54 protein-coding genes (1 of these 54 running past the window's edge) are annotated in these 56,507 nt (G+C 76.3%); 24 read left to right on the top strand and 30 right to left on the bottom strand.

Annotated features, from left to right (window positions below; all coding sequences use genetic code 11):
* Positions 1-325, bottom strand: partial view of a sensor histidine kinase gene (locus ACUN9U_RS02000; RefSeq protein WP_445483256.1) — the 5' portion only. Its footprint begins 851 nt before the window's first position; only the first 325 of its 1,176 coding nucleotides appear in the window; it begins with the start codon at positions 323-325; its stop codon lies beyond the left edge, outside the window.
* Positions 326-514: 189 nt separating this feature from the next.
* Here ACUN9U_RS02000 and phoU point away from each other — a divergent pair, with 189 nt between their 5' ends.
* Entirely contained in the window at positions 515-1,183 is a 669-nt protein-coding gene (gene phoU, locus ACUN9U_RS01995) for a phosphate signaling complex protein PhoU (RefSeq protein ID WP_445483255.1), read from the top strand.
* Positions 1,184-1,261: 78 nt separating this feature from the next.
* On the opposite strand, the gene ACUN9U_RS01990 is transcribed toward phoU, so the two are convergent.
* The gene (locus ACUN9U_RS01990) at positions 1,262-2,002 is read right to left on the bottom strand and encodes a phosphoglyceromutase (RefSeq protein WP_445483254.1); all 741 of its coding nucleotides are present in this window, start codon (positions 2,000-2,002) and stop codon (positions 1,262-1,264) included.
* A 68-nt stretch (positions 2,003-2,070) separates the two neighbouring features.
* Positions 2,071-3,339, bottom strand: coding sequence for a D-inositol-3-phosphate glycosyltransferase (gene mshA / locus ACUN9U_RS01985; RefSeq protein ID WP_445483491.1), 1,269 nt, complete (start codon positions 3,337-3,339; stop codon positions 2,071-2,073).
* A 315-nt stretch (positions 3,340-3,654) separates the two neighbouring features.
* Between mshA and ACUN9U_RS01980 the strand changes: the two genes are divergently transcribed.
* Positions 3,655-4,524, top strand: coding sequence for a class I SAM-dependent methyltransferase (locus ACUN9U_RS01980; RefSeq protein WP_445483253.1), 870 nt, complete (start codon positions 3,655-3,657; stop codon positions 4,522-4,524).
* Here the strand turns inward: ACUN9U_RS01980 and ACUN9U_RS01975 are convergent.
* The 3 genes from ACUN9U_RS01975 to ACUN9U_RS01965 are packed head-to-tail and all read right to left on the bottom strand — an operon-like array spanning position 4,509 to position 6,384.
* Entirely contained in the window at positions 4,509-4,835 is a 327-nt protein-coding gene (locus tag ACUN9U_RS01975; RefSeq protein ID WP_445483252.1) for a DUF2516 family protein, read from the bottom strand. The two genes, ACUN9U_RS01980 and ACUN9U_RS01975, sit on opposite strands and share 16 nt — an antisense overlap.
* Positions 4,836-4,865: 30 nt before the next feature.
* Positions 4,866-5,303: a D-aminoacyl-tRNA deacylase gene (gene dtd, locus ACUN9U_RS01970; protein ID WP_445483251.1), complete on the bottom strand. Its 438-nt coding sequence runs from the start codon at positions 5,301-5,303 to the stop codon at positions 4,866-4,868.
* Positions 5,304-5,322: 19 nt separating this feature from the next.
* Positions 5,323-6,384 carry an asparaginase gene (locus ACUN9U_RS01965; RefSeq protein WP_445483250.1) on the bottom strand — a complete coding sequence of 354 codons (1,062 nt, stop codon included), beginning with the start codon at positions 6,382-6,384 and terminating at the stop codon, positions 5,323-5,325.
* Positions 6,385-6,448: 64 nt separating this feature from the next.
* Between ACUN9U_RS01965 and ACUN9U_RS01960 the strand changes: the two genes are divergently transcribed.
* Entirely contained in the window at positions 6,449-8,770 is a 2,322-nt protein-coding gene (locus tag ACUN9U_RS01960; protein WP_445483249.1) for an EAL domain-containing protein, read from the top strand.
* Between the two features lie 43 nt (positions 8,771-8,813).
* On the opposite strand, the gene ACUN9U_RS01955 is transcribed toward ACUN9U_RS01960, so the two are convergent.
* Complete coding sequence (locus tag ACUN9U_RS01955; RefSeq protein WP_445483248.1) at positions 8,814-9,359, bottom strand: RsiG family protein; 546 nt, start codon at positions 9,357-9,359, stop codon at positions 8,814-8,816.
* 144 nt (positions 9,360-9,503) lie between these two features.
* Between ACUN9U_RS01955 and ACUN9U_RS01950 the strand changes: the two genes are divergently transcribed.
* Positions 9,504-9,761 carry a hypothetical protein gene (locus ACUN9U_RS01950; protein WP_445483247.1) on the top strand — a complete coding sequence of 86 codons (258 nt, stop codon included), beginning with the start codon at positions 9,504-9,506 and terminating at the stop codon, positions 9,759-9,761.
* A gap of 21 nt (positions 9,762-9,782) precedes the next feature.
* On the opposite strand, the gene ACUN9U_RS01945 is transcribed toward ACUN9U_RS01950, so the two are convergent.
* A complete protein-coding gene (locus ACUN9U_RS01945) occupies positions 9,783-10,304 on the bottom strand; it encodes an FABP family protein (protein WP_445483246.1) in 522 nt (173 codons plus the stop codon).
* Between the two features lie 275 nt (positions 10,305-10,579).
* Between ACUN9U_RS01945 and ACUN9U_RS01940 the strand changes: the two genes are divergently transcribed.
* The gene (locus ACUN9U_RS01940; protein ID WP_445483245.1) at positions 10,580-10,816 is read left to right on the top strand and encodes a hypothetical protein; all 237 of its coding nucleotides are present in this window, start codon (positions 10,580-10,582) and stop codon (positions 10,814-10,816) included.
* A gap of 86 nt (positions 10,817-10,902) precedes the next feature.
* On the opposite strand, the gene ygfZ is transcribed toward ACUN9U_RS01940, so the two are convergent.
* The 3 genes from ygfZ to ACUN9U_RS01925 all read right to left on the bottom strand — a co-directional run bounded on the left by ygfZ (position 10,903) and on the right by ACUN9U_RS01925 (position 13,077).
* The gene (gene ygfZ / locus ACUN9U_RS01935; RefSeq protein ID WP_445483244.1) at positions 10,903-11,991 is read right to left on the bottom strand and encodes a CAF17-like 4Fe-4S cluster assembly/insertion protein YgfZ; all 1,089 of its coding nucleotides are present in this window, start codon (positions 11,989-11,991) and stop codon (positions 10,903-10,905) included.
* A gap of 91 nt (positions 11,992-12,082) precedes the next feature.
* Complete coding sequence (locus tag ACUN9U_RS01930; protein WP_445483243.1) at positions 12,083-12,229, bottom strand: hypothetical protein; 147 nt, start codon at positions 12,227-12,229, stop codon at positions 12,083-12,085.
* A gap of 86 nt (positions 12,230-12,315) precedes the next feature.
* Positions 12,316-13,077, bottom strand: coding sequence for a hypothetical protein (locus tag ACUN9U_RS01925; protein WP_445483242.1), 762 nt, complete (start codon positions 13,075-13,077; stop codon positions 12,316-12,318).
* Between the two features lie 183 nt (positions 13,078-13,260).
* On the opposite strand from ACUN9U_RS01925, the gene ACUN9U_RS01920 reads away from it, so the two are divergent.
* From ACUN9U_RS01920 to ACUN9U_RS01875, 10 genes are all read left to right on the top strand, one after another.
* Positions 13,261-14,010, top strand: a complete 750-nt coding sequence (locus tag ACUN9U_RS01920) for a winged helix-turn-helix transcriptional regulator (protein WP_445483241.1) — start codon at positions 13,261-13,263, stop codon at positions 14,008-14,010.
* Between the two features lie 79 nt (positions 14,011-14,089).
* Positions 14,090-15,019 carry a mycothiol synthase gene (gene mshD / locus ACUN9U_RS01915; RefSeq protein WP_445483240.1) on the top strand — a complete coding sequence of 310 codons (930 nt, stop codon included), beginning with the start codon at positions 14,090-14,092 and terminating at the stop codon, positions 15,017-15,019.
* Between the two features lie 12 nt (positions 15,020-15,031).
* Entirely contained in the window at positions 15,032-17,377 is a 2,346-nt protein-coding gene (locus tag ACUN9U_RS01910; protein ID WP_445483239.1) for an RNA degradosome polyphosphate kinase, read from the top strand.
* A gap of 10 nt (positions 17,378-17,387) precedes the next feature.
* Positions 17,388-18,503, top strand: a complete 1,116-nt coding sequence (locus ACUN9U_RS01905) for an NUDIX hydrolase (RefSeq protein ID WP_445483238.1) — start codon at positions 17,388-17,390, stop codon at positions 18,501-18,503.
* Between the two features lie 224 nt (positions 18,504-18,727).
* Entirely contained in the window at positions 18,728-18,817 is a 90-nt protein-coding gene (gene kdpF / locus ACUN9U_RS01900; RefSeq protein ID WP_445483237.1) for a K(+)-transporting ATPase subunit F, read from the top strand.
* On the top strand, positions 18,817-20,490 hold the full coding sequence (kdpA, locus tag ACUN9U_RS01895) for a potassium-transporting ATPase subunit KdpA (RefSeq protein WP_445483236.1): 1,674 nt from the start codon (positions 18,817-18,819) through the stop codon (positions 20,488-20,490). The genes kdpF and kdpA overlap by 1 nt, the downstream gene beginning before the upstream one ends.
* The gene (gene kdpB / locus ACUN9U_RS01890) at positions 20,487-22,604 is read left to right on the top strand and encodes a potassium-transporting ATPase subunit KdpB (RefSeq protein ID WP_445483235.1); all 2,118 of its coding nucleotides are present in this window, start codon (positions 20,487-20,489) and stop codon (positions 22,602-22,604) included. The genes kdpA and kdpB overlap by 4 nt, the downstream gene beginning before the upstream one ends.
* An 11-nt stretch (positions 22,605-22,615) precedes the next feature.
* On the top strand, positions 22,616-23,206 hold the full coding sequence (gene kdpC / locus ACUN9U_RS01885; protein WP_445483234.1) for a potassium-transporting ATPase subunit KdpC: 591 nt from the start codon (positions 22,616-22,618) through the stop codon (positions 23,204-23,206).
* A 54-nt stretch (positions 23,207-23,260) separates the two neighbouring features.
* Positions 23,261-25,855 carry a DUF4118 domain-containing protein gene (locus tag ACUN9U_RS01880; protein ID WP_445483490.1) on the top strand — a complete coding sequence of 865 codons (2,595 nt, stop codon included), beginning with the start codon at positions 23,261-23,263 and terminating at the stop codon, positions 25,853-25,855.
* Complete coding sequence (locus tag ACUN9U_RS01875; protein WP_445483233.1) at positions 25,852-26,559, top strand: response regulator; 708 nt, start codon at positions 25,852-25,854, stop codon at positions 26,557-26,559. The genes ACUN9U_RS01880 and ACUN9U_RS01875 overlap by 4 nt, the downstream gene beginning before the upstream one ends.
* A gap of 15 nt (positions 26,560-26,574) precedes the next feature.
* On the opposite strand, the gene ACUN9U_RS01870 is transcribed toward ACUN9U_RS01875, so the two are convergent.
* From ACUN9U_RS01870 to ACUN9U_RS01840, 7 genes are all read right to left on the bottom strand, one after another.
* The gene (locus ACUN9U_RS01870; RefSeq protein ID WP_445483232.1) at positions 26,575-26,889 is read right to left on the bottom strand and encodes a DUF3349 domain-containing protein; all 315 of its coding nucleotides are present in this window, start codon (positions 26,887-26,889) and stop codon (positions 26,575-26,577) included.
* 13 nt (positions 26,890-26,902) lie between these two features.
* Positions 26,903-27,202: a hypothetical protein gene (locus ACUN9U_RS01865; RefSeq protein ID WP_445483231.1), complete on the bottom strand. Its 300-nt coding sequence runs from the start codon at positions 27,200-27,202 to the stop codon at positions 26,903-26,905.
* A 24-nt stretch (positions 27,203-27,226) separates the two neighbouring features.
* Complete coding sequence (locus ACUN9U_RS01860) at positions 27,227-28,459, bottom strand: anion permease (protein ID WP_445483230.1); 1,233 nt, start codon at positions 28,457-28,459, stop codon at positions 27,227-27,229.
* Positions 28,460-28,608: 149 nt separating this feature from the next.
* Complete coding sequence (locus ACUN9U_RS01855; RefSeq protein ID WP_445483229.1) at positions 28,609-29,766, bottom strand: ABC transporter ATP-binding protein; 1,158 nt, start codon at positions 29,764-29,766, stop codon at positions 28,609-28,611.
* Positions 29,763-30,617, bottom strand: a complete 855-nt coding sequence (locus ACUN9U_RS01850) for an ABC transporter permease subunit (RefSeq protein ID WP_445483228.1) — start codon at positions 30,615-30,617, stop codon at positions 29,763-29,765. The genes ACUN9U_RS01855 and ACUN9U_RS01850 overlap by 4 nt, the downstream gene beginning before the upstream one ends.
* Complete coding sequence (locus tag ACUN9U_RS01845; RefSeq protein ID WP_445483227.1) at positions 30,614-31,507, bottom strand: ABC transporter permease; 894 nt, start codon at positions 31,505-31,507, stop codon at positions 30,614-30,616. The genes ACUN9U_RS01850 and ACUN9U_RS01845 overlap by 4 nt, the downstream gene beginning before the upstream one ends.
* Positions 31,508-31,514: 7 nt before the next feature.
* On the bottom strand, positions 31,515-32,648 hold the full coding sequence (locus ACUN9U_RS01840; RefSeq protein ID WP_445483226.1) for an ABC transporter substrate-binding protein: 1,134 nt from the start codon (positions 32,646-32,648) through the stop codon (positions 31,515-31,517).
* A gap of 397 nt (positions 32,649-33,045) precedes the next feature.
* Between ACUN9U_RS01840 and ppk2 the strand changes: the two genes are divergently transcribed.
* The 5 genes from ppk2 to pstB all read left to right on the top strand — a co-directional run bounded on the left by ppk2 (position 33,046) and on the right by pstB (position 38,309).
* Entirely contained in the window at positions 33,046-34,026 is a 981-nt protein-coding gene (gene ppk2, locus ACUN9U_RS01835) for a polyphosphate kinase 2 (RefSeq protein ID WP_445483225.1), read from the top strand.
* 219 nt (positions 34,027-34,245) lie between these two features.
* Entirely contained in the window at positions 34,246-35,361 is a 1,116-nt protein-coding gene (pstS, locus tag ACUN9U_RS01830) for a phosphate ABC transporter substrate-binding protein PstS (protein WP_445483224.1), read from the top strand.
* A gap of 129 nt (positions 35,362-35,490) precedes the next feature.
* Positions 35,491-36,432, top strand: coding sequence for a phosphate ABC transporter permease subunit PstC (gene pstC, locus ACUN9U_RS01825; RefSeq protein ID WP_445483223.1), 942 nt, complete (start codon positions 35,491-35,493; stop codon positions 36,430-36,432).
* 5 nt (positions 36,433-36,437) lie between these two features.
* Entirely contained in the window at positions 36,438-37,496 is a 1,059-nt protein-coding gene (pstA, locus tag ACUN9U_RS01820) for a phosphate ABC transporter permease PstA (RefSeq protein ID WP_445483222.1), read from the top strand.
* A 33-nt stretch (positions 37,497-37,529) separates the two neighbouring features.
* The gene (gene pstB / locus ACUN9U_RS01815) at positions 37,530-38,309 is read left to right on the top strand and encodes a phosphate ABC transporter ATP-binding protein PstB (RefSeq protein WP_445483221.1); all 780 of its coding nucleotides are present in this window, start codon (positions 37,530-37,532) and stop codon (positions 38,307-38,309) included.
* A 272-nt stretch (positions 38,310-38,581) separates the two neighbouring features.
* Here pstB and ACUN9U_RS01810 read toward each other — a convergent pair whose 3' ends face one another.
* The 3 genes from ACUN9U_RS01810 to ACUN9U_RS01800 all read right to left on the bottom strand — a co-directional run bounded on the left by ACUN9U_RS01810 (position 38,582) and on the right by ACUN9U_RS01800 (position 40,544).
* Positions 38,582-39,589, bottom strand: coding sequence for an anion permease (locus tag ACUN9U_RS01810; RefSeq protein ID WP_445483220.1), 1,008 nt, complete (start codon positions 39,587-39,589; stop codon positions 38,582-38,584).
* Positions 39,590-39,592: 3 nt separating this feature from the next.
* Entirely contained in the window at positions 39,593-40,219 is a 627-nt protein-coding gene (locus ACUN9U_RS01805) for a DUF47 domain-containing protein (protein ID WP_445483219.1), read from the bottom strand.
* A 64-nt stretch (positions 40,220-40,283) separates the two neighbouring features.
* Entirely contained in the window at positions 40,284-40,544 is a 261-nt protein-coding gene (locus ACUN9U_RS01800) for a hypothetical protein (protein WP_445483218.1), read from the bottom strand.
* Positions 40,545-40,851: 307 nt separating this feature from the next.
* On the opposite strand from ACUN9U_RS01800, the gene ACUN9U_RS01795 reads away from it, so the two are divergent.
* A complete protein-coding gene (locus ACUN9U_RS01795; RefSeq protein ID WP_445483217.1) occupies positions 40,852-41,907 on the top strand; it encodes a PHP domain-containing protein in 1,056 nt (351 codons plus the stop codon).
* Here ACUN9U_RS01795 and ACUN9U_RS01790 read toward each other — a convergent pair.
* Entirely contained in the window at positions 41,891-43,909 is a 2,019-nt protein-coding gene (locus tag ACUN9U_RS01790; protein ID WP_445483216.1) for a putative bifunctional diguanylate cyclase/phosphodiesterase, read from the bottom strand. The genes ACUN9U_RS01795 and ACUN9U_RS01790 overlap by 17 nt on opposite strands.
* A gap of 116 nt (positions 43,910-44,025) precedes the next feature.
* On the bottom strand, positions 44,026-45,060 hold the full coding sequence (gene galE, locus ACUN9U_RS01785) for a UDP-glucose 4-epimerase GalE (RefSeq protein ID WP_445483215.1): 1,035 nt from the start codon (positions 45,058-45,060) through the stop codon (positions 44,026-44,028).
* 154 nt (positions 45,061-45,214) lie between these two features.
* Between galE and ACUN9U_RS01780 the strand changes: the two genes are divergently transcribed.
* The gene (locus ACUN9U_RS01780; protein WP_445483489.1) at positions 45,215-45,595 is read left to right on the top strand and encodes an HAD family hydrolase; all 381 of its coding nucleotides are present in this window, start codon (positions 45,215-45,217) and stop codon (positions 45,593-45,595) included.
* 29 nt (positions 45,596-45,624) lie between these two features.
* Here ACUN9U_RS01780 and ACUN9U_RS01775 read toward each other — a convergent pair whose 3' ends face one another.
* The 6 genes from ACUN9U_RS01775 to ACUN9U_RS01750 all read right to left on the bottom strand — a co-directional run bounded on the left by ACUN9U_RS01775 (position 45,625) and on the right by ACUN9U_RS01750 (position 52,344).
* Positions 45,625-46,098 (bottom strand): ATP-binding protein, encoded by a 474-nt coding sequence (locus ACUN9U_RS01775; protein ID WP_445483214.1) that lies wholly within the window; start codon positions 46,096-46,098, stop codon positions 45,625-45,627.
* Entirely contained in the window at positions 46,089-47,090 is a 1,002-nt protein-coding gene (locus ACUN9U_RS01770; RefSeq protein ID WP_445483213.1) for an NAD-dependent epimerase/dehydratase family protein, read from the bottom strand. The genes ACUN9U_RS01775 and ACUN9U_RS01770 overlap by 10 nt, the downstream gene beginning before the upstream one ends.
* 24 nt (positions 47,091-47,114) lie before the next feature.
* Positions 47,115-47,891 carry an SDR family NAD(P)-dependent oxidoreductase gene (locus ACUN9U_RS01765; protein WP_445483488.1) on the bottom strand — a complete coding sequence of 259 codons (777 nt, stop codon included), beginning with the start codon at positions 47,889-47,891 and terminating at the stop codon, positions 47,115-47,117.
* A gap of 41 nt (positions 47,892-47,932) precedes the next feature.
* Entirely contained in the window at positions 47,933-48,937 is a 1,005-nt protein-coding gene (locus tag ACUN9U_RS01760; RefSeq protein ID WP_445483487.1) for an NAD(P)-dependent alcohol dehydrogenase, read from the bottom strand.
* Between the two features lie 134 nt (positions 48,938-49,071).
* Complete coding sequence (locus tag ACUN9U_RS01755) at positions 49,072-49,620, bottom strand: flavodoxin family protein (protein ID WP_445483486.1); 549 nt, start codon at positions 49,618-49,620, stop codon at positions 49,072-49,074.
* Positions 49,621-49,845: 225 nt separating this feature from the next.
* Entirely contained in the window at positions 49,846-52,344 is a 2,499-nt protein-coding gene (locus ACUN9U_RS01750; RefSeq protein ID WP_445483485.1) for a DEAD/DEAH box helicase, read from the bottom strand.
* 272 nt (positions 52,345-52,616) lie between these two features.
* Here ACUN9U_RS01750 and ACUN9U_RS01745 point away from each other — a divergent pair, with 272 nt between their 5' ends.
* A complete protein-coding gene (locus tag ACUN9U_RS01745) occupies positions 52,617-53,519 on the top strand; it encodes an ATP-binding protein (protein ID WP_445483212.1) in 903 nt (300 codons plus the stop codon).
* Between the two features lie 42 nt (positions 53,520-53,561).
* Here ACUN9U_RS01745 and ACUN9U_RS01740 read toward each other — a convergent pair whose 3' ends face one another.
* Positions 53,562-54,929, bottom strand: coding sequence for a TrpB-like pyridoxal phosphate-dependent enzyme (locus ACUN9U_RS01740; protein ID WP_445483211.1), 1,368 nt, complete (start codon positions 54,927-54,929; stop codon positions 53,562-53,564).
* Between the two features lie 79 nt (positions 54,930-55,008).
* Here ACUN9U_RS01740 and argG point away from each other — a divergent pair, with 79 nt between their 5' ends.
* Complete coding sequence (gene argG, locus ACUN9U_RS01735) at positions 55,009-56,445, top strand: argininosuccinate synthase (protein ID WP_445483210.1); 1,437 nt, start codon at positions 55,009-55,011, stop codon at positions 56,443-56,445.
* The last annotated feature ends 62 nt before the right edge of the window (positions 56,446-56,507 follow it).

Raw genomic sequence — 56,507 nt, 5'->3', positions numbered from 1 at the left:
GCAGGTCGACGTCGACCTCGCGGACCTCCCCGTCGGCGCGCACCGCCCGCACCGCGGCGAGCACGTCGGGGTCCGTGACGGCCCCCCGTCGCACCAGGCCCACGGCGTGCGCCGCGGGCGAGGCGCGCACGACGGCGTCGGAGACGTCCAGGACGACGGCGGGCCCCCCGAGCACGGCCAGCAGCTCGGGGACGCCGGCGGGGAGGTCGCCGGGGACCGGCTGCGGCGCCTGGGCGGCCCCGACGTCGTCGCGTCGGACGGCGAGGGCGACCAGGCAGCCCACGACCAGCCCCAGCAGGGCGGCCGCCACGACGGAGGCCTGCACGCCCGCCAGCGTAGGGCCGCCCCGGCGGCGGCCTGAGCGGTGCGGGGCCCCGCAGGGCCGTGCGGGTGCCTGGTTGGCCCCCTGTTCACCGGACCACCTGGCGCCGTTCACCGAGCCGGGCCAGTCTCAGCGGGTCACACCCCCGCGCGCCCGCGGCGGGGGCGTCCCCAGCGTCAGGAGAGCACCCCCGTGCGCGACCTCTTCCACTCCGAGCTCGACCAGCTCGCTGAGCGCCTGCAGGAGATGTGCGGCCTCGTCGGCTCGGCCATGGGCAGCGCCACCCGCGCCCTGCTCGCCGCAGACCTCCGCCTGGCCGAGAGCGTCATCGCCGCCGACGTCCAGATCGACGAGGCCCAGCGCGAGCTCGACGAGCGCGCCGTCGCCATCCTGGCCCGCCAGGCGCCGGTGGCCACCGACCTGCGCGTGGTGGTCGCCTCCCTGCGCATGAGCTCCTCCCTGGAGCGCATGGGCGACCTGGCCCGCCACGTGGCGCTGCTGGCCCGGCTGCGCTACCCGCACACCGCCATCCCCGGCGACCTCGAGCTGGTCTTCGCCGAGATGGGCGCCACGGCCCAGCGCATCGCCTCCAAGGCCGGCCGCGTCATCGCCACGCGCGACCTGGCGCTGGCCGCGGAGCTGGCCAAGGACGACGACGCCCTGGACGACCTGCACCGGCAGGTGTTCGCCGCGGTCTCCAGCGACGGGTGGAGCGCCTCGCCCGAGACCACCGCGGACGTCACCCTCGCCAGCCGCTTCTACGAGCGCTACGGCGACCACGCCGTCTCCCTGGCCAAGCGCACCAGCTACCTGGTCACCGGCGACGTCGACGGCATCGGCGAGCCCGCGCCCACCGTCTGAGGCGCACGGCCTCACGACGACCGGACCCCCGGCCGCTGCGGCGGCCGGGGGTCCGGTGCGTGCGGGGTCGCGCGGGGGTCAGCGGCCCTGGTTGGCGACGGCGGCTGCGGCCGTGGCCGCGGCCTCCGGGTCGAGGTAGCGCCCGCCCGGGGTGGTCGGGCGCAGCTGGTCGTCGAGGTCGTACAGCAGCGGGATGCCGGTGGGGATGTTCAGCCCGGCGATGTCGGTGTCGGAGATGCCGTCGAGGTGCTTGACCAGGGCGCGCAGGGAGTTGCCGTGCGCGGCCAGCAGCACCGTCCGTCCGGCCTGCAGGTCGGGCACCACGGACTCGTGCCAGTACGGCAGCATCCGCGCCACCACGTCGGCCAGGCACTCGGTCAGCGGGGCGTCGTCGCCGAGGTCGGCGTACCGCGGGTCGGTGTCCTGGCTGAACTCGCTGCCGCGCTCGATCGGCGGCGGCGGCACGTCGTAGGAGCGGCGCCAGGTCATGAACTGCTCCTCGCCGAACTCGGCGAGGGTCTGCTTCTTGTCCTTGCCCTGCAGCGCCCCGTAGTGGCGCTCGTTGAGGCGCCAGCTGCGCCGCACCGGGATCCAGTGCCGGTCGCAGGCGTCCAGCGCCAGGTGGGCCGTCGTGATGGCCCGGCGCAGCAGGGAGGTGTGGACGACGTCGGGCAGCAGCCCGGCCTCGGCCAGCAGCTCACCGCCGCGCGCGGCCTCCGCGCGTCCCTTCTCCGAGAGCGGCACGTCCACCCACCCGGTGAAGAGGTTCAGGGCGTTCCACTCGCTCTCGCCGTGGCGCAGCAGCAGCAGGGTGCTCATGGGCGCGACCCTAGCCGGGGCGCCGGAACCCCGGGTCGGGCGCGGGTCGGGTGCGGGTCGGGTGCGGGTCAGGCGCTCGCGCGGCGCCGGCGGTCCAGGGCCGCCGCGTAGGTGCGCAGCACGCCCTCGGCGCTGGCGCCCCACCCGAACCGCTCGGCGTGCGCGCGGGCGCCGGCCGCCAGCCGCTCCCGCTCGGCTGGGTCGGCGGCGAGGCGCTGCAGGACGGCGGCCCACGCCCGGGGGTCGTGCCCGTCCACGAGGGCGCCGGAGGAGCCGTCGGCGACGGCGGTGACCAGGCCGCCCACGCGCGCCGCCACCACGGGCGTGCCGCAGGCCTGGGCCTCCAGGGCCACCAGCCCGAAGGACTCGTTGTGGCTGGGCACCGCCACGAGGTCCGCGGCGCGGAACCACTGGGGCAGCAGCTCGCGCGAGGCGGGCGGCTCGAACCTGACGACGTCGGGCACCCCGGGCACGCCGGCCAGCCCCAGGTGGCGCGCGAGGCCCTCGAGGTCCTGGGCGTGGCCGCCGACCCCGGAGCGCCCGCCCACCACCGCCACCACCAGCCGCTGGCGCAGCGCGGCGCCCTCGCGCCGCAGCAGCTCGGCGGCGGCCCGCAGCAGCACGTCGGGGGCCTTCAGCGGCTGGACCCGCCCGGCGAAGACCAGCACCAGCGCGTCCGCCGGCAGGCCCAGGCGGGCCCGCGCCGCCTCCCGGCCGCGGTCGGGGCCCTCGCCCGGGCGGAAGCGCTGCAGGTCCACACCGGGCGGCACCACGTCCACCCGCTCCGGTGCTGCGCCGTAGCGCCCGACCAGGTCCGCCGCCTCGTCGTCGGTGTTGGCCAGCAGCCGGTCCGCGGCCGCCACCACCTGCTCCTCGCCGATCACGCGCGCGGCGGGCTCGGGCGCGTCACCGGCCGCGAGATGGGCGTTCTTGACCTTGGCCAGGGTGTGGGAGGAGTGCACCAGAGGCACGCCCCAGCGGTCGGCGGCGAGGTCGGCCACCTGCCCGGACAGCCAGTAGTGGGAGTGCACGAGGTCGTACCAGCCGGCCTCGTGCCGGGCCTCCGTGCGCAGGACCCCGGCCGCGAAGGTGCACATCTGCGCCGGCAGGTCCTCCTTGGCCAGGCCCTCGAACGGCCCGGCCGCCACGTGGCGCACCAGCACGCCGGGTGCCATCTCGACCTGCGGCGGGGCCGCCGAGGAGCGGGCGCGGGTGAAGACCTCCACCTCGGTGCCGCGGCGGGCCAGCTCGGTGGCCAGCTCGACCACGTAGACGTTGAGGCCGCCGGCGTCACCGGTGCCGGGCTGGTCGAGGGGGGAGGTGTGCATGCTCACCATCGCCACCCGGCGGGGGGCGAGGCCGGTGGTGCGGCGCTGGCGGGCGCGGCGGGAGGGCACGCCGCGACGGTACCCACGCCCGGCGCCGCCGCCCAACCGGTCGTGCACGCCCGGACCACCGGTGCTCCCGCCCCTCCCTCCGCCTCCCCCCCCCCCTCCGCGACGATCAAGGGAGTTCGCGCACCCACCCGGCGTGCGCAACGTCCTTGATCGACGCCGGGAGGCGGGAGGGGGCGGGGCGGGGGGGCGGGGGCGGGTCCGCGTGGACCCGTCCGCGGGACGGGCCGGCGCAGCGGCCTGGCAGCATGCGGCCGCGTGCCCCCGCCCCCGTCCGCCCGGCGACCGGTGGGCCGGCCGACGCGCGGGACGACCGGCACCAACCGCCTGCGGCGCCTGGACCGGTGGGTGGCCGGCCCGGCGGCGCCGCTGCTGCGCGCCGCCGAGGACCCCCTAGTCGTCGACCTGGGGTACGGCGCCTCGCACACCACCACCGCCGAGCTCGCCGCCCGGCTGCGCGCGGTGCGGCCCGACGTGGAGGTGGTGGGCCTGGAGATCGACCCCGAGCGGGTGCGCGCCGCCGCGCAGGGCCTGGCCCGCGCCGGGCTGGGCGGCACGGGGGTGCGCTTCGCCCTGGGCGGCTTCGAGCTCGGCGGCCCCGGGGTGCTGGGCGAGCGGCGTCCGGTGGTGGTGCGCGCGGCCAACGTGCTGCGCCAGTACCCCGTCGAGGAGGTCGCGCCGGCCTGGCGGCTCGTGGCGCGGCGGCTGGCCCCGGGCGGGGTGCTGCTCGACGCGACCTGCGACGAGGTGGGGCGCCGGGCCGCCTGGCTCGTCGTCGGCGACGACGGCGAGCCGCGCTCGCTGGTGCTCTCGCTGCGCCTGGCGGGCCTGGAGCGCCCCGGCGCGGTGGCCGAGCGGCTGCCCAAGGCGCTCATCGAGCGCAACGTCCCCGGAGAGCCGGTGCACGCCTGGCTGGCCGCCCTGGACGAGGCGTGGGCGCGGGAGGCGCCGCTGGCGGTCTTCGGGGCCCGGCAGCGGTTCGCGGCGGCCTGCGCCCGCGTGCGGGCGCAGGGCTGGCCCGTGCAGGGACCGCCGGGGCGCTGGCGCCTGGGCGAGGTGGCGGTGGAGGCCTCAGCGGTGGGGCTGGGCGGGAGCGCGCCGCGCGGGACCGGTCACCAGCCGCCGTAGGGGCCGTTCGAGGTGCGGCCCCCGGGGCCCTGCACCGAGCGCAGCGCCGGGCGGACGTTGGTGAGGAACACCGCGGCGGCCGCGACAGCGATGATGGAGAGGAAGTTCAGGGGGCTCTGCAGCGAGACGAAGCCGACCGCCGCGGCCACCGCGGTGAGGGTCACCCACAGGCCCTTGGACCGCTTGCCCGCCGCCGGGTAGGCCTCCTTGCGGGCGCGGGCCGCCTCCACCAGCGCCCACACCTCCAGGCCGAGCGCCCCCACGCCCAGCAGGAGCATGACGAATCCCTGGCCGGCGCTGATGAGGTCCACCCCTGGATCGTAGGCGGCGCGCGCGGCTGCCTACCCCTGCGCGCGCGTGTCGAGCAGGATCGTGACGGGACCGTCGTTGACGAGCTCCACGGCCATGTCGGCCCCGAAGACGCCGGTGCCCACGCGCAGGCCCCGCGCGCGCAGGGCGCTGACCACGGCGGCGACCAGCGGCTCGGCCACGTCCCCGCGGGCGGCGCCGGCCCACGTGGGGCGCCGGCCCCTGCGGGTGTCGGCGAGCAGCGTGAACTGGCTCACCACGAGCACCGGTGCCCCCGCCTCGGCGGCGGAGCGCTCCCCGCGCAGCACCCGCAGCTCGGCCACCTTCCTGGCCACCTGCTCGGCGTCCTGGGGTCCGTCCTCGACGCCGACGCCCACCAGGACCACCAGCCCGGGCCCGTCCAGCGCGGCGACCTCCTCACCCCCCACCAGCACCCGACCCGAGGCGGCGCGCTGCACCACGGCCCTCACGCCAGCACCCCGCCGTGCGTCACAGCAGGCCCTCGGGCAGGGCCCGCGCCGGCGGCGGAGGAGCCTGCGGCAGCGGGTCGGGCAGCACGGCGCGCACCGCGCCGACGGGGCGCCCGTGCCCCAGCACGGCCACCCGCCCGACCTCCTCCAGCACCGGCGCGTCCACGCCGAGGGCGCGCAGCAGCGCGGCGAGGACCACAGGCCGGGGCCGGTCACCGCCGTCGAGCACCTTCAGCGCCACCCCGCGCCCGTCGGGCAGCCCCGCCGCGTAGACGCCCTCGGCGCCGTCCTTGGCCACCAGGCCGGGCAGGCCGGCCATCAGCGCGGTGACGTCGCGGCCGTCGCCGCCGACCATCTCGGGGTGGGCGCTCATGGCCCGGGCGACGGCGGCCTCGGGGCTGCCGGGCGCGCGCTGCGGCGCCGCGGCGATCCGCCCGAAGGCCCGCGCCAGGCCCGACAGGGGCAGGGAGTGCAGCGGCGCGCCGCACCCGTCGACGGTCGTCAGGTTGTGGGCGCTGGAGCCCAGGTCCGCGACGGTCGCCCGCACCTGCCGCTGCAGCGGGTGGCCCGCGTCGAGGTAGGTGCCGGTGTCCCAGCCCGCCGCGACGCAGGCCGCGAGCATCAGCGCGTGCTTGCCCGAGCAGTTCTGCGCCAGCGGCTGCGGGCCGTTGCCGGCCGCGCGCCAGGCCGCGGCCGCCTGCGCTCCGAAGGGCGCGTCGGGGGTGTTCCGCAGCGCCGACGGCGCCAGGCCCGCCCGGGCGAGCAGCTCCAGGACGCCGTCGAGGTGGCGCTGCTCCCCGCTGTGGCTGGCGCAGCCCAGCGCCAGCAGGCGGCGGGAGGCGTCGTCGTCCCCGGCGAGGTCCGCACCCGCCTGCAGGCAGGCCACGGCCTGCAGCGGCTTGAGGGAGGAGCGCGGCCACACCCGGGCGTGGGGGTCGCCCACCCCCGCGACGGCCTCGCCGTCGGGCGCGGTCACCACCGCGTGGCCCAGGTGCACCGACTCCACGAGCGGGCCGCGCACGACGGCGGCCAGCGGCGCCGCGCGCCCGGCCAGGGACAGGTCCAGCGGCTGGGGCACCACGGCAGCATCCCGGATCGCGCCCGCGGCGGTGACGGCGGGCCGTGCGGTGGTGGAGAGTGCGGGGGTGGCGCGCGCGCGGGGACGGCTGGCGGTGGCCGGCGCCGTCGCCGCGGTGCTGGCGGTGGCCCTGGAGACCACCGCCGTGGCGGTGCTGCCGCCCGGCCTCGCGGTGGACGTGCTCACGGCGGTCCAGCTGGCGGGCGTGGTCGGGGTGCTCGCCGGGCTGGTGCGCCGCCGGCCCGCGCGCCCGCTGGTGTGGGTCGCGCTGCTGGCCGCCGCGGCCTTCTACGGCGCGGCCTGGTGGGCGGTCGTGCTCGACGCGGGCGGTCTGGTAGTGGCGCTGGCCTGCACCGGCGCCTTCCTCGCCCTGGGGCGCGTGGTGGTGCTCGTGGGCCTGCAGAGCGAGCAGGACGCCGCCGTCGACGCGGTGGACGTGGCGCTGCTGGCCACCGCCGCGGCGTCCTCCTCGCTGACGCTGGTGGCGGTGCTCCACACCGGCGCGCGCGGTGCCGGCGCCACCGCGGAGGCCTGGCTGGCGGCGCAGGCGGCAGGGGTGGTGGTGGTCGCGGCGGCCGCGGCGTGGGCGGTGGTCACCGGCCGCCTGCGCTCCCCGGCGGTGCGCCTGCTCCTGGTCACCGCGGGCGCCGTGCTCGTGTGGCACCTCGCCGCCATCGTCGCCGCCCTCGGTCCGGGCTACGCGCCCGGGTCGGCCGCGGACGCCGCGCTGGTCCCCGCCTGGTCGGCCTTCGCCGCGGCGGCCTGGCACCCCTCGATGCGGGCGCTGGGACGACCCGTGGCGCCCTCGGGACGGCGCTTCCCGGCCACCCTGGCCGTCCTGGGCGCCGGGGTCACGCTGGTGGTGCTGCCGGGGCTGTCCCGCTGGACGGACGCCGCCGAGCCGACGCCGGTGCTCCTGGCCGCCTCCGCGGCCACCGTGGCCCTGCTCGTGCTGCGCCAGTGGCTGGCCACCCGCAGCGCCCGCCGCGGTGCCGGCGTCGACCCCCTGACCGGTCTGGGGACCCGCCGCAGCCTCCTGCAGGCCCTCGCCGGCAGGCTCGCCGACCCCGGCAGCCCCCCGGCGCTGCTGTGCGTGGTGGACCTGGAGTCCTTCGCCGACGTCAACGCCACCCGCGGGCACGCCGCCGGGGACCAGGCGCTGGCCGTGGTGGCCGAGCGCCTCGAGCGCGCCGCCCCGCCCGGCGCGCGCACCTACCGCACCAGCGGGGACGGCTTCGCGGTGCTCGCACCCGCGGACCCGTCCGCCGGCGGGCGGGCCGGGCGGCGGCCGGGCGGTCGCGCTCGCGGGCGGGACGGTCAGGCGGACGCCGCGCCCGGCGAGGAGACCCCGTCGGCGACGGCGCGGCACCTGCTGGAGGCGCTCGCGGCGCCGGTCGACGTGGCGGGCGGGCAGGTCCGGCTGCGCGGCCGGGTCGGGGAGGTGCTGCTGCCCGGCAGCCCCGCCGACGACCCCGACGACAGCGCCGCGGTGGCCATGACCGCCACCGCCCAGCTCGGCGACGCGGAGCTGGCGCTGGTGGAGGCGCGGCGGCGGCGGGAGCCGGCGCTGCGCGCCACGCCCGGCCTGCTGGCCGAGCGGCACGACGAGCGGGTCCTGGCGGCGCGCCTGCCGGCGGCGCTCGCGGGGGGCGAGGTGGTGCCCCACTACCAGCCGATCGTCAGGCTCGGGCCGTGTGCCGGCGCAGACCGCGTCTCCGGCCACGAGGCGCTGGCGCGCTGGGAGCACCCGGGGCGCGGCACGCTCGGAGCCGACCGGCTGGTGCCGCTCGCCGAGCGCCTGGGCGTGGTCCGCGACGTCGACGAGGCCGTGCTGAGGACCGCGCTGCGCGAGTGCGCCCGCTGGCGCGCCGGGGGGTCGGGGGACCTCACCGTCTCGGTGAACGCCTCGGCCAGCACGCTGCTGCGCCCGGACCTGCCCGCCGTCGTCCTCGACGCGCTGGTGCGGGCCCAGCTGCCGGGCACGGCCCTCGTCCTGGAGATCACCGAGGGGTCGTGGCTGTCGGACCGCGAGCGCATCGCGGAGCGGCTGCTGGTCCTGCGCGAGCACGGCGTGCGGGTGGCCGTGGACGACTTCGGCACCGGGTACGCCTCGCTGGACTACCTCGTGAGCTTCCCGGTGGACTCCCTGAAGGTCGACAGGTCGCTGGTGAGCCGCCTGGAGGAGCCGGCGTGCGCCCGGCTGCTGGCGGGGGTGGTGCACATCGCCCGCGACCTGGGCGTGCTGGCGCTGGCCGAGGGAGTGGACACCGCGGCGCAGGTGGAGGTGGCCCGGGAGCTGGGCTTCGGAGCCGTCCAGGGCCACGCGGTGGGCGCCGCGGCCCCCCGCGCGCGGACCTCCGACCCGCCGTTGGCCGAGTCGGCGCCGTGAGCCGCCGTGAGCCGCCCTCAGCCGCCGGACGCGGCGCGGCGGCTCAGCCGAGGCGGAGGCGGCGGCCCAGCTCCTCGGTGAGGCGGCTCTCCACCTGCTGCACCCGGCGGCGCGTGGTCGACAGGCGCTGCTCGATGCCCCGCAGGTGCTCGATGGCGTCGGCCAGCCCGGCCTCCGACAGCTCGGAGGGGGCGCTGGTGCGCACGTCGGCGACGGCCAGCTCGGCCTCCCGGCGGTGCTCGCCGATGCGGCTCGGCTCCACGGAGAGGAACCTGCCGATGCCCCGGGTGCTGCGCGTGTCGTCGGCCAGGACCCGTGACAGCGCCTCGGCCAGCTCGGCGTCGCTGCGTGCCGAGCCCCGGCCGGGCGAGGGGCGCTCGCCGGTGCGGTGGGCCCGCTCGGCCTCCAGGAGGTCGAGCCGGCCCTGCAGCAGGCGCCTCACGTAGGAGAGGTCGGCCTCCTCCTGCTGGGCGTCGTCGCGGCGCGCGCGCAGGGCGGGCTCGTCGAGGGAGGCCAGGTCGTCGCAGAACGCGGGGTCGAGCACGTGGTCGAGACGTCGGCGTCCGCCCGGCCGGTAGTCCAGCGTCATGCACCGAGGGTAGCCGCGCGAGGCCCTCGGTGAGCGGCCCTCGGCCCGGCGCGCCCCCTGCGACGCGCCGCGGCGCGCGCCGCGGGGGTGCGGCGCGCCGCGTGGCACCGCCGTCGCGGGCCCGCGGGGCCCCACCATGCGGGGATGACACCGTGGCAGCGTGGCCCCGGAGCTGAACCGGGTGACCTCTTCCTCGACCCCGCCCTGCCCGACCTCGAGCGGGTGGTCGTCTCCTGCGGCGCCTGGACCGCCGAGGCGACCCACGTCTGGACCGGCAGCGGCTGGTCCAGGCTCCTCACCAGCCCCGTGCGGCTGGTGCCGGGCGCGCCGCCCCCCGGGCGCGCCGAGGCTCCCGGCCAGGAGCCGGGCGTCGTCGTGGAGCTGCCGCGGCTGGCCTCCTGAGCCGCGCGCGGCTGCGGGACGTCAGGCGACGCGCCGCAGCCGCGCGGACAGGCGCGGGTGGAGCGGCTCGGTGGAGCCGGCCACGTCGAGCACCCACAGCAGGTCTCCCTCGACCTGCCCGAAGGTGCGCTTGGCGGCGGTGTAGTCGCTGGCGCCAGCGGTGCGCACCACGGCGTCCGTGACCATCTCCACGCGCGTGCCGAGGACCCTGCCGACGAGCACCTCGACCACGCCCGTGGGGTGGGCGAGCAGCAGCTCGACGTCGACCCCCGGCGTGCCCGGGGAGGACTGCTCCGCGGAGGTGCGCCAGTACCCGGTCTCGGTGTCGAGGGGGTCGGTGCGCCGGCCCTCCTCGTCGAGGCGCCACACCCGGGAGGTCCACGAGAGGAACCCGCGCTCGTCGGCCACGACGTCGACCTCCTGGCCGACCTGGGCCTCCCCGGTCTCGGGGGAGGCCATCACCCCGGCACCCGCCCAGCGGCCCACGAGCCACTGCAGCGGGACGAGGGAGGCGGGCAGGGTGCCGTCGATCTCGAGGGGCATCCGGGCGGCTCCCCTCAGCGCTGGCCCTTGAAGAGGCGGAAGACGACGTAGAAGGAGAACCAGATGATCACGACGCTGCTCAGGACGAGCAGGCTCAGGTAGAAGATCTCCAGCGCCTCGATGCTCACAGGGCGAGCCTACCGGGGAGCGGCGGTCCCCCTCGGGCGTGACGCGGCCGGGGTGCCGGCCCGGCGCGGCGCGCGACACGCCGACGGCCCGTCGAGGAGTTCCCGTGCGCAGCGTCACCAGGCGCCTACTCTCAGCAGGAGATCACGGTGGCCGGCGAAGACGGGGTGGCGGACGTGGAGCTCCTGCTGGTGAGCGGCGCCTGGGCGCTGGGGTCGGTCGTCGTGGCGCTGGGCGTGGGCGCGGTGGTCGCGCGGGCGGAGCGCCCCGCGGAGCCGGTGCTCGCAGCGGCGGCGATGGAGTGCGCCGGCGGGGCCCGCGCGGTCCCCGCCGCGGCGGCGAGCGCCGCGGTGCCCGCCGGGCCGGTGGCCGCGACGGCCTCCTGAGCCGGGCGCTCCCGGACCGGGGTCGGCTCCGGACGGCCTCCCGCGGCCGGGGGCTCAGGCCGTCGGGGGCTCAGGCCGTCGGGGGCTCAGGCCGTCGGCCGCCGCGGAGGCGCCAGCTGCGGGCGCGCGTGCGCCGGGGCGGTGTCGGGGTCGACGACCACCTCCTGCGCGGCCGCCACGCCGTCCACCGACAGCCGCGCGCCCACGGGCGTGCTCCGCTTGACCAGCGCCAGGGCGACGGGCCCCAGCTCGTGGTGGCGCACCGAGCTGGTGAGGTGGCCGACCGCGCGGCCGCGGTCGACGTCGAGGACCTCCGCGCCGGGGGCCGGCAGCGCGGCGCCCGAGCCGTCCAGGTGCAGCACCACGAGGCGGCGCGGCGGGCGCCCCAGGTTGTGCACCTTCGCGACCGTCTCCTGCCCGCGGTAGCAGCCCTTGGACAGGTGCACCCCGGTGCGCAGCCAGTCGACCTCGTGCGGGATGGTCCGCTCGTCTGTCTCGGCGCCCAGCCGCGGCCGCCACGCGGCCACGCGCAGCGCCTCGGAGGCCCACGTCCCGGCCAGCGGCCGGTCACCGACCGCGGCCACCAGCTCCGCGCGGGGCACGAGCACCTCCCGCCAGGGCCGCTCGGCGCCCGGGTGCTCCTCGTCGGCCGGTCCGTAGCGGGCCGACGCCGGTGCGGTGCGCGGCCACGGGTCCACCCAGGCCAGCGGCTCGCCGGGCAGCGACTCGCGGCCCACCGGCTCGCCCAGCACCGCCCAGACGTCCGTGACGTCGGCGACCTCCACGCGCAGCATGAAGCGCATCGAGTCGAGCCAGGCGGCGGCCGGGGCGCCCTCGCCCGGCTCGAGGACCAGCCAGGTGGCCTCGCCGTCGTCGACGACGTGCAGCGCGTGCTCCACACGGCCCTCGGGGCTGAGCAGCAGCGACTCCACCGACGTCCGCGGCGGCAGGTCGAGCAGGCGCTGGGAGGTGAGGGAGTCGAGCCAGCGCAGCCGGTCCGGGCCCGAGACCCGCACCACGCTGCGGTGGGACAGGTCGACGACGGCGAGGCCCTGCTCGAGCAGGCGCTGCTCGCGCACCGGGTCCCCGTAGTGCCAGGCGACCCCGGCGTCGGCGCCCTCCGCCTCGACGGCTCCGGGGCGGTCCAGCAGGGGGCTGCGTCGGGTGCTGCTCACGCCGTGTGCAGCGCTGCGCGCGCGCCGCTGCTTCCCGGCGCCGTCGTCCTGCCCGGCTCCCCGGGCCGGCGACCTCGGCGGTGGCGCGGCGTCAGCGCGCGTCGGCGGGGCGGCGGCGGGGGACCTCGCGCGCCGCGGGGGCGGCGTTCTGGCGCGCCGAGGGGTCGAGCGCCATCTGCACGAGCCTCACCACGACGAAGGCCGCCAGCACCAGCAGCAGGAGGGGCAGGAGGTCCACCCCTCGACAGTCGCAGACCGGGGCCCGCCGGGCCCGGCGACACGCCGTGGGCGCGCCCGCCGCCGCGGCGCGCCGCGCCCGCCGGCTCAGCCCACGAGGACCGGGCCGAGCAGCCCGGCCACGGCCCCGGCGGCGGCCACCGGCGCCGCCGCCCGTCCCAGCGAGGGCAGCGCCCGCGAGGCGGGCGCCAGCGGCGCCAGCACGAGGGCCACCAGGACGACGACGGCGGCGAGCGCGAGGCCCAGCACCGCTCCGCGGCCGGCGGGCGCGGCCGCGAGCAGCGCCCCCACCGCCCCGGCGCCCGCCCCGGCGGCCAGGGCGGCCAGCGCCACCAGCGGGCGGCGCACCGGCAGGGCGCTGGCCAGGGCCGCGGCGGCCGCGGCGGCCGCGGCGGTGCTCACGGCGGCGGCCCCGGGGCTGGCGGCTGCCGCCACCCAGCCGCTGGTCAGCCCCGCCAGCAGCAGCCCCGTGACGGCGCCGCCGAGGCCGTCGACGACGCGCGGCCGCAGGTCGCGCCGCAGCATCTGGTGGGCGAAGGCGCCCAGGACGGCGACGGCGAGCACGACGGGCAGGGAGCGCAGCGGGGCCCGCCCCTCGTCCAGCAGCGCGGTGATGGCGGTGGCCAGCGCCGCGAGCACGCCGGTGGCGCCGACCACCGCGGCGCTGCCGCGGGGGCTGGGCAGCAGGAGCAGGCCGGGCCAGCCCAGGGCCAGCGAGAGCGACACCAGCACCGCCGCCGCCGCCGCGGGCGCGGTGCCGGCGAGCCCGGCGAGGGCCAGCAACCCGGCCAGCCCGGCCGCGACGAGCGCCGAGCGGGCGGACGGGGTGGCTCGGCGCGCGGGTGTCACCCCGGGATCGTCCCACCGGGCGGTGGGCGCCCGGGACGCCGCGGGGTGGTGGCGCCGGGCCGGCCGGATGTCGCAGACCGTGGCGGCGGGGCGTCCAGGTCACCTATCGTTCACCTCGTCGTAGCGACGTCGCACCGGCGCGGTGCACTGCCGCGGTGGTGCGACCCGTCCCCGGAGGACGCCGTGGCCCAGCTCCTGCTGCTGACGAACGCGCTCGCCCCCTCGGCCGAGGTGCTGCCCGCGCTGGGGCTCCTGGCCCACTCCGTGCGCGTGCTCCCGGCGGAGCCCGCCGCGCTGGTCGACGCGCCCCCGGCGGACGCGGTGCTGGTCGACGCCCGCCGGGAGCTGGCGGCCGCCCGCTCCCTGTCGCGGCTGCTGCGCACCACGGGGGTCAGCTGCCCGCTGTTCGTCGTGCTGACCGAGGGCGGGCTGGCCGCGGTGGCCGCCGACTGGGGCGCCGACGACGTGCTGCTGGACACCGCGGGCCCGGCCGAGGTCGAGGCCCGCCTGCGCCTGGCCGCCGGGCGTGCCGCCCTGGCCGACTCCGGCGACGACGCCCCCGAGGAGATCCGCGCCGGCGACGTCGTCATCGACGAGTCGACCTACACCGCCAAGGTCCGCGGGCGCGTCCTGGACCTGACGTACAAGGAGTTCGAGCTGCTCAAGCACCTCGCGCAGCACCCGGGGCGGGTCTTCAGCCGCGCCCAGCTGCTGCAGGAGGTGTGGGGCTACGACTACTTCGGGGGCACCCGCACCGTCGACGTCCACGTCCGGCGCCTGCGGGCCAAGCTGGGCCCGGAGCACGAGCAGCTGATCGGCACCGTGCGCAACGTCGGGTACCGCTTCGTGCCCGCCACCCGGGAGCGGCGCGAGCTCGACCTGCGCGCGGACGACGCGGTGCCGGACGGTGACGGCGCCGTCGCCGACCGCTGAGGGCCGGCGCGGCCGGCGCCCGGGCCCCGCGCCGGCGGGCTGGCTGCCGGGCGCGCCGGCGGCCCCCTAGCCTGCGGGGGTGCCCGACACCGCCCGCGCTCCGGGGGAGGGGCCCCCGAGCTCCCTGCCCGACCTCACCGACGAGCAGGCCGGCGCGGTGGAGGCCCTGGTCTCGCGCGCCGCTGCCGCTGACGGGGGGCACCCGCTGTCGGAGGCCTCGCTCCTGGCGCTGCGCGCGCCCGCCGGGTCCGCCCGCCACCTGCTGCTGGCCGGGTCCGGCGGCGCGGTCGTCGGCTACGCCCAGTTCCCCCGCGAGGGCGGGGCCGAGCTGCTGGTGGACCCGGCCGAGCGCGGCCGTGGGCTCGGGTCCCTGCTGGCGGAGCACCTGGAGCGGCTCGCCGGGACGGAGCCGCTGGCCGTGTGGGCGCACGGGGGCGCGCCGGCGGCCGCAGCCCTGGCGCGCCGCCGCGGCTACCGCGCCGTGCGCGAGCTGCAGCACCGGCGCCGCCCGCTGGGGACCGCGGCACCGCTGCCGCCGCTGGAGCTCCCCGACGACGTCGCCGTGCGCGCCTTCGAGGTGGGGCGCGACGAGGCCGCGTGGCTGGAGCTGAACGCCCGAGCCTTCGCCGACCACCCCGAGCAGGGCCGCTGGACCGCCGCCGACCTCGCCGCGCGCCAGGCGGAGCCGTGGTTCGACCCGGCGGGGCTGCTGCTGGCCCTGGACGCCCAGCACGGGCGGCTGCTCGCCTCCCACTGGACCAAGGTCGAGGGCGGGGCCGGCGAGGTGTACGTCGTGGCCGTGGACCCCGCCGCGCAGGGCCGGGGGCTGGGCCGCGCCGTCGTGCTGGCCGGGTTGCACCACCTCGACGCCGCCGGGTGCTCCTCGGCCGAGCTGTACGTCGAGGCCGACAACGCCGCGGCGCTGCGGCTGTACGAGCGGCTGGGCTTCGAGCTCGACACGGCCGACGTGCTCTACCAGCGCGGCACCGCAGGCCCGGGGGCGGGCTGAGAGGATGGGCCCATGGCGAGCACGACGAGCGAGCAGCCCGCGCCCGGGCTCGCGCCCTCACCCGGAGCAGCGGCGGTGAGCGACGGCGAGCAGCCCGCAGCGGTGGCCGGCGCGGCCCCGCAGGGCGGCGCCGGCTCCGGCCCCGCGGACGCGGCCAGCGACCTCGAGGCGGTGCTCTCCGAGCACCTCGCGGCCGAGGACGACGTCGAGGAGCGCACCGGGGCCGTCGAGGAGGTCGTCGAGTCCGAGGAGCCCGAGCCGCTGCCGCAGGACCGCTTCCTCGACCGCGAGCTCAGCTGGCTGGCCTTCAACGAGCGCGTGCTGGAGCTCGCCGAGGACCCCGCCGTCCCCCTGCTCGAGCGGACCAGGTTCCTGGCGATCTTCGCCAGCAACCTGGACGAGTTCTTCATGGTGCGCGTGGCGGGCCTCAAGCGGCGCATCGCCGCCGGCCTGGCGGTGACCGCCGCCAGCGGGCTCGAGCCGCGCGAGGTGCTCGCGGCCATCAGCGAGCGCGCGCACGAGCTGGTCGAGCGGCACGCGCGCGCCTTCACCGAGCAGGTGCGCCCGTCGCTGGCCGAGGAGGGCATCAGGATCGTCGCCTGGGAGGAGCTGGAGGGCTCCGAGCAGGACCGCCTGCACGAGTTCTTCCGCGACTCGGTCTTCCCGGTGCTCACGCCGCTCGCGGTGGACCCGGCGCACCCGTTCCCCTACATCTCCGGGCTGTCGCTGAACCTGGCTGTGGTGGTGCGCAACCCGACCACGGAGAAGGAGCACTTCGCCCGCGTCAAGGTGCCGCCGCTGCTGCCCCGCCTGGTGCGCGTGGAGCAGCAGGGCAAGGGGGGCTCCCCCTCGCGCGCGGCGCGCTTCGTGCCGCTGGAGGTGGTCATCGCCGAGCACCTGGACCAGCTGTTCCCCGGCATGGACGTGGTGGCCCACCACACCTTCCGGGTCACCCGCAACGAGGACCTGGAGGTGGAGGAGGACGACGCTGAGAACCTCCTGCAGGCCCTGGAGAAGGAGCTGCTGCGCCGCCGCTTCGGCCCCCCGGTCCGCCTGGAGATCACCGAGGAGGCCGACGACCACGTCCGCGAGCTGCTCGTGCGCGAGCTCGGCGTGGACGACGCCGAGACCTACGTGCTGCCCGGTCCGCTCGACCTGCGCGGGCTGAACGCCGTCGCCGACCTGGAGCGGCACGAGCTGAGCTACCCCACCTTCGTGCCCAAGACCCACCGCCACCTCACGGACGGGCGCGAGTCGAGCCAGCCGCGCAGCATCTTCACCGCGGTCCGCTCGCGCGACGTCCTGCTGCACCACCCCTACGACTCGTTCTCCACGTCGGTGCAGGCCTTCCTGGAGCAGGCCGCGGCCGACCCCAAGGTGCTGGCCATCAAGCAGACGCTGTACCGCACCTCGGGTGACTCACCCATCGTCGACGCGCTCATCGACGCCGCCGACGCGGGCAAGCAGGTGCTGGCCCTGGTGGAGATCAAGGCGCGCTTCGACGAGCAGAACAACATCACGTGGGCCCGCAAGCTCGAGCAGGCCGGCGTGCACGTCGTCTACGGCATCGTCGGCCTCAAGACCCACTCCAAGCTCTGCCTCGTCGTGCGGCAGGAGGGTGACCGGCTGCGGCGCTACTGCCACGTCGGCACCGGCAACTACAACCCCAAGACGGCGCGCCTCTACGAGGACCTGGGGCTCCTGACCTGCGACGACGAGGTGGGCGAGGACCTCACCAAGCTGTTCAACCAGCTGTCGGGCTTCGCCCCGCGCACGCGCTACTCGCGGCTGCTCGTCGCGCCGCGGTCGCTGCGGCGCGGGCTGGTCCAGCGCATCGAGCGCGAGGCCGAGCACCACCGCGCCGGCCGTCCGGCCCACATCCGCATCAAGGTCAACTCGATGGTCGACGAGGCCGTCATCGACGCCCTCTACCGCGCTTCGCAGGCGGGGGTGCCCGTCGACGTCGTCGTCCGCGGGATCTGCGCGCTGCGCCCCGGCGTGCCGGGGCTGTCGGAGACCATCCGGGTGCGGTCGGTGCTCGGGCGCTTCCTCGAGCACAGCCGCATCTTCGCCTTCGAGGCCGGCGGTGAGGCCGAGGTGTACATCGGCAGCGCCGACATGATGCACCGCAACCTCGACCGCCGCGTCGAGGCGCTGGTGCGCATCCGCGACGTCGAGCACCAGCGCGCCCTGGTCGACCTGGTCGACCTCGCCTCCGACGCCGGGACGGCCAGCTGGCACCTCGGCCCGGACGGCCACTGGCAGCGCGCGGCGGTCGACGCCGACGGCGAGCCCCTGCTCGACCTGCAGGAGTTCCTCATCGCCGCGCGCACCAGCCGCCGCACCCGCCGGCGTTGAGGGGGCCGCGATGGCTCCCCACGGCGCTGCGGCCGGCCAGCCGGAGCAGCCCGACCGGCTCGACGCGCTGCCCTCGGCGGTGCCCGCCGCCGTGCAGCACGCGCGCTCAGCGGCGCGCGTCGCGCACGGCGGCGCCGAGCACCAGCACGTCCGCGAGCCGCGTGACGGCTCCGAGCCGACCGGGCACCAGCCGCCCCTGCCCCTGGTCCGCGCGGCCGGCGCCCTGTGCTGGCACCGCGCCCCGGACGGCGGCCTGAGGCTGCTGCTGGTGCACCGCCCGCGCTACCGGGACTGGTCCTGGCCCAAGGGCAAGCTCGAGGGCGCCGAGCCGCCGCCCGCGGCGGCGGTCCGCGAGGTGGCCGAGGAGACGGGTCTGAACATCCGCCTCGGGCGCGCCCTGCCCAGCGCCCGCTACGCGCTGGGCGCTGACGCGACCAAGGAGGTGTCGTACTGGGCCGCCCACGTGCCCGGCGACCACCACCCGCTCCCCCCGCGCCCGGCGGAGGTCGACCGCACCGAGTGGGTGACGCCCGACGAGGCCGACGCCCGCCTCACCCGTCGCGGTGACAGGGTCCAGCTGCGCGCGCTGCTCGGCGCCGACCGCGCCGGTGCGCTGGACACCTGGCCGCTGGTGGTGGTGCGCCACGGCCACGCCCACCCGAAGACGGCGTGGGGCCGCAGCGACGACGAGCGGCCGCTCGCGGCCCCCGGCCGGCGGCAGGCGCAGAGGCTGCCCGAGCTGCTCACCGCCTGGCAGCCCCACCGGGTCGTCAGCAGCCCCTGGCGGCGCTGCGCCGACACGGTGGCGCCCTACCTCGAGGCCACCGGCGCCAGGCTGAAGACGCGGGGCCGGCTCACCGAGGACGGCCACCGCCGGGACCCCGACAAGACGGCCAAGCTCGTGCGCAAGCTGCTCGGCAAGCAGCGCCCCGTGCTGCTGTGCACCCACCGCCCGGTGCTCTCGACGGTGTTCGGCGAGCTCGCCGAGCACGCCGCCGACGACGTGGCCGGCACGGTCCCGCAGCACGACCCCTACCTCAGCCCCGGCGAGGTGCTCGTCGCGCACGTCGCGCGCAGCACCGGGCTCGTGGTGGCGGTGGAGCGGCACCCCGTCCCCGCCGGCTGACCGGGCCGACGGGGGCAGTCCGCCGGTCGGCGCACAGGGCCCGTCCGGAAGCCGTCAGGGACGCTCGGAAGCCCGTCAGGAGACCGTCAGGACCCGCGTGCCTCCCACGCCGGCGGTGGGTGGATGGCTCCCGTGCCTGATCTCGCCTTCGTCGCGCTGACCGTCGTGGTCTTCGCCGTCCTGGCCCTGCTCGTCAGCGGCCTCGAGCGCCTGGGGCGGCAGCGGTGAGCGCCGCCAGCGTGTGGCTGCTGCTCCTCGTGCTCGCCCTGGCCGGCTACCTGCTGACCGCGCTGCTCGACCCGGAGCGCTTCTGATGGGCGGCCTGTCCGACTCCGCAGCCGGGTTCCTGACCATCGCGGTCCTCGTCGCCGCCCTCGCGGTGGTGCACGCCCCCCTGGGCGACCACATGGCCCGCGTCTACACCTCCGCGCGCCACCTGCGCGTCGAGCGCCTGCTGTACCGCGCGGCCGGCGTCGACCCCGACGCCGAGCAGCGGTGGCCGGTCTACGCCCGCGCCGTGCTCGGCTTCTCCGTCGTCTCCGTGCTCTTCCTGTACGCCTTCCAGCGGCTGCAGGCCTGGCTGCCGCTGTCGCTGGGCTTCCCGGGCGTGGCCCCCGCCACCGCCTGGAACACGGCCGTCAGCTTCGTCACCAACACGAACTGGCAGTCGTACTCGGGCGAGCAGACCATGGGCCACCTCGTGCAGGCCGCGGGCCTGGCGGTGCAGAACTTCACCTCCGCCGCCGTGGGCATGGCGGTGGCGGTGGCCCTGGTGCGCGGGTTCACCCGCAACCGCAGCGACCGCATCGGCAGCTTCTGGGTCGACCTGGTCCGGACCTGCGTGAGGATCCTGCTGCCCCTGGCGCTCGTGGCCGCCGTCGTGATGCTCCTCGGCGGCGTCGTGCAGGACCTGTCCGGTCCCACCGCCGTCACGACGGTCGCCGGAGGCACCCAGACCATCACCGGCGGTCCGATCGCCTCCCAGGAGGCCATCAAGGAGCTCGGCACCAACGGCGGCGGCTTCTTCAACGCCAACTCCGCCCACCCCTTCGAGGGGCCGACGGCGTGGGTGAGCCTCTTCCAGGTCTTCCTCCTGCTCGCCATCCCCTTCTCCCTGCCGCGCACCTTCGGGCGCCTCGTCGGTGACCGGCGCCACGGCCTGGCCGTCCTCGGCGTCATGGGTGCGCTGTGGCTGGCCTCGGTGACCCTCACCGTGTGGGCCGAGGTCGCCGGCTCCGGCGCCGCGCCGCAGGCTGCCGGGGCTGCGATGGAAGGCAAGGAGGTCCGCTTCGGGGAGGTGCTGTCCGGCCTCTTCGCCGCCTCGACCACGGCCACCTCGACGGGCGCGGTGAACAGCTTCCACGACTCCTACACCGCCGCCGGCGGCGGCGTGGTGCTCCTGACCATGATGCTCGGCGAGGTCTCGCCCGGAGGCGTCGGCTCAGGTCTGTACGGCCTGCTCGTGCTCGCGGTCATCGCCGTCTTCCTCGCAGGCCTCATGGTGGGCCGCACTCCCGAGCTGCTCGGCAAGAAGGTCGGGCGCGGCGAGGTGACGCTCGTGGCCCTGTACGTGCTCGCCACGCCGACCCTGCTGCTCGTGGGCGCCGCGCTCACCGCCGGGATCCCCTCGCTGCGCGAGGCCTCCCTGCAGGACTCCGGCGCCCACGGCCTGTCCGAGGTGCTGTACGCCTACGCCTCGGCGTCCAACAACAACGGGTCGGCCTTCGCCGGCTTCGGCGCCGGCACCGACTACCAGAACACCGCCCTGGGCCTGTGCATGGCGTTCGGCAGGTTCGTCCCGATGCTCCTCGTCCTCGCCCTGGCGGGCCGCCTCGCCGCGCAGGCGCCGGTCCCGGTCACCGCGGGCACGCTGCCCACCCACACCCCCCTGTTCGCGAGCCTGGTCACCGTCGTCGTCCTCGTGGTCGCCGGTCTGACGTACTTCCCCGCGCTCGCCCTCGCACCGATCGCTGAGGCCCTCTCATGAGCACCCCGTCCTCCGACAGCGCCGTCCTCGACCGCACCTCCCCCGCGCCCCACGACCGCCAGCGGGACGGCCACGGGGGCGCCCGCCCCGCCGCCGGCGCCTTCGACGCCCGCTCGCTGGTCTCCTCCCTGCCCGCGGCGCTGCGCAAGCTCGACCCGCGCCACCAGGTCAAGAGCCCGGTGGTGTTCGTCGTGTGGATCGGCTCGGCGCTGACCACGGTGTACGCCGTCGTCGACCCGAGCCTGTTCACGTGGCTGGTCACGCTGTGGCTGTGGGCCACGGTCGTCTTCGCCGGCCTGGCGGAGGCGGTCGCCGAGGGGCGCGGCAAGGCCCAGGCCGAGACGCTGCGCCGCACCCGCAGCGAGACCACCGCGCGCAAGCTCCTCGACCGGGCCACCGGTGCCGAGGAGGCCGTGGCGGCGACCGCCCTGCGCCGGGGCGACCTCGTCGTCGTCGGGGCCGGCGAGGTCATCCCCGGTGACGGCGACGTCGTCGAGGGCGTCGCGAGCGTCGACGAGTCGGCCATCACCGGCGAGTCCGCCCCCGTCATCCGCGAGGCGGGCGGCGACAGGTCGGCCGTCACCGGCGGCACGCGCGTGCTGTCCGACCGGATCGTCGTGGAGATCACCGCCGAGCCCGGCAGCACCTTCATCGACAGGATGATCGCCCTGGTCGAGGGCTCGGCCCGCCAGAAGACCCCCAACGAGATCGCCCTCGACCTGCTGCTCAGCTCGCTGACGCTGGTCTTCCTGCTGGCCGTGGTCACGCTCCAGCCGCTGGCGGCCTACTCGGGCCAGGCGCAGAGCATCCCCGTCCTCGTGGCCCTGCTGGTCTGCCTCGTCCCGACCACCATCGGCGCGCTGCTGTCCGCCATCGGCATCGCCGGCATGGACCGCCTCGTCCAGCGCAACGTGCTCGCCATGTCCGGCCGCGCCGTCGAGGCCGCCGGTGACGTGGGCGTGCTGCTGCTCGACAAGACCGGCACCATCACCCTCGGCAACCGGCGGGCCACCGCGCTGGTCCACCTGGACGGCGTGGAGCCCGGTGCCCTCGCCGACGCCGCCCGCCTGTCGAGCCTGGCCGACGAGACGCCCGAGGGGCGCTCCGTGGTCGAGCTGGTCGACGCCTCCCGGGACGGCTCCGAGGAGGAGCCTGCGGGCGCGGAGTTCGTGGAGTTCACCGCCCAGACCCGCATGAGCGGTGTCGACCTGCCCGGGGGCCGGGTGCTGCGCAAGGGCGCCGCGAGCGCCGTGACGGCCTGGGTCCGTGACCAGGGCGGGCAGGTTCCAGATGCCCTGGCCGACCTGGTCGACGGCATCTCGCAGTCGGGCGGCACCCCCCTCGTCGTCGCCGAGCGCGTCGGAGAGGCCCCGGCCCGGGTGCTCGGCGTCATCCACCTCAAGGACGTCGTCAAGCCCGGCATGGCCGCGCGCTTCGCGCAGCTGCGCGAGATGGGCATCCGCACGGTGATGGTCACCGGAGACAACCGGCTCACCGCGCAGGCCATCGCCGCGGAGGCGGGCGTCGACGACGTGCTCGCCGAGGCGACCCCCGAGGACAAGCTCGCGCTCATCCAGCGCGAGCAGGCAGGCGGCCGGCTCGTGGCGATGACCGGCGACGGCACCAACGACGCCCCGGCGCTGGCGCAGGCGGACGTCGGCGTGGCCATGAACAGCGGCACGTCGGCGGCCAAGGAGGCCGGCAACATGGTCGACCTCGACTCCGACCCCACCAAGCTCATCGAGGTGGTGGCGATCGGCAAGCAGCTGCTCATCACCCGCGGCGCGCTGACCACGTTCTCCATCGCCAACGACGTCGCGAAGTACTTCGCCATCGTCCCGGCGATGTTCGCGGGCATCTACCCCGCCCTGGGCCGCCTCGACGTCATGGGGCTGTCGAGCCCGCAGTCCGCGATCCTCTCGGCGGTCGTCTTCAACGCCCTCGTCATCGTGGCGCTCATCCCGCTGGCCCTGCGCGGCGTGCGCTACCGGCCCTCCAGCGCCAGCGCCCTGCTGCGGCGCAACGTCCTGCTCTACGGGCTGGGTGGGGTGGTGGTGCCCTTCCTCGGCATCAAGGCCATCGACCTGCTCGTCTCGCTCATCCCCGGTTTCTGAGGAGCACCGCCGTGTCCCGCGTGATCGACCTGTCCCGCCAGTCCGTCGCCGGCCTGCGCCTGCTGCTGGCCCTCACCCTGGTGGTGGGGGTGGTCTACCCCGCCGTCCTGCTGGGTGTCGGACGCCTGGTGCCCGGGCGGGCCGACGGATCGATGATCGAGGTGGACGGTCGCCCGGCTGGATCCGCGCTCATCGGCCAGGCCTTCGACGGCCCGGGCTGGTTCCAGCCGCGGCCGTCCGCCGCCGGTGACGGCTACGACCCGCAGTCCTCCGGCGCCTCCAACCTCGGGCCGAACAGCCCCGAGCTGGTCGCCAGCACCGAGCAGCGCCGCGCCGCGATCGCCGCCCGCGAGGGCGTGGCCCCGGCAGCCGTGCCCGCTGACGCGGTCACCGCCTCCGGCTCCGGCCTGGACCCCGACATCTCGCCCGCCTACGCCCAGCTGCAGGTGGCCCGCGTCGCCCGCGAGCGCGGCCTGCCGGTGGCGCAGGTGGAGCAGCTGGTCGCCGAGAGCACCGGTGGTCGCGACCTCGGCGTCATCGGGGAGCCCACCGTGGACGTCGTCACCCTCAACGCCGCCCTGGCCCGCCTGGGCGACGCCTGAGGCCGCGCGCGCGGTGGCGGTCGGCGCAGGGGAGAGGATCAGCGGGTGGAGGGCGTGAGGCGCGGCAGGCTGAGGGTCTACCTCGGCGCCGCCCCGGGCGTCGGCAAGACCGTCGCGATGCTCGGGGAGGGCCGCCGGCGCGCCGAGCGCGGGCAGGACGTGGTCGTCGCCGTCGTCGAGACCCACGGGCGCGCCCACACCGCCGCGGCCGCCGAGGGCCTGGAGCATGTCCCGCGCCGCAGGCTCGCGCACCCGGCCTCCCCCGGCACGGTGCTGGAGGAGATGGACGTCGACGCCGTGCTGGCCCGGACCCCGCGGCACGCCCTGGTCGACGAGCTGGCCCACACCAACGCGCCGGGGTCGCGCCACGCCAAGCGGTGGCAGGACGTCGAGGAGCTGCTGGCCGCCGGCATCGACGTGACGACCACGGTGAACGTGCAGCACCTGGAGTCCCTCAACGACGTCGTCGCGCAGATCACCGGGGTCCGCCAGCGCGAGACGGTGCCTGACGACGTGGTGCGCTCCGCGGACGCCGTCGAGCTGGTGGACATGAGCCCGCAGGCGCTGCGCCGCCGGCTCGCGCACGGCAACGTCTACGCCGCCGAGCGCGTCGACGCCGCGCTGTCGAACTACTTCCGGGTGGGCAACCTCACCGCGCTGCGCGAGCTGGCGCTGCTGTGGACGGCCGACCGCGTGGACGCCGCGCTGGCGCTGTACCGCGCCGAGCAGGGCATCGACGCGCCGTGGGGCGCCCGCGAGCGGGTGGTGGTGGCCCTGACCGGTGGCCCCGAGGGGGATGCCCTCGTGCGCCGCGCGGCGCGGGTCACCCAGCGCGCCGCGGGCGGGGAGCTGCTGGCGCTGCACGTCTCGCGCTCGGACGGCCTGACCGGCGCCGCGCCCGACGCCCTGGCCCGCCAGCGGCTGCTGGCGGAGAGCCTGGGCGGCAGCTGGCACTCGGTGGTGGGCGAGGACGTCGCCACCGCCATCCTCGACTTCGCCCGCGGCGTCAACGCCACGCACGTGGTGGTCGGGACCAGCCGGCGCGGTCGCCTGGCCGCGGCGCTGTCCCCGGGGGTGGGCCAGCGCGTCATCGACGGCTCGGGCGACATCGACGTGCACGTCGTCACCCACGAGGCCGCCGCGGGGCGGCGCGGACGCGCGGGGGCGCGGTCAGCGGTCCCCGCGCTGCCGGCCCGGCGCCGCGCCGCGGGCTGGGCGCTGTCGGTGGCCGGGCCCGCCGCCCTGACCTGGCTGCTGCACCTGACCCGCGTCAACCACGAGCTGCCCAGCGAGCTGCTGCTCTTCCTGGCCCTCGTGGTGGGCGTGGCGCTGGTGGGCGGCATGTGGCCCGCCCTGCTCGCCGCCCTGCTGTCGGGACTGCTGGCCAACTGGTTCTTCACCCCGCCGTACCGGACGCTCACCATCGCCGAGCCGGCCAACGCCGTCGCGCTGCTCGTGCTGGTCAGCGTGGGAGCGGCCGTGGCGGCGGTGGTCGACACCGCGGCCCGGCGCGCCCGGGAGGCCGCCCGCGCCCGCGCCGAGGCCGACGTCCTGGCCACCCTGGCCGGCAGCGTGCTGCGCGGCGCGCAGGCCGTCCCGGCGCTGCTGGACCGGCTGGTCGAGACGTTCGGGCTGCGGGGCGCCGCGCTGCTGGAGCGCACCCGGGACGCCCCGGGCGCCGCCGACGACGGGTGGCGCGTGCTCGCGTCCACGGGCTGCCCCCCGCCGGTCTCCCCCGAGGCCGCCGACGCGTCGCTGCCGGTCGACGAGCACCTGAGCATCGCGCTGTGCGGCGCGCCGCTGTCGGCCTCGGACCTGCGGGTGCTGACGGCGGTCGCCGCCCAGGCGGGCTCGCTGCTCGAGCGGGACCGGCTCCGCGAGGCCGCCCGCACCGCCCGCCGGGAGGAGGAGCGCACCGCCACCCGCACCGCGCTGCTGGCCGCCGTCTCCCACGACCTGCGGACCCCGCTGGCCAGCGTCAAGGCGTCGGCCTCCACGCTGCGCGCCTTCGGGGCGGAGCTGGACCCCGCCGACCGGGAGGTGCTGCTGGCCGACGTGGAGACCTCCGCCGACAGGCTGCAGGCGCTGGTCGACAACCTGCTGGACATGAGCCGCCTGGACGCCGGCGCGGTGCGGGCGCGCCGGGAGGCGGTGGCCCTGGACGAGGTGGTGCCGCGGGCGCTGGCGGGGCTGGCCCCCGAGCAGGCCGCCGGGGTGGTCCTCGACGTCCCGGAGGACCTGCCGCTGGTCGACGCCGACGCCGGCCTCCTGGAGCGGGCGCTGGGCAACGTCGTGGAGAACGCCCTGCGGCACGCCGTCCCGCACGCTCCCGGGCGGCCGGTGGAGGTGACCGCCGGGGTGGTGGACGACGGCGGGCGGCGCGTCGTGGTGCGCGTCGTGGACCGCGGCCCGGGCATCCCCGACGACCGCAAGGCCGCGGCCTTCTCGGCCTTCCAGCGCCTGGGGGACGCCCCCGGGACGCTCGGGGTGGGCCTGGGACTCGCGGTGGCGCGGGGGCTGGTGGAGGCCAGCGGCGGCACCGTGGAGGCCGACGACACCCCCGGCGGGGGGCTGACGGTGGTCTTCTCCCTGCCGGTGGCCGCCCGGGTGCCCGCCGGCCCTCCGAGCACGCGGGAGGTGCCCGCGTGACGCGCGTGCTGGTGGTCGAGGACGAGCCGGCCCTCGCACGGGCCCTCGCGATCACCCTGCGCGCCAAGCGCTACGACGTCGACGTCGCCCGCACCGGTGCTGCGGCGCTGGACGCCGCCGCCACGCGGCGGCCCGACGTCGTCGTCCTGGACCTGGGCCTGCCCGACCTGGACGGTCTGGACGTGCTGCGCGCCCTGCGCGGCTGGAGCGCGGTGCCCGTCGTCGTGCTGTCGGCGCGGCACGACAGCTCCGAGAAGGTCGAGGCCCTCGACGCCGGCGCCGACGACTACGTGACCAAGCCCTTCGCCGTGGATGAGCTGCTCGCGCGGCTGCGGGCCGCGGTGCGGCGCGGTGAGGCGGCCGGGCCGGTGCCCGACCCAGTGGTCGAGACGGCGCGCTTCACCGTGGACCTGCCGCGCCGCCGGGTGCTGCTGAGGGACGCGGACGCCGGGGACGGCGAGCCGGTGCGGCTGACGCCGACGGAGTGGCAGCTGCTGGCCGAGCTGGCCCGTTCCGCGGGCCGGGTGGTGGGGCGCCGGGAGCTGCTCGTGGCCCTGCGCGGACCCCACCTGGGCTCCGAGGCCGCGGAGGCGCACTACCTGCGGGTGTACGTGGCGCAGCTGCGCCGCAAGCTCGAGGCCGACCCCTCGGCCCCGCGGCACCTGCTCACCGAGCCGGGGGTCGGCTACCGCCTGGTGCCCTGACCCGGCATCGCGAGATCAGGGGGCGTCGGCCAGCGGCCAGCCGCCCGCGGCGAGGTGCGCGGAGACGCGCGCCACGTCGGAGGGGGCGGCCTCGTCGAGGGTGGCGCTGCCGATGAGGCGCTCCACGTCGGCGGTGGTGATGACCTCGCCCTGGCGCGCGAGCCCCGCCAGCTCCGCCGCGATGGCGCGCACCTCGGTGTCGGTGAGCGTGCGGCGCAGCAGCCCGAGCAGGGCCACGTAGTCGCCGTGCGGGACGCCCGCGGGGTAGCCGGCGCGCAGCCAGCCCACCACCTTGGCGATGGCGCCGCCCTGCGGGGCCTCGGTGCTCACGGCCTGCTCCGCCTCACTTCTCGACGATCGTGGGGTAGACGTGCTCGAAGCTGAGGGCGTAGCCGGAGCCCGAGGCGACGATGAAGGCCAGGCCCAGCAGCGCCACGAGGACGACGACGGCGAAGACCACCGCGCTCAGCGCGCGGCCGCCGGGGTGCGCGGGGGCGCCGCTCGCCTCGGCGGCGCCGCCCCGGCCCCACGCGGAGGCGCGGATCCCGAGGGCGAACAGCGCCGGCAGGCCCGCGCCCAGCACGACGGCGGCGAGGGCGATCTGGCCCAGGGCGGTGGCCTCGAGCTCCCAGACGTGCGACACGGGTGTGCTCCTCCGCTGCGCGGTTCAGGCGGACACGGCGGCGCTGCGGGCGGACGAGCCCGCCCGCGGACCGCCGTCGTGCCAGTCGTCGTTGACGTTGTCGGCGTGCACCGGCGCCTGGCGCGACCGGTGGTACATGGCGCCCGCCGCGGCCGCGAGCACCACGACGACGGCGACGGCCCCGAGGAGCGCGCCCCCCAGGAGGTCGGCGAGGAACCACAGGGTCGCCCCGACGACGGCGGCGGCCGGGATGGTGATCACCCAGGCGATGACCATGCGGCCCGCGACCCGCCAGCGGACCGTGGCCCCGGGCCGGCCCAGGCCGGTGCCCAGCACGGAGCCGGTGGTGACGTGGGTGGTCGACAGCGGCAGGCCCAGGTGGCTGGAGACGAGGATGACCGCGGCCGAGGAGCTCTCAGCCGACAGCCCCTGCGGCGGGGCGATCTCGACCAGCCCCTTGCCGAGGGTGCGGATGATGCGCCAGCCGCCCAGGTAGGTGCCCAGCGCGATGGCGAGGGCGCAGGCCGCCTTGACCCAGAACGGGATGTTCTCGGTGTCGGTCCAGTGGCCGGTCGCGATGAGGCCCAGCGTGATCACGCCCATGGTCTTCTGGGCGTCGTTCGTCCCGTGCGCCAGGGAGACCAGCGAGGCGGAGCCGATCTGGCCCCAGCGGAAGCCGCTCTCGGTGTACCGCGCCGCGACGCCCGCGGTGATCCGGTAGACCAGCCAGGTGGCCAGGCCCGCGACGAGGACCGCGATGACCGGCGAGGCCAGCGCCGGCACGACGACCTTGGGGACGAGCCCGTCGATCTCCTCCCCGTCCCCGGCCCAGTTGACCCCGCCCCAGCCCAGGCCGGCGACTGTCGCGCCGAGCAGGCCGCCGAAGAGGGCGTGGGTGGAGCTGGACGGCAGGCTGAGCAGCCACGTCAGGAGGTTCCAGACGATGGCGCCGGCCAGGCCCGCCAGCACGATGACGAGCAGGGCGGTGCCGCCGTCACCGGTCAGCCCGGCCGCTGGCGTGCCGTCACCGTTCTGGATCCTGACCACGGCGTTGGTCACGGTGAGCGCCACCTCCACCGAGAGGAAAGCGCCGACGAGGTTGAGGACGCCGGACAGCAGCACGGCCGTCTTCGGCTTCAGCGCGCCGGTGGCGATGGAGGTCGCCATGGCGTTGGCGGTGTCGTGGAAGCCGTTGGTGAAGTCGAACGAGAGGGCTACCACGACCAGCAGCACCAGGATGACGGTGGCGGTGGTCACGGGCAACCAATCTCCTGCCCGCTCCCCGGCAGCGCCAGCCCCGTTCGCCGAGGGCGTGGAGGGTTCTCCCAGGGTTCACCGGCGCGTCGGCGCGCCGTGACGGTGTTCGACCCGCCCTTGACCCGCCGTGGAGCCGTGCACTGCTCGGCTCAGCGCACGAGGACGGGCACCTCCGCCGTCCTGACGAGCACCCGGGCGCCGACGTCGGCGGCCGCCGAGCGGCCGGTGAGGTGGACGAGCACGGGGTCGCCGCCCCCGTCCAGGCGCACCGCGGCGCGGCTGGCGGCGCCGAGGAAGACCACCTCGACCACCGTCCCCGGCAGCCCGGCCGGCAGGCCGGGCGCGGGCGCGGCGCCGGCGAGCTCCAGGCTGACGTCCTCGGGGCGCAGCAGGGCGGTGGTGCCGTCGGAGGCGGAGCCGGGCAGCAGCGGCAGGAGCGCGCCGAGGACCTGCGCGCGGGCGTCCTGCCCGCTCCCGACCACCCGGCAGGGCACGCGGTTGACCTGGCCGACGAACTCCGCGACGAAGGCGGTGGCCGGTCGGCGGTAGAGCTCCTGGGGGCTGGCCAGCTGCTCCAGGCGGCCGGCGCGGACCACGCCGACCCGGTCGGCGACCGACAGCGCCTCCTCCTGGTCGTGGGTGACCAGCAGGGTGGTGGTGCCGACCTGGGTCTGGATGCGGCGCACCTCCTCGCGCAGCTGCTCGCGGACCTTGGCGTCGAGCGCGGAGAACGGCTCGTCGAGCAGCAGCACCTGCGGCTCGACGGCCAGGGCCCGGGCCAGGGCCACGCGCTGCTGCTGGCCGCCGGACATCTGCGGGGCGAAGCGGTGGGCCTGCGCGCTCAGCCCCACCAGCTCGAGGGCCTCCATCGCGCGGCGGCGCCGCTCGGCGGTGCCCACGCCGCGCAGGCGCAGGCCGAACGCCACGTTGTCGAGGGCGTCCAGGTGCGGCAGCAGGCTGTAGGCCTGGAAGACCACGCCCATGTCGCGCCGGTGGGCGGGCACCCGCGCGAGGTCGCGACCCCCCACGAGCACCCGCCCGGCGTCGGCCCGCTCCAGGCCGGCCAGCACGCGCAGGGCGGTGGTCTTGCCGCAGCCCGAGGGGCCCAGCAGCGCCACCAGCTCACCGGGCTCGAGCTCAAGGTCGAGGCCGTCGAGGGCGGCGACGTCGCCGAAGCGGCGCTGCAGCCCCTCCAGCCTCACCCCGACGGCGCGGTCGGTGCGGTCGCCGCGGTCGGTCGGCCCACCGCCCGGGGTGCCCGAGGAGGCACCGGTGCTGCTGGGAGGGCGGGGCGAGGTGGTGGTCACGGGCGGGCTCCGGGGACGGGGGCGACGACGGTGGCGGCCTGCGCGGCTCCGTCCCGGCGCCGGCGGCGCAGGGAGGGCAGCAGCGACAGGGCGAGCAGCAGGACGAAGGCGAGCAGCAGGGAGGCCAGCGACGCCGCCACGGACAGGCCGGCGTCGCGCTTGCCGACGAGGTTGATGACCACGGGCAGGGTGTCGTACCCGAGCAGCGAGGCGACGGTGAACTCCCCGAGCACGACGGCGACGACGAGCACCACCGTGCTCGCGACGGCTCCGCCGAGGTTGGGCAGCACGACCTTGAGGACGACGTCGGTCCAGCGCGCGCCGAGGCTGCGGGAGGCCTCGACGAGCGTGCGCAGGTCGATGCCCCCCAGGCCCGCGTCCAGCGCCCGGTGGGCGTACGGCAGCGCCAGGACGGCGTAGGCGAAGGCGAGCGTCAGCGGGGAGCTGCCGAGCAGGTAGACCACCCACGCGTAGACCGGGGCCACCCCGACGACGATGACGACGGCGGGCACGGCCAGCGGGAGCAGGCAGACCAGCTCCAGCGGGCGGCGGGCCCAGGGCAGGCGCAGCGCGACGAGCAGCATGGTCGGCAGCAGCAGGACGAGCACCAGCGCGGCCGTGAGCACGGCCAGCTCCAGCGACACCAGGATCGACGCCGACAGGTCGGGGTCGGTGACCAGGGAGGCCCACGCCTGCCCGGTGCGGCCCGCGGTGGGCGTCCGGGTGCTGAAGTCGGCCATGGCCAGCAGCGGCACGACCGCCACCACCGCCGCGACGCCGAGCACCGCCCAGCGCACCAGCCGCGCGGGCCAGCCGCGCGCTCCGGCGCCGGCCGGGGTCGCGGCGCTCACCGGGTCCACCGCGCGGTGCGGCGCTGCACGGCCGCCTGGGCGCCCATGACCAGGGCGACCACCACCACCATGCCGAGCGCCAGGGTGCTGGCGAGGTCCTGCTGGCCGATGAGCACGTCGCTGGACAGGGCGCGGCGGATCTGCAGCGGCACGATCGAGGAGCCCTGGCTCACCAGCGCGGCCGCGGTGGCGTAGGCGGACATGGCGTTGGCGAACAGCAGCAGCAGCGACCCGGTGAAGGCCGGTGCCAGGACGGGCACCGAGACGAGCCGCCAGTGCTGCCAGGCGGTGCCGCCCAGGGTGAGGCTGGCCTCGCGCCAGGTGGAGCGCACGCCGTCGAGGGCGGGCAGGAAGACGATGACCATGAGCGGGACCTGGAAGAAGGTGTAGGCCAGCACCAGCCCGGGCATCTCGAAGAGCCACACGCCGCCGGCGTAGATGTCCACGCCCGCGTCGCGCAGCAGCCCGGTGAGGACCCCGGACAGCCCGATCGTGGCGATGAGGGCGAAGGCCAGCGGCACCCCGGCGAACTGCGAGAGCACCCCGCACGCGGCGACCACCACGCGGCGCAGCACCGAGGTGGCCGGGGAGGCCGCCACGACGGCGGCCACGGCCGCGCCCAGGACGGCGCCCAGGACCGCGGTGAGCGCCGAGAGCTGGAAGCTGCGGGCGAAGGCCGAGACCACCACCGGGTCGCCGAAGGCGGCGAGCCCTCCGAGGCTCGGGCGGCCCTGGGCGTCGGTCAGCGCCCCGACGGCCACCACGGCGAGCGGGACGACGAGGAAGAGCACGACGAGGGCGGCGAAGGGCAGGAGACCGGCGGAGGCGGTCAGCTCGCTGCCGAGCCGCCGCCCCCGCCGCCCGGGCGCACCTGCGGGGGGCGTGGTCACTGGTCGGTCACGAGACCGCGGCGGCCCACGTGCTGGCCAGCTGCTGGGCGCCGGCGTCGGTCTGCTCCTGGGTCAGCTGGACCGGCTCGCCGGAGACGGGCGGGAGCTTGGCGTACTCGGCCTGGTCGATGGTCCCGGCCTCGACCATGGCCTGCTCGCGCACCGGACGGGCGCCACCGGCCAGCCAGAGGTTCTGCCCGGTGTCGGAGTAGAGGAACTCCTGCCACAGGCGCGCGGCCGCCGGGTGCGGGGCGTCCTTGTTGATGGCCTGGTTGTAGTACTGCGAGGTGACGGCGCCCTCCGGCACCACGACCTCCCAGGTGGGCAGCTGCGAGGTGACGGCCGCGTTGAGGTAGTCCCAGTCGATGACGACGGGGGTCTGGCCGGAGGTGATGGTCGCGGCGGTCGGGTCGACGGGCAGGAAGTTGCCGGCGGCCTTGAGCTCCTTGAAGAACTCCACGCCGGGGGCGAGGTCGTCGGCGCTGCCGCCGTTGCCGAGGGAGGCCATCACCACGCCGCTGAAGGCCGCGCCCGCCGAGGTCGGGTCGCCGTTGAGCGCGACCGCGCCCCGGTACTCGGGCTTGAGCAGGTCCTGCACGGTGGTCGGCGCGGGCACCTTCGAGGAGTCGTAGCCGATGGACATGTAGCCGCCGTAGTCGTTGACCCACAGGCCCGTGGCCTCCTTGTTGGCCTCCGGGATGTCGTCCCAGGTGGACACCTGGTACGGGGCGTACATGTCGGTGTTGGCCAGGGCCACGGACTGGCCGAGGTCGAAGACGTCAGGAGCGCGGTCCTGCCCGGCCAGCCGCTTGGCGGTGTCGATCTCGTCCTGGCTGGCGGCGTCGGGCTGGTCGGAGTTGACCGTGATGCCGTACTCCTGCTCGAACGCGTCGATGATCGCGCCGTAGTTGGCCCAGTCCGGGGGCAGGGCGATGACGTTGAGCTCGCCCTCGGCCTTGGCGGCCTCGACCAGGGCGTCCATGCCGCCGCCCTCCTCGGCGGAGGTGACCGTGGACCAGTCGGTGCCGCCGGAGGCGGCGGCGGAGGCGCCGGCGTCGGAGGTGGGCGGGGCGCAGGCGGCCAGCGGGATCATCAGGGCGCCGGCGGCGATCAGGGCTGCCAGGCGGGCGGACGGGCGCATGGGACCTCTTCCGAGCGGTTCGTGGTGGCGACCCGTGCGGGTCGCCCGGCGAAAGGTGGAGCGCGCGGGTGGCCCGGCAGGCGGACGGCGGGCGACCGCGCGGCGGCCGTCCGGTGAACTCCTGGAGCGCACCGGGATGTCGACCGGCGACCCGCCGCCCAGGTCACGCCCGGGTCACGACGGCAGCACGGCGGGTCACGCCGCCACCCGGTCGCCGCCCGCCCGCGGGACCCGCAGCCAGCCGGAGCGCTCCGCCCCGCGCTGTTCACCCGCCGTTCGCCGCCCGGGAGGCGGCTCGCGGTACGACCCCTGCATGACGCCGACGAGCCCCCGCACCCCCGCGTCCCGGGACGCCCCGGGGAGCGCCGACCCCCGCGGCGGTGGCACCGTCGGTCGGGTGGACGACCCAGGCGCCGTGGACCGGCTGGACGTGGACGACGCCGACCTCGAGGAGGGACCCCCCGGACCGCTGGGCGAGCACCTCGACGGCCTGCGGGTGGAGGTCGACCCGGAGGGCGAGCCGGTGCTGCTGCGCCCCGACGGGACCGAGGTCGACACCTGGCGCGAGGGCTACCCGTACCCGACCCGGATGACGCGCCGGGAGTACGAGGCGACCAAGCGGGCGCTGCAGATCGAGCTGCTGAAGATGCAGCGCTGGCTGGTCGAGCGCGGCGAGAAGCTCGTGGTGCTCTTCGAGGGCCGCGACGCGGCCGGCAAGGGAGGCACCATCAAGCGCTTCACCGAGCACCTCAACCCGCGCGGCACGCACGTGGTGGCCCTGGAGAAGCCCACCGAGCGCGAGCAGACCCAGTGGTACTTCCAGCGGTACGTGCAGCAGCTGCCCGCCGCCGGGGAGATCGCCCTGTTCGACAGGTCCTGGTACAACCGCGCCGGCGTGGAGCGCGTCATGGGCTTCTGCACGCGCGAGGAGTACGAGGAGTTCTACCTGCAGGCGCCCGCGCTGGAGCGCATGCTCGTCCGCTCGGGCATCACCCTGGTCAAGTTCTGGTTCTCCGTCTCCCAGGCCGAGCAGCGCACCCGCTTCGCCATCCGCCAGATCGACCCCGTGAGGCAGTGGAAGCTCTCGCCCATGGACCTGGCCTCCCTGGAGCGCTGGGACGACTACACCCGCGCGAAGGAGGCGATGTTCCTGGCCACCGACACCGACGACGCGCCGTGGACCGTGGTCAAGAGCAACGACAAGAAGCGCGCCCGCCTGGAGGCGATGCGCCACGTGCTGCGCCGGCTGGACTACGACGGCAAGGACGCCGCGCTGGTCGGGGAGGGCGACCCGCTGGTGCTCGGCCCCGCGCGGGACCTGTTCGAGACCGGGGAGGACGGGCCCGCAGGAGGACCAGGCCCGGTCACGCTGCGCTGACGGGTGGTGACCGGTGCGCGGCCTCGGGTGCTCCTCCCGGGGCGGCGCGCCCGCGTGACCAGATCGTGATGTGCCGCGCGACCTGCGTGTTGGCCCGCTGTTCACCTGGGTCGGGCCACCGCTTCACCTGCCGCCCGTAGGTTCCGAGCCGCCCGATCGCGCCAGCGCGCAGCCACGAGCCAGCCGCGGCGCATCCCCCGCCTTCGAGAGGTACCTCACGTGAAGCGCAGCACCCTCGGTCGCGCCGCCATCCCCGCGGCCATCGTGCTCTCCCTCGGCCTGTCGTCGTGCGCGGCGAACGAGCCCAGCGGCGAGACCTCCGCCGCCCCCGGCTCGTCGGAGGGCTCCTCCGAGGCCGCGGCCCTGTCGGGCACCCTGAACGGCGCGGGCTCCTCCGCCCAGCAGGCCGCCCAGCAGGCGTGGATCGCCGGCATCACGGAGTCCAGCCCGGACCTCCAGGTCAACTACGACCCCCAGGGCTCCGGCGCCGGCCGCACCCAGTTCCTCTCCGGCGCGGTGCAGTTCGCCGGCTCCGACGCCTACCTCAAGGACGACGAGCTCACGCAGGCGCAGGAGCGCTGCAACGGCGGCACCGCGATCGACATCCCCAACTACGTCTCCCCGATCGCCATCGCCTACAACCTCGAGGGCGTCGACGACCTGCAGCTCAGCCCCGACGTGATCGCCCGCATCTTCGCCGGCGAGATCACCACCTGGAACGACCCGGCCATCGCCGCCACCAACGAGGGCGTGACCCTGCCCGCGACGGCGATCAACCCGGTCCACCGCGCCGACGAGTCGGGCACCACGGCCAACTTCACCGACTACCTGTCCAAGGCCTCGAACGGCGCCTGGACCGCGGAGCCGGGCCAGGAGTGGCCGATCCAGGGCGGGGAGGCCGCGCAGGGCACCTCCGGCGTCGTCGCGGCGATCAGCGCGACCCCGGGCTCCATCGGCTACGCCGACGAGAGCCAGGCCGGCGACCTCAGCCACGTGCTCGTCCAGGTCGGCGACGCCTTCGTCGGCCCCACCGCGGAGGCCGCCGCCGCCGCCCTCGACGAGGCGACCCCGGTCTCCGGCCGCCCCGAGGGCGACATCGCCCTCGACGTGAACCGCACGCCGACCAACAGCGAGGCCTACCCGGTCATCCTGGTCAGCTACCTCATCGGGTGCACCAGCTACGAGGACCCGGCCGAGGCCGCCAACGTCAAGGGCTACTTCACCTACATCACCAGCGAGGAGGGCCAGCAGGCCGCCGCGGAGACCGCGGGCTCCGCCCCCATCTCCGACACGCTGCGCCAGCAGATCACGACCTCGCTCGAGCTCATCCAGTAGCAGCCCGCGCTCCCGGCGCCGGCGCCGGACCCCCGCGGACCCGCGGGGGTCTGGTGCCGGCGCCGGACGTGCGTCAGGCTCACCCCAGCCTCCCCCACCCCGCGCCGTCGTCGCCCAGGAAGGCACCTCGTGACCGCCACCACCACACCCCCTCGCGAAGCGGCACCCGAGCAGGCACGGGTCAAGCAGCGCCCGGGTGACCGGGTCTTCCGGGGGCTCGCCACCGGCGCGGGACTGGCCATCCTGGTCATCCTCGCCGGGGTCGCCGCCTTCCTCCTCTACCAGGCGGCGCCCGCGCTGACCGCCTCCGCCGAGGAGGTCGGGGGCGGCGGCTTCTGGCCGCTGGCGGGGCGGCTGGTCTTCGGCACCCTGCTGTCGGCGGCCATCGCCCTGGTGATCGGCGGCCCGCTGGGGGTGGGCATCGCCCTGTTCATCACCCACTACGCCCCCCGGCGGTTGGCCTCGCCCCTGGGCTACGTCATCGACCTGCTCGCCGCCATCCCGAGCATCGTCTACGGCCTGTGGGGCGTCTTCGTCTTCGCCCCCGCCCTGGTGCCCGTCTACACCTGGCTGGGCACCAACCTCTCGTGGGTCCCGCTGTTCGCCGGCCCGGTCTCCTCGGGCCGCACGATGTTCACGGCGGGGCTCGTCCTGGCCGTGATGATCCTGCCCGTCATCACAGCGATCTCGCGCGAGGTCTTCCGCCAGACCCCCACGCTGCAGCAGGAGGCCGCGCTCGCCCTCGGGGCCACGCGCTGGGAGATGATCAAGTACGCGGTCATCCCCTACGGGCGCTCCGGCGTCGTCGCGGCCTCGATGCTCGGGCTCGGCCGCGCGCTCGGCGAGACCATGGCCGTGGCCGCCGTGCTGTCCGTGTCCGGGGGCATCACGTTCAACCTCATCAGCACCCAGAACCCGGGCACCATCGCCGCGAACATCGCGCTGCAGTTCCCCGAGTCCAGCGGCCTGGCCGTGAACGTGCTCGTGGCGACCGGCCTGGTGCTGTTCGTCATCACCTTCCTCGTCAACTTCGCGGCACGGGCCGTCGTCGCGCGCTCCACGAAGGGCTGAGACCGATGTCGCACGCGACCGCTCCCTCCACCGGCGTCGGCCTCGGCCACAGCCGCCACCTGCCGAGCTGGGCCCCCTGGGGCGCCCTGGCCCTGGCCGCCGCCTTCTCCGGCGCCGTCCTGGCGCTGGCCGGCTTCAGCCTGGCGGGCTTCCTGGTCCTCACCGCGATCACCTTCATGATCGTCCTCGTGGTGGCCTCCCGGGCCGTCGAGGGCGGGCGCAAGGCGACGGACAGGTTCGTCACCAGCCTCGTCGTCGGCGCGTTCCTGCTGGCGCTCATCCCGCTGATCTCGGTCACCTGGACCGTCGTCTCGCGCGGCGCCGCCCGCTTCGACCTGGAGTTCTTCACCTACTCGATGCGCGGGATCCTCGGCGAGGGCGGCGGCGCCGTCCACGCCATCTACGGGACGGTCATCATCACCGCGATCACCACGCTGATCTCGGTGCCGATCGGCATCCTCACCGCCGTCTACCTGGTCGAGTACGGGCGCGGCAGCGTGGCGCGGGCCATCACCTTCCTGGTCGACGTCATGACCGGCATCCCCTCGATCGTGGCCGGCCTGTTCGCCTTCGCGCTCTTCGTCCTCGTCCTCGGGCCGCAGGCCCGACTGGGGATCATGGGCTCCGTCGCCCTGTGCGTGCTGATGATCCCGGTGGTGGTGCGCTCCACCGAGGAGATCCTGCGCCTGGTCCCGCACGAGCTGCGGGAGGCCTCCTACGCCCTGGGCGTCCCCAAGTGGCGCACGATCGTCAAGGTGGTGCTGCGCACCTCCGTGGGCGGCATCGCCACCGGCGTGACGCTGGCCATCGCCCGCGTCATCGGCGAGACGGCCCCGCTCCTCGTCACCGTGGGCGTCACCACCGCCATCAACACCAACCCCTTCGAGGGGCGCATGTCCACGCTGCCCACGTTCTCGTGGTTCTCCTACGCCACGCCCACCATCCCGCCGGGCCCGTCCATCGACAGGGCCTGGACGGCGGCGCTGGTCCTGGTCATCCTGGTGATGGCCTTCAACCTCATCGCACGGGTCGTCTCGCGGGCCTTCTCGCCCAAGACCCGCTGACCTGACGCACACCGACCGCACCGGAAGGCGGCCATGAGCAAGCGCATCGACGTCTCAGACCTGAACATCTACTACGGCGACTTCCTGGCCGTCGAGGGCGTCTCGATGGCGATCGAGCCCCGGTCGGTGACGGCCTTCATCGGCCCCTCCGGCTGCGGCAAGTCGACCTTCCTGCGGTCGCTGAACCGCATGCACGAGGTCATCCCCGGCGCCCGCGTCGAGGGCAAGGTCGTCATGGACGGGCAGGACCTGTACGGCACCGAGGTCGACCCGGTGGACGTGCGCCGCACCGTCGGCATGGTCTTCCAGCGCCCCAACCCCTTCCCCACGATGTCCATCGCGGAGAACGTCCTGGCCGGCGCCCGCCTCAACAGCAAGCGCATGCGCAAGTCCGAGGCCGACGACCTGGTGGAGTCCTCGCTGCAGGGCGCCAACCTGTGGAACGAGGTCAAGGACCGCCTCGACAGGCCCGGGGCAGGCCTGTCCGGCGGCCAGCAGCAGCGCCTGTGCATCGCCCGCGCCATCGCCGTGAAGCCCGACGTGCTGCTCATGGACGAGCCGTGCTCCGCCCTGGACCCGATCTCCACCCTCGCGATCGAGGACCTCATACAGGAGCTCAAGACCACCTACACGATCGTCATCGTGACCCACAACATGCAGCAGGCCTCGCGCGTCTCGGACGCCACCGCCTTCTTCAACATCGCGGGCACGGGCAAGCCGGGCAAGCTCATCGAGATGGCCGACACCGCCACGATGTTCTCCAACCCGAGCCAGAAGGCCACCGAGGACTACGTCTCCGGCCGCTTCGGGTGACCTGCGCGGGCCCCGCACCGCGGAGCCCGCAGCAGCCCACCGGGAGGGGGCGCCGGCCCAGGAGGCCGGCGCCCCCTCCTCGCGTCTGGCCCTGCTCGCCCCCGTCTCGCAACCGGGCGCCTGGTTGCGCTTCCCGGGGAGCCTCAGACCGCAACCGGGCGCCTGGTTGCGCTTCCCGGAGAGCCCCAGACCGCAACCGGGCGCCTGGTTGCGCTTCCCGGCGAGCCCCGGACCGCAGCCGGGCGCCTGGTTGCGCTTCCGGGGGCGAGGGCTCAGGCGAGCAGCGGCAGCAGCACCGCTGCCAGCACCGCGGCCGCCAGCGCCGCGGCGGGGGCGGTGAGCACCCACGACCAGGCGATGCGACGCAGCACCCGCCACCGCACCGCGGAGGGCCGCCGGACGGCCCCGGCGCCGGCGATGGCCGCGGTGACGGTGTGCGTGGTGGAGACGGGCACCCCGAGCCCCGCGGCCGACAGCGCCAGCACCCCCGTGGTGGTCGCCTCCGCGGCGAAGCCCGTCGGGGGGTCGACGGCGGCGATGCGGCCGGCGAGGGTCCGCACGATGCGCCAGCCCCCCGCCAGGGTCCCCAGGCCCAGCGCGGCCGAGGCGGACACCGTCACCCACCAGGGCACCGCCGACCCGTGCGGCAGGGCCCCGGCGGCGACGAGGGCCAGCAGCAGCACGCCCATGGTCTTCTGGGCGTCCTGCAGGCCGTGGCCCACGGCGACCCCGCTGCTGGAGACCACCTGGGCGTAGCGGAAGTGCCGGTGGGTGCGCCCCGGCGCCGCGTGCCGGAAGCGCCAGGCGACGTACAGCGAGACGAGCCCGGCCACCGCCAGGCCCAGGAGCGGCGAGACGAGCAGCGGTAGCGCCACCTGGAGCGCAGCCCTGGTCCAGTCGACGCTGGCGCCCACCACGGCGCCGGCGCCGGCCAGCCCTCCGACCAGGGCGTGGGTGGAGCTGGTGGGGGTGCCCCGCCACCAGGTGAGCAGGTTCCAGGCGGTGGCCCCCAGCCAGGCGGCGAGCACGAGCACCAGGCCCGCGCGACCGTCCAGGGGCGTCAGCACCCCGTAGGCGACGGTCTCGGCCAGGCGGCTGCCCAGCAGGCCGCCCAGGCCGTTGAGGACCGCCGCGATGAGCAGGGCGGCCAGCGGGGTGAGGGCGCCGGTCGCCACGGGCGTGGCGATGACGTCGCTGGCGTCGTGGGCGCCGTTCACGGCGGCGAAGACGAGCGCGGCGACGACCACGACGGCCAGGACCGTCCCGGTGGCGGGGTCCACCGCTCAGGCCTCCTGGACGGCGATGGACTCGACGGTGCGCGAGAGGGACTCGAAGGCGCGGGCGACGGCGAGCAGGCGGTCCCCGACCTCCTTGACGGCCAGCGCGTCCAGCAGCTCGCCCGCGCCTCGCAGGCCGCCGCGGTGCACCTGCGCGAGCAGGGCCAGGTGCTCCCGGCCCACCTCGTGCTCGAGGCGGCGGACCTCCACCCAGTAGTCCACGAGGTCGCGCACCGAGCGCAGGCGCGCCATGGCCGGCGCCGTCAGCTCCGCCTGGCGCTGCACGAGGGCCACCTGCTCGACGACGGCGGCGGGCAGCTCCCCGACGCCGGTGGCCATCACCACGGCCGCGACCTCGGCGAGGGCGTCGACGCAGTCGTCCAGGCGGTGGGCCAGCTCCACCAGGTCGCCGCGGTCGAAGGGGCTGACGAAGGTGGACGTCACGCGCCGCACCACCAGCCGGGCGGCGTCGTCGGCGACGCGCTCGAGGTCGGTCAGCCGCCCGGCGAGGTCCGAGCGGTCCGACGGCCCGGCGCCCAGCATCCGCACCAGCACGTCGGCGCCGGTGGCGACGTGGCCGGCGAGGGCCGCGACGTCGTCGAAGACGGCGCTGTCGCGCGGCGTGAGGCGCATCGGTGGTGCTCCAGGGACGGTCGGATCCGGCCGTGCCGGGCGTCCCAGGTTAGGCCAGGCGCGCTCAGGCCCCGCGGTGCTCCTGCTCGGTCCCCGCGGCGGGACGCTCCTGCGGCGACCCGCCGGGGCCGCCGGCCCCGCCGGTGCCGTCGTCGGCGGCGTCTCCCCCGTCGCCGCCGACCTCGGTGGAGGCGACGCCCAGGAGGCGGTCGATCTCGGCCTGGGGCAGGACGTCACCCGCCTCCGAGGCGGCGACGACGAGGTCCCCGTACAGCTCGATCTCCTCGGCGAGGGCGTCGTCGTCGAGGCGCCGGCTGCGCTCCATCCCTGCACGGTAGCGGGCTGAGCCGCAGACCACCGCCGTGACCACCCGCTCAGGCGACGCCGGGCCGGCGGCGACGGCCGCCGCCCGGGCGGCGAGAGGGGGGGTCCCGCCGCCCGGACGACGGGTCCGGGGTCCCCCTCGGGCGACGGCGGGCGCTGGGCCCGGCACGTCCCTCCCGCGAGGGTCACCCAGAGCGTACGTGCCGCGACCCCGGCGCGTCACGCGCGCCGCCCCGCCCGGAGCAGCGCCGGGCCGGCGAGGGGCCCGGCGACCTGCGCCGGTGGCCCGGTGCTGCTGGGATGGGCCGGTGCACCCCGTCGACGCGCTGCGCCGCACGGCGTTCCTCCTGGAGCGCGAGCAGGCCGCCACGCCGCGCGTCAAGGCGTTCCGCACCGCCGCGGCGGTGCTGGCGGGCCTGCCGGCGTCCGAGCTCGAGCAGCGCCTGGCGCAGGGGAGCCTGACCGAGCTGCGCGGGGTGGGACCGAGGACGGCGGCGGTCGCCGCGCAGGCGGCCCAGGGGCTGCAGCCGGAGTACCTGGCCGAGCTGGAGCGGCGCCGCGAGCAGTCCGGCGACCTCGTGGAGCTGGACGAGCGGGCCGCGGCGCTGCTGGCCGCGCTGCGGGGGGACCTGCACGTGCACAGCGACTGGAGCGACGGCGGCTCGCCGCCGCAGGAGGTGGCCGCCACCGCCGTGGAGCTGGGGCACGAGTACCTCGCCCTCACCGACCACTCCGGCGGCCTGCGGGTGGCGAACGGCCTCTCGCCGCGCCGGCTGGAGCGCCAGCTCGAGCTCGTCGCGGCCCTCGGCGAGCAGCTGGCGCCGTTCCGGCTCCTGTCGGGCATCGAGGTCGACATCACCGAGGACGGCGGCCTGGACTGCCCCGACGAGCTGCTGGAGCGCCTCGACGTCGTCGTCGCCTCCGTGCACAGCCGGCTCGGTGGGCGCAGCAGCAGCGAGGAGATGACCGCGCGGATGCTGGGCGCCCTGGAGCACCCGCGCGTGAGGGTGCTGGGGCACTGCACGGGGCGGCTGGTGTCCCCGGGCGCCGACGAGCACCGGCCGGCGAAGCGGCCCGAGGCCCCCTTCGACGCCGCGGCGGTCTTCGCCCGCTGCGCGCAGCGCGGTGTGGCGGTGGAGGTGAACTCCCGCCCGGAGCGGCTCGACCCCCCGATGCGCCTGCTGCGCCAGGCGCTGGAGGCCGGGTGCCTGGTGAGCATCGACACCGACGCCCACGCACCCGGCCAGCTCGACTGGCGGGCGTTCGGGGCGGCGCGCGCCTCGGCCGCCGGCGCCGACCCCGACCGCGTGGTCACCACCTGGCCGGTCGAGCGCCTCCTGGGGTGGCTCAGGGCCGCAGGCTGAGCGCCCGCCGGCGCAGGGACCGCGCAGCCCCGGGCTCGGGGGCGGGAGCGGGCGCCGGCACCGCAGCCGACGCCGGCACGGGCGCCGGGACGGGCGCGCCCGCCGGGGTGCTCGCGGCGGCCGGAGGAGCCGCGGGCGCGCCCGGCCGGCCCCAGGCCCCGAAGCGCGCGGCGCGGGCGCGCTCGTGCCACGCGCCCACCGCGGCGTCGAGGTCGGCCTCGGGGGTCGGCCGGCCGAACCAGTAGCCCTGCCCGTGGTCGCAGCCCATCGCCACGAGCATCCTCGCCTGCTGCTCGGTCTCGATGCCCTCGGCGATCACCGTGAGGCGGTGGGCGTGGGCGAGGTCGATGACGGCCTGCACGACGGCGGTGGCGGAGGTGTCCTGCCCCAGGCGGGAGACGAAGGCCCTGTCGACCTTCATGAACGCCAGCTCCAGCGCCGACAGGTAGCTCAGCGCCGACCAGCCGGTGCCGAAGTCGTCGATGCCGACCCCCACGCCGAGGTCGGTGAGGCCGTCGAGGGTGCGGCGCGCGTGCTCGCCCTGGTCCAGCAGGGAGTGCTCGGTGATCTCCACGAGCAGGCGGGCGGGGTCCGAGCCCGAGCGCTGCAGGGCCCCGCGGACGAGCAGCGCCAGGTCCGGGCGCGACAGGGTGCGCGAGGACATGTTGACCGCCACCGTGGGCAGCGCGTGCTGGGGCCCCGCCACCTGGACGGCGCCGGTCTCGGGCAGGGCGATGGCCCCGGACGCCGGCGGTCGCCACCGCTGCGCGAGCCCGCTGGCGCGACCCAGCACCCACTCGTCCATGCGCGTGACCAGGCCGGTCTCCTCGGCGACCTCGATGAAGACGAGCGGTGACAGCGGGCCCTGGTCGGGGTCGACGACGCGGGCGAGGGCCTCGACGCCGACCACCTCGCCGCTGGCCAGTTCGACCACCGGCTGGTACAGCACCTGCAGGCGGCCCGCGTCGAGCGCGGAGCGCAGCACCGCCTCCGTCCTCACGCGGCGGGAGGCGGCCTCCTCCAGCGCCGGGGAGTGGTGGACGGCGCGGTCGCGGCCCTGCCGCTTGGCGCTGCGCAGCGCCAGGCCGGCGCGCCGCACCACGTCCTCGGCGTCGACCTCCTCGCCGTCGGTGGTGACCAGGCCGATCGAGGCCGTCAGCGACAGCGGCTCCGCCACGCCGGGGACGGCCAGGGGCCGCCGCAGGGCGGCCGCGAGCTGCTCGGCCAGCGACGCCGCCTCGGGCGGGGGCGGGCCCGAGGGGTCGGGGGTGGCGGCGACGGCGAAGACGTCGCCGTCCAGCCGCGCGACCACCGCTCCTGGCGGCGCCGCCGTGCGCAGGCGGTCGGCGCAGACCGCGAGCACCCGGTCCCCGGTGGCGCGGCCCAGCGCGTCGTCGAGCACGGAGAACCTGTCGAGGTCCACCAGGGCCAGCACGGCGCCGCCGCGCTCGCGGCGGCGCTCGGCCTCGCGGGCGGCGCGCTCGAGGTGGGCCAGCAGCGCCGGGCGGGTCACCAGGTCGGTGAGGGGGTCGCGCTGGCCGAGGGGGGCGGCGGCGGTGACGTCGACGGCGGAGCCGTAGAGCCGGACCGCCTCGCCGCGCGCGTCGAGCTCGACCTCGGTCCAGGCGTGCACGCGCCGGTGCACGCCGTCGGCGCCCACGAGGTCGAACTGCTCCTCCCCGCCGCGGCGCGCCTCGCGCACCACCAGCAGCCAGGCGCGCACGCGGGCCCGGTCGGCGGGGACGACCAGCGACGTCCACCACTGCATGGACGGAGGGGTGGTGGTCGGGTCGCTGCCGGCGAGGCGGTGCATGCCGTCCGACCACGTCAGCTCACCGGTGAGCAGGTCGAGCTGCCAGACCGCGGCGCTGATGCCCCCGGCGGGGCGCGGCCGGCGGGAGGCGGGCCGCGGCGCAGCCGCCGGACCCGCGGGGTCGTGGCCGTGGCGCGCCTGCGGTGGGGTCACCGCCGGTGCGCTCGGTGACCACGGCGGCGGGGGCATGCCCTGAGGGTGTCACCGCGCGTGACCGATCCGCCGTGAAACGGCCCAGACACGCCGGACCCGTGCCGCTCCCCCACCGAGCCGTCACTCATCGTGAGCGGTTCGACACGTTCGGCTCACGCGCCGGCGTACCCCTGCGGGTTGGTCGTCTGCCAGCGCCACGTGTCGGCGCACATCTCGTCCAGACCGCGCTGCGCGCTCCAGCCCAGGTCCACGCGGGCCCGCGTCGGGTCGGCGTAGGAGACGGCCACGTCCCCGGGCCGGCGGGCGGCCACGCGCACCGGGACCTCGTGCCCGCAGGCGCGCTCGAAGGCGGCGACCACCTCGCGCACCGAGGAGCCACGCCCGGTGCCGAGGTTCCACGCGCGCGCGCCCGCGCCGCGCCCTCCGGCCGACAGGTCGGCGAGCGTGCGCAGCGCGGCGACGTGCCCCTCGGCGAGGTCGACGACGTGGATGTAGTCGCGCACGCCCGTGCCGTCGGGGGTGTCGAAGTCGTCCCCGAAGATCGTCAGGTGCTCGCGGCGGCCCACCGCCACCTGCGCGATGAAGGGCACCAGGTTGTTCGGCACGCCGCGCGGGTCCTCCCCGATGCGGCCCGAGGGGTGCGCCCCGACCGGGTTGAAGTAGCGCAGCAGGGCCACCGACCAGCGGTCGTCGCTGGCGGCGACGTCGCGCAGCACCTGCTCGACCACGAACTTGGTCCAGCCGTAGGGGTTGGTCGCGCCCAGCGGGGAGTCCTCGGTCAGGGGCATCTGCGTCGCGGCGCCGTAGACCGTGGCCGAGGAGCTGAAGACCAGCGTGCGGCAGCCGACGGCGTCCATGGCCTTCACGAGGTTGAGGCTGCCCCCGACGTTGGTGCGGTAGTACCGCTCCGGCTGCGCCACCGACTCCCCCACGGCCTTGAGGGCCGCGAAGTGGACGACGGCGTCCGGCCGCACCCGCTGCAGGGCCTGCAGCACCGCCGCCTCGTCGGTGACGTCGACCTCGAGCAGCTCGACCTCGCGCCCGGCGATCTCGGCGACCCGCCGGACCGCCTCGGCGCTGGCGTTGGACAGGTCGTCCAGCACCACCACGTCGTGCCCCTGGTCCAGCAGCGCCACCACCGTGTGGCTGCCGATGTACCCCGCTCCGCCCGTCACCAGGATGCGCACAGCGCGCGACGCTACACGGGCGGTGCCACGCTCGAGGGATGGCTGCCCCAGCGGACCACCGTCCGGACGCCGTCCGCGAGGCGTGGAAGGCCGAGTACCTGGCGCTGCTCGACCGGGTGCCGCCGCTGCCCGGCGCCGCTGACCTGCTGCGCGCCTGCCACGAGCGCGGGCTGGGGGTGGTGCTCGCCAGCTCCAGCCCCGGCGACCTGCTGGAGCGCCACGCCGCCGTCATCGGCCAGGACGTGGTGACGCCGTCGTCGACGCCGTCACCACCGCCGACGACGTCGAGGCGTCCAAGCCCGCCGGCGACCTCTTCGCCGTCGGGGCGCGCAGGGTCGGGGCGCAGCGCCCCGTGGCCGTGGGCGACTCCCCGTGGGACGCGCGCGCGGCGCACGCCGCCGGCCTCGAGGTGGTGCTGGTGCGCTCCGGCGGCTTCTGCGACGAGCTCCTGCGCGCCGAGGCCCCCGACGCGCCGCTGCACGACGACGCCGCCGACCTGCTCGCCCGGCTGGACGGCTCGCCCCTGGGCCGCTGACCCGGGCCGCTGGACCTGAGCGGCTGCGGTCAGCTGCTGACGCGGAACCAGACCACCTTGCCGGTGGCCTGGCGGGGCACCCGGCCACCCAGCACCGCGGCCAGCGGCCCGGGCAGGGCCGTGCCCCCAGCGGCGCCAGCACCGGCCGCGGCAGCGGCGGGCTCGGGCTCGCGCAGCCCGCCGTCGCGCACGCCCCACTCCACCGACAGCTTGTCGACCAGCTCCAGGCCGCGCCCGCTCTCCTCGAGCAGGTCGGCGTCGCGCAGCACCGGGTGGTCGGGGCTGCCGTCGGCGACCTCGACCAGCACGCTGCCGTCGGCCTCGAGCTCCACGTCCATCGTCACCAGCGACCCGGCGTGCACCACGGCGTTGGTCACCAGCTCCGAGGCCAGCAGCTCCACGTGGTCGCGGGTCTCGGGGGGGCACAGCACCCCCAGCTCCCGGCGCACGAACGCCCGCGCCAGCAGGGGGGCCCTGGTGTCCTTCGGCAGCCTCACGCGCACGGCAGCACCCTGCCACCGAGGTCGACCCGCCCGTGGGAACTCAGCCAGACCAGTGACTCCCGCAGCACCTGCGGGCTCGTCCAGCGCGGGGCGTACCCGAGGAGGCGCCCGGCCTTCGCGGGGGAGGCGCTGTGGTTGCGCACCAGGTGCTCCCAGGAGGCCCCGGCGTGCTCAGCGCCCTCCTGCTCGCCCCGGCGGCGCTGGTAGCCGGCGCGGAACTCCTCCCAGCCCACGCTGCGCAGCCGCGCCTCCTGGCCGAACCAGGAGGCCACCTGCTCGGCCAGCCCCCGCGCCGTCCAGCCGCGGTCGGACACGGCGAAGAAGCTCTCGCCCACGGCCGCCGAGCGGTGCTCGAGGGCCCGCTGGAAGGCCTGGGCGACGTCGTCGGCGTGGACGTGGTGCATGAGCTGGTGCCCGCCGTCGGGCACGTCCAGCTCCTCCCCGGCCGCGAGCGCCGGCCACACCGCGGGGTCGGTGTTGCCCAGGGGGTTGATGACGGGCCACCCGGGGCCGCTGATGTGGCCCGGGTGCAGCACGGTGGTGGGCACCCCGCCGCGGCGCGACTCGGCCAGCAGGAGGTCCTCGCAGGCCGCCTTCTGCACGCCGTAGTCCCCGAAGGGCTCGCGCGGGTCCTCCTCGCGCAGCGGGGCGGCCGCGGCGCGCCCGTGCGTCCAGATCGTCCCCGCGTGCAGGAGGTGCCCGACCCTGCCGCGCAGCGCCTCGACCAGCTGGCCCGCCGAGGCCGGCGTGAAGCAGACCATGTCGACCACGGCGTCCGGGCGCAGGTCCGCGACGCGGCCGCCGAAGGTGCCGGCGGCGTCCTCGGCGTCCCTGTCGACCTGCACCCGGCGCACACGCGCCCACGCCTCGTGCGGCTGGTAGGGCTCGCGGGTGCCCCGCGAGAGGGCCACCACCTCGTGCCCGGCGGTGACCAGCCGGGGCACGAGGTGGGTGCCGACGTGGCCGGTGGCTCCGATGACGACGACGCGCACGGCAGGGCTCCTCGGGCAGGTCGGCTAGTAGACGGTGTAGCCGCCGTCGGCCACGAGCACGGTGCCCGTGATGAAGCTGGCGGCGTCGCTGGCGAGGAAGACGACGCTGGGCGCGATCTCCTCCGGCGAGGCCGCCCGCTGCTGCGGCGCGTCCTCGATCCACTGGCGGCGGAAGCGCGGCTCGTCGACGGGGGCCATCGCGGTGCGCACGTAGCCGGGGGCGAGGGCGTTGACGCGGATGCCGTGCGGCGCCCACTCGGCGGCCAGCGACTTCGTCAGCTGGTGCACCGCGGCCTTGGAGGCGTTGTACGCCGCCTGCTCCTGGGGGCGGTTGACGATGATCGCCGAGATCGAGCCGATGTTGACGATCGAGCCGCCCCCGGCCTCGCGCATGTGGCGCCCCACCGCGAGGGAGGTCTTCCACAGCGCCCGCACGTTGAGGTCGAAGACCGCCGACCACTCCTCGTCGGGCACCTCCCAGCTGGACCTGTGGAAGCACGTGCCGGCGTTGTTGACCAGGACGTCGATCCGGCCGCCGAGGCCCTCGAGGGCCTCGGCGGTGGCGCGCTCGACGTCGGCGTCCACGGTGAGGTCGGCGTCCACGCGGACCAGCTCGACGCCGTCGGCCGCCGCCTCCTCGACGAAGGCCTGGGAGCGGGCGCCGTCGCGGGCGATGATCGCCACCTTCGCGCCGGCGGCGGCCAGGCCGAGGGCGAAGGCGCGGCCCAGCCCCTGGTTGCCGCCGGTGACGACGGCGGTGCGCCCGTCCAGCCGGAACGGGTCCTGCGGCGCCGCCTGCACCGCGGCGTCGGCGGTGGTGCCGCCGGCCTCGCTCGCGGCGGTCACCGCCAGGGCTCCACGACGGACTTCAGGCTGTTCGGGTCGGTGTCGGAGTCGAGCGCCTCACCGGCGTGGTCGAGGTCGTAGCGGCCGGTGACCAGGGAGTCGACGTCGACCTGCCCGGAGGCGACCAGGTGCGCGGCCAGCGGCCAGGTGTCGGTGTACCTGAAGATGCCCGTGAGCAGCACCTCGTTGTCCTGGATGTAGCTCACCGGCAGGGTCAGCTCCGGGTTGCCCAGGCCCACCAGCACCGCCGTGCCGCCGCCGCGGACGGCGCGGATGCCGGAGGTGATGGCCGGCGGGGCGCCGGAGGCGTCGATGAACGCGTCGACCTGCAGGGCGGTGACGTCGGTCTCGCGCGGGTCGACGGCGTCCGTCGCGCCGAAGTGCAGGGCCCGCTCGCGGCGCGGGCCGACGAGGTCGGTGATGATGACCTCGCGGGCGCCGAAGGCGCGGGCGACCTGGGCGGTGATGATGCCGATCGGGCCGGCGCCGGCGACGAGCACCCGCTGGCCGGGCACCACCCGCGCCTTGCGCAGGGCCGCGATGCCCACGCTGAGCGGCTCCAGGAGCGCGGCGGCGTCGTCGGACAGGCCGTCGGCGACGGGGAAGGCGAACTCGGCCGGGGCCGTCACGTACTCGGCGAAGGCGCCGTCGACGGGCGGCGTGGCGTAGAAGCGCATGTGCGGGCAGAGGTTGTAGCGGCCCGCCAGGCACTGCGAGCAGTGGTGGCAGGGGCGCTGCGGGTCCACCGCGACGCGCTGACCGACGCGGGAGGCGTCCACGCCCTGCCCGACGGCCACCACGGTGCCGCCCATCTCGTGGCCCAGCACGAGCGGGGACTCCACGACGAACTCCCCGGCCCGCAGGTGGCGGAAGTAGTGGACGTCGGAGCCGCACACGCCCACCGAGCCGACCCGGACCAGCACCTCACCGGGCGGGACGTCCGGGACGGGGCGCTCCTGCACCTCGACCGTGTTCTCGGCCAGCAGCACGCTGGCCCGCATCGTCTCGGGCAGGCGGTCGGGCACCCCGGGGGCCGACCTGCCGGCCTTCTGCTCCGTCGCAGCGCTCATGGGCGCCATCATGCCCCGACCCGGGTGAGAACGTTCTCAACGGGTCGGGGCAGACGGCGGGGGGCTCAGCCGGCGGTGAGCCTGCCGGCCACGGTGACGACGCGGCGGGCGAGGTGGTCCAGAGCGTCGAGCTGGGCCTGGCCGAGCGGCTCGTCGTTGTTCGCCCCCGTGGCGTGGCTGACGCCGTAGGGGTTGCCGTCGACGAACTTCAGCGGGTCGGTGTACCCGGGCGAGACGATGATCCCGCCGAAGTGGTGGATGGTGTTGTACAGCGCGAGCAGCGTGGACTCCTGGCCGCCGTGCAGGGTCTGGCTGGCGGTGAAGCCGGCGTAGACCTTGTCGGCGAGCAGGCCCTGGCCCCACTGCGGCCCCAGGGAGTCGATGAAGGTCTTCAGCTGGCCGGCGATGTTGCCGTAGCGCGTCGGGGAGCCGAAGAGCACGGCGTCGGCCCACACGACGTCGTCGGCGGTGACGGCGGGCTCGTCGGCCTCGGCGGCGTGCTGCTGCTGGGCCTCGCTGGCCTGCCGCTCCCCCTCGGTGGTCTGGCGCGCCACCTGGCGCAGGCGCACCTCGGCCCCGGCGGCCTCGCCCGCCTGCGCGGCGCGCTGGGCCATCGCCCGCACGGTGCCCGTGGCTGAGTAGTAGACGATCGCGAGCTTGACGCTCACAGCGGTCCTCCCGGGTCGGTCCCGGCCCAGCTCTGCTCGCGGGCCGGCGCGGCCAGCCTCACACGTTGAACGTTCACCGACCACCCGGGACGATCACCCCGTCCGGCGTCACACCCACCCCTTCGGCGCGCCGCCACCGCCGCGTCTGAGCAACGCCCCTCCAGACGCGCCTCACAGGCGCTGCAGGCCGTGGCACGTGATGACGGCGGTGCCCTCCAGGTCGGAGGCCTCCAGGTCGACCGTGGCGAGGAAGCCCCAGTCGTGGTCACCCGCGGGGTCGTCGACCACCTGGCGCACGTGCCACAGCCGGGCCTCCCGGTCGTGGGTGACCTGCAGCATCGCGGGGGCGCGCGAGGCCGCGGACACGCCGACGTCGTCGTGCTCGGCGTAGTAGTCGGCCACCACCGCCTGCCAGGCGTCGAGGTCGAGCGCGGGGTCGAGCTGGGCGAGGTCCCACGCCCGGCGGCGGGCCAGCAGGTCCACCCGCTGCCACATCGCGTTGCGCACCTGCACGGTGAACGCGCGGACGTTGGCCGTGATCCCGCGCAGGGCCGGCGGTGGCGGGGGCGCTGACCCGTCGACCAGGGCCTCGGGGTGGGTGAGGGCCTCCCACTCGTCGAGCAGGCTGGAGTCGGTCTGGCGGACCACCTCGCCGAGCCACTCGATGACGTCGTCCAGGCCCTCGGCGCGCCGGTCCTCGGGGACCGTCTGGCGCAGCGCGCGGTAGGCGTCGGACAGGTAGCGCAGCACCGCCCCCTCGGAGCGGGAGAGGTTGTAGCGGCGGACCAGGTCGCCGAAGGTCATCGCCTGCTCGAGCATCTCGCGCACCACCGACTTCGGGGAGAGCGCGTCCTCCGGCAGCCACGGCGAGGTCAGGCGGTACTGCTCGAAGGCCGCCTCGAGCAGCTCCTCCAGGGGCTTGGGCCAGGTGACCTCCTCGAGCAGCTCCATCCGCTCCTCGTACTCGATCCCCTCGGCCTTCATGGCCGCCACGGCCTCGCCGCGGGCGGCGAACTGCTGGGCCAGCAGGATCGGCCGCGGGTCGTCGAGGGTCGCCTCCACCACGCTGACGACGTCGAGCGCCGGTGTCGGCGACTCCGGGTCGAGCACGTCCAGCGCGGCCACCGCGAAGGTCGAGAGCGGCTGGTTGAGGGCGAAGTCGGCCTGCAGGTCCACCGTGAGGCGCAGCGTGCGGCCGTCCTCGTCCGGCTCGGGGAGCCTCTCGACGACGCCGGCGGCCAGCAGCTCGCGCACGATGGCCACGGCCCGCTTGACCAGGCGCACCTGGGTGCCCCTGTCGGAGTGGTTCTCGCGCAGCAGGCGCCGGAAGGCCGGCACGGTGGGCGCGGGGCGGGCGATGGTGTTGAGCACCATCGCGTGCGTCACGCGCATCTGGCTGGTCAGCGGCTCCGGGGGCGCCCCGACGATCCGCTCGAAGGTGGCCTGGTTCCAGCTCACCTCGCCCTCGGGCGGCTTCTTCTTGACCACCTTGCGGCGCTTCTTGGGGTCGTCGCCCGCCTTGGCCAGGGCCCGCTCGTTCTCGATGAGGTGCTCGGGCGCCTGCACCACGCAGGTGCCGGAGGTGTCGAAGCCGGCGCGCCCGGCGCGCCCGGCGATCTGGTGGAACTCCCGCGCGCTGAGCAGGCGGGTGCGGCGGCCGTCGAACTTGGTCAGGGACGTCACGAGCACCGAGCGGATCGGCACGTTGATGCCGACGCCGAGGGTGTCCGTGCCGCAGACGACGGGCAGCAGCCCCTCCTGCGCGAGGGTCTCCACCAGGCGGCGGTACTTGGGCAGCATCCCGGCGTGGTGCACGCCGACGCCGTGGCGGACCAGCTTGGAGAGCACCTGCCCGAAGCCGGCGGTGAAGCGGAACGAGCCGAGGGCCTCGGCGATCCGCTCGCGGGCCCCCTTGTCCGCGACGGTGACGGAGAGCAACGCCTGCGCGCGCTCCAGCGCCGCGGCCTGGGTGGGGTGGACGACGTAGACGGGCGCCTCGCGCGCCTCCAGCAGCTCCTCCAGCGTCTCGTGCACGGGGGTCATCGCCCACCGGTGGTGCAGCGGCACCGGGCGCTCCGCGCCGGCCACGAGCACCGCCTCGCGCCCGGTGCGCCGGCGCAGGTCGTCGGTGAAGCGGGTGGTGTCGCCCAGGGTCGCCGACATGAGGAGGAACTGGGCGCGGGTCAGCTCCAGCAGGGGCACCTGCCAGGCCCAGCCGCGGTCGCGGTCGGCGTAGTAGTGGAACTCGTCCATGACCACGAGGCCGACGTCGAGGTCCGCGCCCTCGCGAAGGGCGCGGTTGGCGAGCACCTCGGCGGTGCAGCAGACCACCGGCGCGGCGGCGTTGACGGCGCCGTCACCGGTCACCATGCCCACGTTCTGGGCTCCCAGCACCTCCACCAGCGCGAAGAACTTCTCGCTGACGAGCGCCTTGATGGGGGCGGTGTAGACCGAGCGGCGCCCGGAGGCCATCGCGGCGGCGTGAGCGCCCAGGGCGACCAGCGACTTGCCCGACCCCGTGGGCGTGGCGAGCACCACGTGCGAGCCGCTCACCACCTCGATGAGCGCCTCCTCCTGGGCCGGGTAGAGGCTCAGCCCGCGGTCGGTGGCCCACCCCTCGAAGGCCTCGAAGACGGCGTCCGGGTCCGGCGCAGCGCCGTCGGCGGGCAGGCGGGAGGGCAGGTCGGGGACCCTGTCGACCTCCAGCGGGGCACCGGGCGCGGCCACGGCGGCCGCCTCGGGGTCGGTGGTCGCGGCGGGGTCGGGCACGTCGTCGAGCGTCCCACGCCGTCCGGGCGCCCCGGCGGGCGCGGGCCCGCCGAGCGGGTGTCGTCGGCGGCGCCTGCGCTGCCCCGGCGGCAGCGGTCACCTAGGGTGACCCTGCTGACCGGATGCCGCAGCCCTCACGGGGCGGCGGCCGACCGGCGGGAAGGGGCGGGGTGGTGCTCGAGGCGTCGCGCGGCGGCGGAGCGCAGTGGCGCACGTGCACCAGCTACCCGCCCGTGACGGCGTCGGTGCGCGAGGCGCGCCGCTTCGTGGAGGCCGAGCTGGGCGCCCGCGGCCGGGCCGACCTGGCCGACGACGCCGGCCTGGTGCTCAGCGAGCTGGCCGCCAACGCCGTCCTGCACGCGCGCACCCCCTTCGAGGTGGTGGTCTCCGGGGCCGGCCGGGACCGGGTGCGCGTGGACGTCGTCGACGGCAGCCCGGCGCTGCCGCTGCTGGCGGCGACGCCGCAGACCTCCACCACGGGCCGCGGCATGGTGCTCGTGGCGGCCCTGGCCTCGCGGTGGGGCAGCGAGCGGCTGGAGGAGGGCAAGACCGTCTGGTTCGAGCTGGGCGGGGACGAGGAGCGCAGCGACCCGGACGAGCCGTCCGCAGAGGACCTGCTCGCCATGTGGGCGGACCTGGACGCCGCGGTGACCGTCGTCATCCCCGACCTCCCGGTGGCCGCGCTCCTGGCCGCCAAGGAGCACCTGGACGACCTGGTCCGCGAGCTGCAGATCGTCATGCACGACCCGGCGTCGGCCGCCCGCGCCGAGGACGACGCCCCCGAGGAGGTGCTGCTCGCGCGCCGCCTCGACGCCGCCGTGCAGGCCTTCGAGCCGGCGCGGGTGCAGGTGCGCACCCAGGTGCTGCGGGCCGCGCAGGCGGGGGCCGAGCTGGTGACCCTGGAGCTGGTGCTCGACCCGCGCGCCGCCGAGCACGCCCGCCACTACCTCGAGGCGGTCGAGGAGGCGCACCGGCTGGCGCTGCGGGGGCTGCTGCTGACCCGCGGCGACGAGCTGGAGCGCCACGCCGCGATCCGCCGCCTCTACCTGGAGGAGGTCGTGCGCCAGCTCGGCTGAGCGCACGACCCCCGTCGTCCCCGGGACGTCCCCGGGACGTCGTCAGGCGAGCACGGGCACGGCCGCGAGGGCCGCCCGCAGGTCCGCCTCGGACAGGCCGGAGTCGGTCATGGTGCCCTTCAGGTAGGACTCGTAGGCGGCGAGGTCGAGCAGGCCGTGGCCGCACAGCGCGGTGACGATGACCTTCTCCTCCCCGCTCTCCTTGCAGGCCAGCGCCTCCTGGATCGCGACGGCGAGGGCGTGGGTCGGCTCGGGCGCCGGGACGATGCCCTCGGTGCGCGCGAACCTCACCGCGGCCTCGAAGCAGGCGGTCTGGTCGACGCTGGTGGCCGTCATGAGGCCCAGCTCGTAGACGTGGCTGATCAGCGGCGCCATGCCGTGGTAGCGCAGGCCGCCGGCGTGGATGGGGTCGGGCACGAAGTCGTGGCCGAGGGTGTGCATCTTCATGAGCGGGGTCAGCCCCGCGGTGTCGCCGAAGTCGTAGCGGTACTCCCCGCGGGTCAGGCTGGGGGCGCTGGCGGGCTCGACGGCGCGGATCTCGGGGCTCATGCGGCCGGCCAGCTTCTCGCGCAGGAACGGGAAGCACAGGCCGCCGAAGTTGGAGCCGCCGCCGGTGCAGCCGACCACGAGGTCGACGTCGGTCTCCCCGGCCTTGGCCAGCTGCAGCAGCGCCTCCTCGCCGATGACGGTCTGGTGCAGCAGCACGTGGTTGAGCACCGAGCCGAGGGCGTACTTGGTGTCCTCGCGCTGGGCGGCGACCTCCACCGCCTCGGAGATGGCGATGCCGAGGGAGCCGGTGTGGTCCTCGGGGAAGGCGCGCCCGGCCTCGGTCAGGCGCGAGGGCGAGCGGTGCACCGTGCCGCCGAAGGTCTCGATCAGGGTGCGGCGGTAGGGCTTGGCGTCGTAGGAGCCGCCGACCTGCCACACCTCGCACTCCAGCCCGAACAGCGAGCACGCGAACGCCAGCGCGGTGCCCCACTGGCCGGCGCCGGTCTCCGTCGTCAGCTTCTTCACGCCGGCCCTGGCGTTGTAGAAGACCTGCGGGACGGCGGTGTTGGGCTTGTGCGAGCCGGCGGGGCTGACGCCCTCGTACTTGTAGTAGATGCGGGCCGGGGTGCCGAGCGCCTTCTCCAGCGAGTGCGCGCGGTACAGCGGCGAGGGCCGCCAGAGGCGGTAGACCTCCTGCACCTCCTCGGGGATGTCGACGTAGCGCTCGGTGGTGACCTCCTGCGCGATGAGGTCGGCCGGGAAGAGGCCCGCCAGGTCGTCGGGGCCGATCGGCTGGTGGGTGCCCGGGTGCAGCGGCGGCGGGGGCGGCGCCGGGAGGTCGGGCACGACGTTGTACCAGCGGGTCGGCATCTCGGACTCGTCGAGCAGGAACTTGTGCTGCTTCACCGGTGAGGGCGCCATGGCGCTGGAGCCTAGTGATCTGCGGTGCTGCCGCCACGGGCTGCGTCGCCCGCGCCCGCTGCTGGCAGGATCAGGGGCCGTGTCCAAGGTCCTGACCTCCCTGCCCGTCGGCGAGCGCGTCGGCATCGCCTTCTCCGGGGGGCTCGACACCTCCGTGGCGGTCGCCTGGATGCGCGACAAGGGCGCCGTGCCGTGCACCTACACCGCCAACATCGGCCAGTACGACGAGCCCGACATCGACGCCGTGCCCGGCCGCGCCGGGGCGTACGGCGCCGAGGTGGCGCGCCTGGTCGACTGCCGCGAGGCCCTCGTGGAGGAGGGCCTGGCCGCCCTGACGTGCGGCGCCTTCCACATCCGCTCCGCGGGACGCGCCTACTTCAACACCACGCCGCTGGGCCGGGCGGTGACCGGCACCAAGCTCGTGCGGGCGATGCTGGACGACGACGTGCAGATCTGGGGCGACGGCTCCACCTACAAGGGCAACGACATCGAGAGGTTCTACCGCTACGGCCTCATGGCCAACCCGGCGCTGCGGATCTACAAGCCGTGGCTGGACGCGCAGTTCGTCGCCGAGCTGGGCGGTCGCAAGGAGATGTCGGAGTGGCTGGTGGCGCACGACCTGCCCTACCGCGACTCCACCGAGAAGGCGTACTCCACCGACGCCAACATCTGGGGCGCCACGCACGAGGCGAAGAGCCTGGAGCAGCTCGAGGTCGGCATCGAGGTCGTGCAGCCGATCATGGGCGTGCGGTTCTGGGACCCGGCCGTGGAGATCGAGCCGGAGGACGTCGTCATCGGCTTCGAGCAGGGCCGCCCCGTCTCGATCAACGGCCAGACCTTCGCCTCCCCCGTCGAGCTGGTCCTCGAGGCGAACGCCGTCGGCGGGCGGCACGGGCTGGGGATGTCCGACCAGATCGAGAACCGCATCATCGAGGCCAAGAGCCGCGGCATCTACGAGGCGCCCGGCATGGCGCTGCTCTTCGCCGCGTACGAGCGGCTGGTCAACGCGGTGCACAACGAGGACACCATCGCCACCTACCACTCCGAGGGCCGCCGCCTGGGCCGGCTGCTCTACGAGGGCCGCTGGCTCGACCCGCAGGCGCTCATGCTGCGCGAGTCGCTGCAGCGCTGGGTGGGCACGGCGGTGACCGGTGAGGTGGCGCTGCGGCTGCGCCGCGGCGAGGACTACTCCCTGCTCGACACCACGGGACCGGCGCTGAGCTACCACCCTGACAAGCTGTCGATGGAGCGCACGCAGGACGCCGCCTTCGGGCCGGTGGACAGGATCGGCCAGCTGACGATGCGCAACCTCGACATCGCCGACTCCCGCTCCAAGCTCGAGCAGTACGCGGCGCTGGGCCTGGTCGGCCCGGACGCCCCGGGCGTGGGCCTGGTCGGCGGCCTCGAGGCCGCGGTGCTCGAGCCGGGGCGCTCCGAGGAGATCGCCTCCAGCGGGCTGCCCTCCCCCGACGACCGCGCCATCGACCGCGCCGCCATGGAGTCCGGCACCGACTGACCCGCCACCCTCCCCGGGGTCCTGGGGGCGGCGCCCCCCCCGGGGGGCCGGGGGCCCCGCTC

It is taken from the genome of Quadrisphaera sp. KR29 (assembly GCF_052644995.1).
This window is presented reverse-complemented; position numbering and strand designations above follow the sequence as displayed.

What these genes read in the sequence shown, in the direction of transcription:
- kdpB (WP_445483235.1), top strand. Translation starts at nt 20,487, where the DNA reads ATGAGCACCCCGTCCTCCGACAGCGCCGTCCTCGACCGCACCTCCCCC.
- ACUN9U_RS01740 (WP_445483211.1), bottom strand. Translation starts at nt 54,929, where the DNA reads ATGGCGCCCTCACCGGTGAAGCAGCACAAGTTCCTGCTCGACGAGTCC.
- ACUN9U_RS01910 (WP_445483239.1), top strand. Translation starts at nt 15,032, where the DNA reads ATGGCGAGCACGACGAGCGAGCAGCCCGCGCCCGGGCTCGCGCCCTCA.
- ACUN9U_RS01840 (WP_445483226.1), bottom strand. Translation starts at nt 32,648, where the DNA reads ATGCGCCCGTCCGCCCGCCTGGCAGCCCTGATCGCCGCCGGCGCCCTG.
- ACUN9U_RS01990 (WP_445483254.1), bottom strand. Translation starts at nt 2,002, where the DNA reads ATGAGCACCCTGCTGCTGCTGCGCCACGGCGAGAGCGAGTGGAACGCC.
- pstA (WP_445483222.1), top strand. Translation starts at nt 36,438, where the DNA reads ATGTCGCACGCGACCGCTCCCTCCACCGGCGTCGGCCTCGGCCACAGC.
- ACUN9U_RS01755 (WP_445483486.1), bottom strand. Translation starts at nt 49,620, where the DNA reads ATGGCCCAGCGCGCCGCGCAGGCGGGCGAGGCCGCCGGGGCCGAGGTG.
- kdpA (WP_445483236.1), top strand. Translation starts at nt 18,817, where the DNA reads ATGGGCGGCCTGTCCGACTCCGCAGCCGGGTTCCTGACCATCGCGGTC.
- pstB (WP_445483221.1), top strand. Translation starts at nt 37,530, where the DNA reads ATGAGCAAGCGCATCGACGTCTCAGACCTGAACATCTACTACGGCGAC.
- ACUN9U_RS01800 (WP_445483218.1), bottom strand. Translation starts at nt 40,544, where the DNA reads ATGGAGCGCAGCCGGCGCCTCGACGACGACGCCCTCGCCGAGGAGATC.
- ACUN9U_RS01760 (WP_445483487.1), bottom strand. Translation starts at nt 48,937, where the DNA reads ATGCGGGCCAGCGTGCTGCTGGCCGAGAACACGGTCGAGGTGCAGGAG.
- ACUN9U_RS01790 (WP_445483216.1), bottom strand. Translation starts at nt 43,909, where the DNA reads ATGCCCCCGCCGCCGTGGTCACCGAGCGCACCGGCGGTGACCCCACCG.
- ACUN9U_RS01955 (WP_445483248.1), bottom strand. Translation starts at nt 9,359, where the DNA reads ATGACGCTGGACTACCGGCCGGGCGGACGCCGACGTCTCGACCACGTG.
- ACUN9U_RS01950 (WP_445483247.1), top strand. Translation starts at nt 9,504, where the DNA reads ATGACACCGTGGCAGCGTGGCCCCGGAGCTGAACCGGGTGACCTCTTC.
- ACUN9U_RS01905 (WP_445483238.1), top strand. Translation starts at nt 17,388, where the DNA reads ATGGCTCCCCACGGCGCTGCGGCCGGCCAGCCGGAGCAGCCCGACCGG.
- ACUN9U_RS01805 (WP_445483219.1), bottom strand. Translation starts at nt 40,219, where the DNA reads ATGCGCCTCACGCCGCGCGACAGCGCCGTCTTCGACGACGTCGCGGCC.
- ACUN9U_RS01945 (WP_445483246.1), bottom strand. Translation starts at nt 10,304, where the DNA reads ATGCCCCTCGAGATCGACGGCACCCTGCCCGCCTCCCTCGTCCCGCTG.
- mshA (WP_445483491.1), bottom strand. Translation starts at nt 3,339, where the DNA reads ATGGTGAGCATGCACACCTCCCCCCTCGACCAGCCCGGCACCGGTGAC.